This is a genomic window from Sphingorhabdus sp. (assembly GCF_046596595.1).
Lineage (GTDB): Bacteria > Pseudomonadota > Alphaproteobacteria > Sphingomonadales > Sphingomonadaceae > Sphingorhabdus_B.
Window position 1 is genome coordinate 1 of record NZ_JBKJMB010000036.1, and the last position, 57,671, is coordinate 57,671.

Here is a 57,671-nt window from a genome sequence, read left to right on the forward strand (position 1 = left end):
TTGCGCCGCAAAGGGGATTTTCTGTTCCTGCATCGCACGTTGGAAATTTTCGACCAGCGCATTTAAATCGTCGCGTTCCAGCCCCATATTGGCATGGGCGGTGCGCATGTCCCGACCGGTATAATCACAGCCAGCGGCCAATATATAGCAGAATTGTTCAAACAACGTGCGGCGCAAGCGGACCATGTCTTGCCCTTGAAAAATGTCTGAAATGCGTGGGTCGGCTAGGCTGATTTCAACCAACCTGTTGGTCATATTGCGGATGCCCTGTTGACCACCAAATTGATTGGCCATTGCCGACGCGGCAAACGGTTTTGCGCCTGCGTTCTCGTTACTTTGCACATATGGATCGACGGCAAATTCTCCAGTAACGGAATCAGGCTTCTCCTCTGGAATATCTGCCTGTGCTGCGACCTCCGTTTCATCCACCGGGGCTGTTATCTCCAATTCGGGCGACGTCTGCAGCATAGCCAGGACCAAGAGTATTTCGTTCATAAGCATCCTTAAAATGCGGCCTGCAGTGATAGTAAAGCGCCGCGTTGCTTGTCCTGCGTGACAATATTACCCAGGTCAGCATAAGCAGCGGTCAAAGTGAAATTATCATTAATCGCCCATGCCGCAAACAGGTCCATGGCGTCACCTTCGGGGGCGAGCGACAAGTTATCAGGCTTGGTGCGATACTCACCGCCAACCAAAAGGCGGCGCGACAGTTGATAGCCTACCGATGCTTCAAATTCCAAGGTCCGATCAGTCTGCTTGTCGCCGCCATAGCCGAGCAAGCCAAATTGATTGGCGCGCGTCAGACGCGCAGTTCCATTCAATAATACCGAATGGGACAAAATCAATTTCGTCGCGCTCAGGTAGAAATCAACGTCTTGGTTGCGCGATGCACCAAGCGAGTCCACAACATTCGCATCAACGTTCTTGCGAAACTGCGCACCAATGGATATTTGCGGCAATGTAGCAGCACCGTAAACCAGATCTCCTGCCAAACGCAGCTTTGCGCCATAGATATCCTGGTTGAGCTTGAACCCTCGTCCAAGACCAAGCGATGCGCCGACGGCCTTGGTATCAAAATTTTGCCGGGCGTAACTTAGCTCGACCCTATCAAACAGGCCTATCGCAAAGCCGTGATTTTGTAGGCGGTAATCGGGCAGTTCAAGCAGGGTCACATATGCCGACGCGCCAATACCCTCTTCGGTGGCGTTTCCAGCGATGACAGCCCAAGTGGCTAAGCCGCCGCCTGAAGATCCGTCGACCGACGCCGCGCCATTGGTCAATAGCAATTTGCCGCCGGTTTCCAGATCGCGACTGTTCGCCTGCGCAGGAATTGCACCGAGCGAGGCTGCAACGATTGAGGCAATTAGCCAAGTGTGTGGTCTGCGCAATTTCATCGCATCTTTCGTCCGAATTTATATGCCGGACCTAAACGCGGGTCGTAAACGGAACGTTAACCATGCCCTCGTTTTCTGACGCTAAAGTTTAGCAATGCGTTAAGTTTTTGCTGGCAGACGGACGACATGCAAAGATTCGCGCTACAACTCCTTACAGTTTTCGCTTGTTTATCATTGGGTGTAGCCGCCACTGGTGCAACCGAATCCAGCGTCTCCGTCACCGTCAAGGATGCACGCGGCATTCCCGTTCAAGAAGCCGTGGTAATGGTCTACCCCAAAACGGGTACAAACAAGCCGATGCGATTTGGCCCAAGCGTGATGGCGCAGCGCGATCTGGCCTTTGCGCCGGGGACCTTGATTGCTGCCAAAGGATCCTCGGTCAGCTTCCCCAATTTTGATCGGGTCCGGCACAGTGTTTACAGTTTTTCAAAAACAGCCCGGTTTGAAATCAACCTTTATGGCAAAGAACAAAGCCGTTCGCAGAAATTCCCCATCGCGGGCAGTGTCGCATTGGGATGCAACATCCACGACAATATGCGTGGTTATATCAAAGTCGTGGACACCCCCTTTGCAGCCAAGACTGACCGCAACGGTGTGGTAAACTTTAACGGCCTGACCGCGGGTGCGGGCACAGTGAAAATCTGGCATCCGCAGGCACGTGCAGCCGGTAATGAGGTCGCATTTAACACCAGCTTGACAGCAGGCGGCAATGAGCGTCGCTACGAATTAAATGTGCGGCAAGACTGACGTGCGCTTTCCCAAAAACATTAAGTTCGGCAGGCTTCGGGACCGTATAACAGCAGCTTATGCAGCCTTGTTTGTAGTATTGGTCGTTGTTGGCTCCTGTAGTATTTCATCCGCGTCTGTATCGGCTTTTCGTCCATGACATTTCGTTGGTCGTTTAAAACGAGACGCGTTGTTTACCGCATCGTGTCGCGCATTTCGATAAAAATGACAGTATTTTTCGCGGTGATGTTTGCCGTGGCGACGACAGTTTCAATCATCGGCACCAGCATTGTAATCGAAAATTACGCTAAGAAATCTATAAATCGTGAAATGGCTGCAGGCAGTGAGGTATTCGAGCGCATTGCTAAAATGCAGTTTGAACAGTTGCAGCAAGCCGGCAGCGTTCTAGCAGCTGACTTCGGTTTTCGTGAAGCAACCGCAACGGGAGATGCTGCCACTATTGATTCTGCGCTCAATACGTTAGAAACTCGGCTTGTGCTGTCCGACGCTTATGTCGTGGGACTGGACGGCGTTGTAGTTGGGGCCAACCGCGAATTGAAGATGCCCGACAAGAATCGGTTGTTTGCGGCACTGGATATGGGAAGTGAAAGAGGAATTGCCCGCCTAGGTGGGCTTGAAACAATGATTGTAGCCGCGCCGATTGAAACGCCTGATTTAATCGGTTGGGTAGTGTTCACGCGTCAGCTAGGCAAAGATGAATTAAAAGGCCTCGCAAAATTATCAGCCCTCGATTTGCGTCCCAAGATTGTGCCGCTGAGCGCGCTGCCTAAGAGCTCCCGCCCTTCCAGTCGAACAAGTTCGGTCACCGAGACCAATGCTGATGGGCACCAATGGCTGGTAAGGGCGAGCCTTGTTCCGAGCTTCATGGAGCCTGAACCGCAAGTATTACTTTTGACGTATAGCCTAACAGCTGCACTTGCAGGGTACCAACCAATTTTCATGGCTTTGCTGATATTTGGAGTAGCTGGGATTTGTCTCGCGATTGCCGGAAGCTGGATACTCGCTCGGCGCATTGCAGCTCCGATTGCCATGCTAGAGCAAGCGACGCGATCCGTTGGCTCGGGCGAGCATGCTCAGGTATTGGTTCGCACCCACGACGAAATTTCTCAGCTTGCCAAGTCATTCAATCGGATGGTGCATAGCATTGCAGACCGGGAACGCCAAATTGCCCACATGGCATTCCATGACGGCCTCACAGGCCTTGCTAATCGCTCTTTGCTGCGCGAGCATATCATTGATCGACTAAAGTCCAGTACAGGAAAATCGTTCGCCCTTCTTTGTTTGGATCTCGACAATTTTAAGGGGGTAAACGATACGCTTGGCCATCCAACAGGCGACGCGTTATTGTGCGAGGTTGCTGCCCGGTTGCAGCGCTTAGCCGAGAACGGATTTGTTGCCAGGCTCGGCGGTGATGAGTTCGCATTATTCATTGAGGGCGATGCGCGCTCAGCTGCAGCTCTTGCGCACGCCGTTCTCGCAAGCACGTCAGAGCAAATAGTCGTAAATGGACACCGACTTGTTACTGGAACCAGCATTGGCATTGCTGTTGCTCCCCACGATGGCAGTGACCCAACGTCGCTTTTGAAGAATGCTGACTTGGCGCTTTATCGTGCAAAAAATCACGACAAGGGCGGCTTTCGATTTTTTGAACCTGCAATGGACGCCGAAGCACAAGAGCGCCGGTTAATCGAACTGGACCTACATGATGCTATCCGCAACGGCGAACTTGAATTATATTTTCAACCGCTATTTGCACTATCGGAAAACAGGGTAACGGCGTTTGAGGCTTTAATCCGCTGGAATCATCCGAAACATGGATTGGTGCCGCCAATCAAATTCATTCCCTTAGCGGAGGACACAGGCCTCATTATTCCCATTGGCGATTGGGTCATACGTGAGGCCTGTCGCGTTGCGACGACTTGGCCGAAGCACATTCGCGTTGCCGTCAATATTTCACCGGTCCAGTTCCGATCAAATCGATTAAATTCGGTGGTCATACAAGCGCTCACTGGTTCAGGTTTAGAGCCCAATCGGCTTGAACTAGAAATTACCGAAAGCCTGTTCATCAACGATATCCAAAATACGCTGGAATCGCTGAAATCGTTGAGAGGCATGGGAGTACGTGTTGCCCTAGATGATTTCGGCACAGGTTATTCGTCCCTCAGTTATTTGCGCAAATTTCCGTTCGACAAGATCAAAATTGATCGAACGTTTATCGAAGATTTGATGGCGCAAGATGGCGCAACCGCAATTATAAGGTCGATAACGTCTCTTGCTGAAGCATTGGGCATGGAAACCACCGCAGAAGGGGTCGAGACAATCGACCAGCTCGATATACTGCACGAGAATGGCTGCGACCAAATACAAGGCTATTATTTCAGTAAACCTGTACCGGTTGCAGAGGTTAACGCGATGCTCGGGCTTAACAGACAAGATTTGCATGAGCATAGCGCGCCGATTATCGATAAAGTCGCACCTCAAACGCCGAATAAAAAAGTCATTGCCAGCAAGCTTGACGAGGAAGTTAAAAAAGTTAGAGCAGCTTGATTACTGAAGGTAAACCGCGGTACCCGTTCACAGCGGAGATGTTTGAGTGTTTCCTGTTGCCTGATTTTCTTATTTAAAGCGGACGCGACTGGATGACGATGCAAAAGTTACAAGTCGATGTCCATGGACGTAAAGTTTAAACAAAATTTGATCTCAACAATGTCTCTTTTTCCGTTCTTGCTGCTGTCATTAAACAGTCGGGCATCGGGTGAAGCTATGTTTCAAATCATTCAAATGCACGTCATTCAGTTCCGCTGCCTGTCCGCTCTCGGCCCACCTCCCGCCCATTCCGATTACTTGGACAAATATCCACTTTTGGCATATGGCTCAGCCGCCAGGAATATTAGCCATTGGGTCATAAGCGGAACGGCAGCTTATCTAAAATTTTCGTTAAAACCGGACAGTCGGGTTACGGCCCAATTTCAGCCGTCGAGAGCTTCTAAACGTTGAACTAGCAGCTGTTGAGCATGTTCAGTGGCAGCAATGTCGACGTTCACAAACGCGTCATGGAAGAATTAACCATTATCGTTTAACAAGATCGGATGCTTTGGTTCTGTTACCGGTTAATAAAAATCGCGCTACGAATGCTTATAATTTACGTATGTAGCAGCATCATGCTAAGCGGCACCATAGTACAAGCCCAAACGGTTACATGCCAAGGGCGTCTGATTACTGCTTTAGACTTCAGAAACCCGGTGCTGGTTTCAGGAACGGCGCTTAGTGTCGGTGCCATTTACCGATTTTCTAATGTCGCTACCGGTATTGATGCTCGTGTTCGGATTGATGCGTTGACTGCAGCGACCCTTAGCACCATCGACCAGGACAGTGGCTTGATCGATAACTTTCAGCCTGAATTGGTGGGAGCAAATGCCCGCAGCGCGGATTTCACCATTACTTTTGTTCTTGGCGGTACAGCTACGCCGGTCCTAATTGATTTTGCTTCTTCCGGAATCGACATCGATGGAGATAGTGGGTCTATTCGCGAATATGCTGAATTTTCCACTCCATTCGCGTCTTACGTTCTCGACACACCTACAAATATAGATGTTAATGCATCTGGTCCCTCAATCCCAAACAACGTCCGGTTTGAAGCACGAACCAATTTTACAGCTCCTGGTATCGATGAGTTCGCCACACAGAATATTGTGTCAATATTCTATACATCTACGAGCACGTTCCGATATCGAATTGGTACCTTAGGAACTGGCAATACAACGCGCTTAACTTCACTTGATTTTAGTTACCCTGTGCTGGCGCTACCTTCAATTACTTCGCAGGTTCCCCAAGATTTTGGCGACGCACCCGCTGCATACGGAAATCCTGTGCATGATATCGTGGCAGGAGTTCGAATTGGGGCCTCCAATACCGCTGAACTCGCCCGGTATAACAGCCCGTCCGCAAATGGAGATGCGGGGGATGAGGGCGTCAGCATATCTGTTCTCCGACAATCGAATACAGGCAGTGCGACTGTGAACGTCGAAGGTACTGGTGGACGATTGCAATGCTGGGCTGATTGGAACGGGGACGGTGATTTCGCCGACGTAGGAGAGCAGTTAGCAACCAATATCGCCGATAATGGTGCGGGGGATACTAATGGTGCAGTTGGGTTAATTGGTCTCAGCATCGCTGTGCCCCCGACAGCAACGCTCACTCAAACATTTGTACGTTTTCGCTGGTCGACGACCAGCGGGCTAGGCGCTTCGTCAATAGCGTCAAATGGTGAAGTCGAGGATTATGCGATAAATATCTTGGGTGTAGCCGTGCTTAGTGTCGAAAAAAGCTCAGCATCGTTTGAAACTAACGGTATCAATAAATTCTCGGTTCCCGGTAGCGATGTCATTTACACTATTACCACCACAAATACAGGGAACGGAACAACAGACGCAAATTCGATTTTTCTGCTCGACAGCATCCCGTCGACTGTAGAGTTTTATAACGGAGATATCGACGGGGCAGGCCCGGAAACAAATTCTGTAGCGTTCACCCAAAACTCTGCGGGTTTGACTTTTACAGCATCAACTGACGTTCGGTATTCCAATTTGGTCACTGTCCCACCCAATTTTGCTGCGTGCGTATACACTCCTGTTTCAGGCTATGATTCCGCGGTCAGGCATCTTTGCATTAACCCCAAAGGCTCAATGGCGTACGGTGGTAGCCCGCTGTCAAACTTTGCAATCAGATTTCGAGCACGCATAAAATAGGTTTTACCGACTGTATGTCGCGAGCGCCGAATATTCACGAGCACTTTTTAGAAGCCTGGCGCTTACCGATGCTGTTTTTCTCGGTAAGTAAATGTACGATTGTTAAAAGAAAATAGATTGAACCACCGGAAGGACCGCGAGATCAGTGATGTCGTGTCTGTTCCGTCCGCTTTTAGCGTCGTCAACTGGGTAGTCGGACGAAAGAAATGTCGTGGGGAGCCGATCGGCCGCTTTCGGTCACGTAATAGCGAAGGCTGCCATTGTCGCGCAGTTTGAGCTGGACAGCTAAAATGGTCTGCTCACTCCTCAGAGCGCGATGCTCCAACTATCGTCCTATCGCAATCGGACGGATAGTTCCGTCGCATCGAACTTCAGGAATGTCGCCATTGTCGTTGCTAAACCGCTTCAGCGATGAAGTTGTGAAGCTGGCGAAGCAGGACCGGTTCTCGTCGGCTTGGAAGCGCAATTCCTTATCATCATGCCAGCCGTTGATCTCTACCATACCGTCAAAGCCCACGACATATTCGCTCTTTGACGGCAGCGCTTGGACTACGGTTCCAGGCGCTACCTGCCTCCCATTGGAATGAACTAACCGGAATAGTGCTGGCTGATAACTCTCTACGTCTAAGTCTACCAAACTACCAGACCGCGAAGGAACTACAATCATCGCACTTAGCTTACGAGCAATCGTCATGTCAGGCAGTGTTTTAGGATCAATACTGATGCGCGTTGGCACGTAGGCTGGAAAGTCGGTGAGTAATTTTAGTCCCTCTGGCCCGGTCTTACCCACCGGGCGGCTTTCCTGCTCAACACTTACGTTAGCAATTTTGCCTGTCCGGACCAGCGCGAAACCGTTATCCAGACGGTGCGCCGCAAAAATATGGCCTTCTGCCAGCAGCACTGATCCGCTTGCTCCGAGCCGTGCAGCGGCTTGCCTGCCCACAATTTCGGCTTGGGCTTCGACGCGCCCCCATCCGCCGCGGTAAGCGACGAGCGCACTCGTCTGGTCAATAGATCCCACCCCAGCAGTGACAGCATAACCAACATCGCCGGGCTGTGAATCGAGATTATATAGCCCGGAAGTTATCTGGGATTGTCGACCTTGTTGGCTCACATTGAATTGACCATTGGCCCGACCTCGGAACTGCACTGACATCCCAACTAGAATTGAGCTCGACCTGCGCTCAGACCGTTGGTGAGTAGCGTCGACAAAGATGTTTATGCCGTTCTTGAGACTTGTGCGGTAGCTTGACGTGATAATGTCCGTTCGATTTACATCAGCAAAGTCTCGTGCACGTCTTGGCTTATATTGGCGAACTGCGGTTAGACGAAAATTGCCTAATGCTCGGGTGTTGAAGTTGAGCGACCCGGAAAGAAATGATGCTGGCGGCTGATCGCCCGCCACACTAGGAAGATCGTCAAAATTCTTTGTGACCTTTCGCGCCTCCAACCTGAACGAGACCAACTCTCCTACACTTTCGAAGCTGGCCCCAAATAACTTACCTCGTCTCCGGATCGAATTGATAGGATCGTATCTATCGCGATCAAATCGGCTGGCGCGTGCATCTATGTTTAATAGGCCTACGGCACCAACCGTAAAAGTGGAGGACAGACCCACACTTGCGTAGCCTTCGGCTAACTCGACGGCTGGTTCAATCGTAAGACTGTTTGATACACCCTGACGCAAATTAGCCATCGCCGCCCACGGGCCATAATCATCGCTCGATCGACCAAAATTCTGCCTGATGGCACCGACGTTTATTGAAAATTGCGAGCGCCCTTTTGCTAACAAATTTCGCGCAGTATAAAATTGAACTGTGTCAATTCGCTCTTGGCCGAAGAAATCACGAACGACCACACCAACACTGTTTCGACCCACGGGTACAGGGATGTTGCGTACTGTGAACTCACCGGCGGCGACGTCGCCAGCCTTAAAACGCCGGTCAGCTACAATCAAATCCAACCCTGTCGGTACAGCCACGGATCCGGTAAAGTCAGGAAGTGGATAAGTGATTAGATCTGGCCGCAGGCCAAAATCAGTTCCAACTTTAAGACCACCTAGGCGGACTGCTCGCGAACTTGATGGTCCAGCACTGATGAAATCGCCTAACGTTGTGCTGATAGAGCGTTCAGGTATGTTTAGCGTCAAGCCACTGTCTAATCGCACTACTTGGGTTTGTTTAGGCAGCGTGTTGTTTGAAAAACGCCAAGTGCTCCCCAACGACAAGTTGCCCCGGACTAACCTTCCTTCTACAAATCCCCCCACGGAAAACCCGTTTCTTCCGACAGCCGCGTTGAGGTCGTAGTTACCAATAAGAGCTGTGACAGGTTGGCTATCATTGTAGGATGAAGGACGCGCAGCAAAATCTATATTGTTCGGACCATCGGATTTGCGCGCTATATCTACCGACAGTATGCCGCTGTTGCGGTCCAAATGCCACTTAAGCAATTTAAGGGTATTGAGATCAATATAGGAACCCGGTGTCGCCGTTTTAACTAGCCCGGCAGTTTCGGCATCTTGCGCCTTAATCGAAACTTGCCCGGCAATGTCTCGCAACTCTACGAGACGTCTGCGTGCTGTGCCGTTTACCCTTATTTCGACAAACAGACTGTATTGCGGTGGGGGCAGAGCAATTGCGTCCCCCTTACTTAATTTATTAAAGCTATCTTCATTGGCGGTGGAAGAAACGTCAAACGAGAGCGCAAATGGATCATCGGCAGCTTCTGCTTGTTCTGCATAAAATAGGCATAATGCCGTAATTAGCCCGGAGGCGGAGTCACGAACAAGTTGTTGACGGGATCGCATTGATTTTCTGCTGATCGACCACCGCGATAAGTGTTGGGGCCGCTGCGATACAACCCGTATCTAGCTCCGACTCCCAAACGACGCGGGAGTTACCCAGCACATATCTGGTGCCGCTGCCTTTAAACTCTATACGTCTCTGGTCAGGCATTAGCACCGTTACACCGCTAATTTTTACGGTTTTACCGCCATTATTGATGATACTTAGTCGCCGTCCGCGGAGCTGCCATTCAAGTTTGGGAGCGGTCGCCGTGTCGCGATTAACGAATAAGGGCACGCTGAAGCGAAGCCGAGTTTTGGTTTGGCTTTCGGATGAACCGGACGTGCTCGGTAATTGATCAATAATGATCCGATAGCGAACTTCACCGAACGATTTTTGTTCGCTTGCGCGCATGAGCCGGAAATTTTGTGTCTGGTTTGCTCCAATGCGGGTAATCGACGGTGACAATATGATTTCGTTCGACAATGAGTATTGGTCGTTCCCCGAAACTTGGGTCCATTTGAACACGCGCAGCTGAACATTAATGGGTTCCGCAGAGTCGTTTCGGATTTGCATTTGATCAGCAAACTCGGTCTTGTCCATTTCGACGCGAAGTGGCGTCACGTTAATCGCGGATCCAAAGCTCTGGCTTGGTCCACTTATTTCGAGATTAACGCCCTGTTGACCATAAGCTGCAGCGGCGCAAAGTGCGCAAACAACAGCTACTATCCATTTTGATTTCAATTTACTTGCGCTAGAAGGTGACGGTGACTGTCACAGTGTCGGCGTAGGTGCCAGCACTGACCGCGGGACGATCTGCGGCGATCCTTCCAAAAGCTGTGAATGTGGCCCCTCCGGTCGGAGCCGTACCTTGCCTAGTGTTTGTTCCAGCATTACTGCCCCAGATCTGAGTGTGAGCAGAATCTTGGTAGATTTCGTAAGGCAATAATTCAGTGCCCGCAGCGATTTTCATGTGCCGTGCGCCACCGATGGCGTTTGCGCCGGCATTCAATGCAACATCAAAATCAGCATTTGGTGTGCACGCAAGCGTGATAGTTGAAGTAGAATCGACCGCTGCTGTTCCTCCTTGAGGAGGGGTAAAAACCAGAGGCGTCGCGACTACCGTACAGTTTTCAAGGATGGTTGCCGATACTGGCATTGAAGACGTGGATACACCTGCCTGAGCGGTACCAGAAATTAAAAGGATCAGCGAGCAAATCCCGTAGCAACTATTTTTCAACATCGACAATTTCCTGAATCGCTTTTTACCTACGCGTCGGCAACTACGGGCCAACCGTTAATAAATTACAAACCTTGCTCATGTTCAGGAGGCCGCGTCACTTTCGGAGACAGTCAAAATCTCGGTTATGACCGTATCCTCAAATAGTCTTTGTGCGCTGGAAGTAGGCCATTCGGATTGGTTGGCAGTTCTTTAGTCTATGGCAATCAGCGCTTCATTTCAGCGGTGACAAGCCACTACGGTATTTACCCTATGACGGGCAAAATGACCCTGTTGCCCATCGACAAGCTCCGAGTTGTATGGTGATATTGTCAATGAGTTCCCGGCAGCTTTTAAAGGGGAGAGATAGGATGGGCCACGCAGGCAGTGCGTTAGCATCAACGACTATCGACCGGCAGACGCTTCGTAACTTTGAGAAACATTTTGTCTCACCGGAAATTCTTCAGCGTCATGATGTAGGCATACGCCAGTATGACCTTGCGCGATTTGTTTCCGATGAGATCGTACCGCGATTGGTTCGGCTACACACCGAAGTTGTTCCCGGTGCACCGCTAGTTGAAGAAGTTATTGAGGCTCTGCGACCAAATAGTACGGAAATTGACGCGTTAGCCCACATCGTCCTCGGCGATGATCTCGAAGCCGCGGCGACCTATGTTGCGATTATGAAGGATCGCGGCTTATCGATGAATACGCTCTACATAGAATTGCTGGAACCGACGGCACGCCATCTTGGCGAGATGTGGGACCGGGATGAATGTGATTTTATTGATGTAACTCTCGGGGTTGGGCGACTTCAAAAGCTACTGGCCATTTTTAATGACACCTACGCACTGCCACAGTTAGGCGATCGGCGTGTCTTCCTGATGGCAACAGCTCCAGGCAACCAGCATTCATTCGGCGCGTCGATGATTGAGAAACTTCTGTCCGCAGCAGGTTGGCAAGTTGAAGTTGAATACTCTGGAGATGTAAACCAATTGGTAGAGGCCGTCAGCAGCAGCTGGTTTGCGGTGGTGGGATTGACAGCAGGTTCAGATGCACAGCTTGAGGCCCTGAAATCCGCGATAGATCAAGTCCGGCAGCATTCTAGAAACCCACTAGTCGGCGTTTTGGTTGGAGGCCCGATGTTCACTCAAAATCCAGAACTGGCAGCTGTAATGGGCGCAGATGCCACAGCGCCTAATGCTCCGACCGCAGTTCTTGCAGCGCAAAAGCTGTTTGACATGGCAGCGCCAGCCAAGCGTTCCATCATGCGTTTAATATGATTTTCGAGGCTCGGAACTAACGACGTTCGCAAGCAGGCAGCAAATCTCTGTGCGCAGTCCTAATTAGCATCTATTCATTCACAAATGAATCGGATCGGGCGTTCCCCACCCGTGACAATTTCGGACAGATGCTATTACGCAGACAAATGTCTGCTTTCGAGAGCCTACTGGGATGCTCTAAATTTCAGCAACTGGGTCGTGTCCTGACAGGCAGCTTCTATGTCAAAATCAAAGAAAGCTGACGTTCATAGTGGGTAGACTGCGGAACGGAGGTTTCCCATAACACTCCGGCCGTTTCGAAATGAGCCTCTAAACGCCAGCCTTGGGCGGCAAAGTGGCATATTAACCTACCATCTTATGCCCAACGTTCAGGGCAAATTTATCCCGGAAGAACACCTAAGGCTGTTAGAACTATTTTGATATATTTCGTCTAAATGTAAGGCTTGCGCCGAGCTGGGGATACGCGCGTGCCGAAAATTCAAAAATTCGACCGATCCAAACGAGTGATCTATCGCAGTGACTCAAAATTACTGCAGATACATCGCAAATTGCCATGGAACCGACGGCCTATTCGATGGCTACCAATGCTAATTGTGTTTTCCATAACTTGGATATTGGTGTTTGTTGTCAGTGGGTTCTGGCAGTAAATACGATAAGTGTCTTGCTCTGGGATCAACTTTAAATTTACGCGCGCTTGTCATCTGAGGATCAAAAAGACGTTTCTCTGGGCCCTAAAGACCCCGATAGTGAACTGTCATGATCGTCCAAATTTGCAAACTTTCCGACAATTTTCTGTGTCTCATCGAGCAGCAGCGGAGTCTCGATGTACACGTTGCCCCATTGCAACGCTGCACATCGAGAACGGCATCCTTCTGATCGGCTAAGCTTTTCCAGCCGCAATATGCCGCATGCGCCCTGTAATGCGCATCATTCGCTCGACGATGTTCCAATGAAGCTGAGGTTTGGTCGCAGCCCTGAAATGTCGATCCAAGCCAGTTCGGCTTTGCGAATAGCTTCCTTGCTCGCAAACCAGCGTGGATGCTTCCGGCCAGGATTTCTGTCGGCACGCCAGCTGCGGGCTGTAACGAGCAAGTGAGCGTGCGGTGCGATTTGCTTTGGCTTATAGTGGATTGCCCAGTCGGCGATCATACCATGATCGGCGATATGCTCGGTACCGAACGTCTCGATAAGATCCACCCAATCACCTGCTTCCATGATCGGGGGCAGAGTGAGGACAATGTGGGAGGCAGCAGCTTCGGTAAGGCGATGTGGGTAAACCGAAGCGTCAGCATCCTTCCAGATTTTGGGACCTGAGCGTGCCCAGGCTGGCGTCTGGGCCGGATGGATGCGGCCTGTTGCTACAAGGTCGCCGCGTGTCGCCCATTCCTCCGGCATGGGGCCGTAAGCATCGGCGTCAGGCTCCCGCCTTATGTAGCAGTAAGAAGCGTAGGCTGTGCGATGCGTTGCACGCAGTGTGCTATCGGCAACGACAGGGCGGCAATTGAATGGGCGAAAATATGTGTTGTTGGTCATGAGTATTGTCCTTTTTGGATAAAAGAAGACCCGCAAATTGCGGGCCTTCGTGGGTGTGACTGTAAAATTGTTAATGTTGGCTGATCTGAGGTCCAAAGCAGCCGCTGGAGTAGCGTTTGGTCGCCATGTAGCTGCTGCAGCAACCAGTAAAGCGACCACACGTCGGCTGCTGCCCGGTGTGCGGTATTGAACCAGCCTGATTGCATCATGAGATATCCCTGTACACGGCTGTCGAAGCCCAACTGTGGCCATTCGATCTCGGAACAACTGCATGCCCAGTCCTTGCCCGCGGCCTCCGGAAGCCGCCGTTCGATGAAACTCACATCGAACTTGGCATTGTGCGCGATGACCAGCGAAGCACGTGCGAGCATCGCCAGCGCCTGCCGGTCATCGATCTTTTGCCCGGCAATGTCAGCATCTGTGATACCAGTTACTGCGATGATGCGCGGATCGAGCCGAACGCCCGGGTCCTCAAGCCAACTGCGCGGCGGCATGACGCCAACTACTCTGCCGTCTGCATCAACGGTGACCAGCATGATTGCAAGTTCGATGATCGGGTCCTGATTTGTGTCGAGGCCAGTTGTTTCGACATCACATATCGCAATGATCCGGCCACCATCCGGGATCGCGTCCGGCACGATCTCAAATGGCTCGGGAACCTGATGGAGCACTTTGCAGGCTGCATTGGTCTCCTGATGTTCATCTGTGCGGGTACGTCTTTTGGACCGCTTGCGCGCGGCATTGTCTTGTATAATGTTCATGGATTTACTTCCTTTGGCATGATTGATGAGGCCGAAGGCCGAGTGCTTTTTTCCACTCTTCCTTCCAACCTCACTTCACCTGACCCCAGTCAGCTTAATGGGCTTGAGGCGCGCTCGCCTTCCTCAATCGGCCTCAGGACTGAGGCCGCGATCCATCTGCTGGCCTATGTCATGGCCCCGGCTATCCGTCGGGTGAGGGCTGTTGCCTCTGGCGAGATCGTTGTACCGCGAGTCATCCTTGATAGATTTGCGATCAGCAGCAGTAAGGCTTTTCACGACAAGCGCTGCTGCTTCGTCTTTGACGATTTCCTCAGCGATCCGTCGCCGTGCCGCGTCGTCCTTGCTTGCATCCGCAGCAAGATACGCGTCGAGCTTGGGATGTATGCCAACCTCAAGCTTGCGTCCCTTGTCTTCTGTTTTCGGAGGCATAAAGCCTGCAAAGCGCGGAGCTGCCTTATTGTCATCTGTGCTTTCTCTGATCGGAAGGGGACCGCTTTCATACTCGGTTCGGTTGTCGGTAGCTTCTGCTACAGCCTTGCCCTCTGGTGATGCTATGAAATCGTCCCAGAATCTTTGATCGTAAATAGCGCCATTTTTCGCGATCCGAGGCATAGCAGCATAGAGTTTGCGGCGCTCGGGGTCTTTTGAGTGCTTGTCGGCAATATCCAGCAACTTCTTGTCCGCATATTCGGGAAGCAAGATGCGCAGCTTCGAAACTTGAACGGTATCAGGGCGCCGTTCGATATACCTGCGAAGAAGGGTCTCCTCCTGGTCAGCTTGCGCGATTGTCTGATCGATGATCTGCACAACGCCGGCTGCAATCTCGATGCGTGCTGGCACGTTGAGCCGTGCTGCACTGGTATTGGTGAGGATGAGTAGCCTTTTGTTGCCGGCGTCTTCCCAGTAAACACCAGACAATAAGCGCTCGGCCAACGCGTGCAGCACAATGTCCTGATACAGGAGGGCGGGGTCAGGTGTTTTGCTTGCTGGTACAGGCTCAGAGATCGCAGAGGCAGCTTTCGCCGTCGGCGTAAGCGGCGTTGATGGGCTCTCCAATATGGAGTCGGTGATAGTCTGGGCAGGCGTCTGGATTGCAATGATATCGTGCTTGGTCCCGCTATCAGGGCCACCGCGAGCTGCGAGATCTTCGGTTGAATGGCGCTTCAACTGCCGAAATAGCATCAGTTCGAGCAGCGGCGTCTCGGCGCGAATGCGGATCATGAAAGCCTCATTGGCCAGCAGTTGCTTGGTTAGTTCAGCAGTTTCTACATCCTTGTCTGTTCCTGCTGGCTGCTTGAGCAACGTCAGCCATCCATGCATCGCACTATTCGCCGGTATCTGGTCAAACAGCGACTCTACGTAGCGTTGAACAAATTGCGCGTCCTGATCTTTCCATGTGTCGAACAGTTTGGAAGCCGCCTTGAGGGTTTCGTACGATGGTGGGTTGCTTGCTCTAAGCAAATCGAGAACTGCGTGCCCAGTAAGTCCAATAGCTGCAGCTTGGAAATTTGGTTTGGGCGGATCAGGTTCCTGTTTGCGCGCAGGTGGAGATGCCTGCACTTGCAGGTCAGGCACGACTTCGGGCGTTGACATGGGTTTTTGATCTTGGCTGGCATTATCCAGCTTGACGGGCGCTGACATCGGATCAGCAACGGTCGGCGCAGGATCAGGCTTTGCCTTATGGATATGCTGTTTGGGTGCCTCGATCGGCCGAAATGGCTTGATGTCGGATGCCGGTATAGTAGGTGCGGCAATCACCGTTGCTTGCTGCGGAACCGGACCGTCCGCCTTCTGAAGCACGGCCTGAGCTTTAACGGCCTGCTGGTCTACCACGGCAACATTAGCGCGCGCCTTGACAGCGGCAGCGACGCGCTTCGCCTCCAGCACGTCCCGCAATTTCTGGATCGCTGCGTCATAGCGCTCGTCTTCGCGTGCACGATCCTGCATTGAGGAAGTCTCTACATCCGCCGCAGCAATCTGCTTGATCAATGGAACCACAGGGGACAGATCGCGACTTAGACTAAAAGCGCGTCGATCAGCATCGCTTAAAGCCGTGCCTTCAAGATTTGCTTCTGAGCCGAGCGACGCAATGGCCATGGCACTGTCTCTTAACGCCTTGGCCTGCGCTCTGGCATCCGAAAGGATCGTTGAATCCGACTTTGCCTGATCGCCGGAAGTTGTTGTCTGCAAAGGAGCAGTCGCCGCCACAGATGCGTTTTCTATAGCTAGGTTATGCAGTGATTGCGAACTTTCCATCGCCTGTTGCAAAGCTTCTCTATCGCGCTGATCGGTTTCAAGATGACGTACTTCCTGCTCAGCTGCGTCCACCTTGAGCTGCTCACAGTAAACCGCATATGCCGCTTCATTAGCGTTCGCGCGCGCAGCGTTTCGCTCTGCCATTGCTACAGCTTCTCCCATGCGGACAGCCGCTGCACGCTGTTGGCCCAGATGCTCCTGGCGGTGTGCAGCAATGCCACGCTCGGCATAGCTTTGATGGGTGTATCGCCGCTCGCTGCCAGCCTTGTGTAGCGCAACGTTGAGCGCGCTGGCGATGCGCGCGCGCATCGCCTTCAAGCCTTGCTTGCTATCAAGCCCATTGATTTTTTCGGCAGCAAAGGTCCAATCATACGGGCCGTTGCGCACAAAAGGACGGTTGCTGTGGTCTATGTGCGCATGTCCGTTGCATCCACGCGGGTCTATGTGGACGGAAGCGGAATAGCCCAGACCGAGCCGGCCAAATTCTCGCTCGCAATACTCGCGAACAAACTGACGCTGCTCGTCTTCCGACAGCTCTTCGGGCAAGTAGATGACGATGCGCTGCTGCACCTTGGCGTTCTTGCGCGCGCCGATCTCAAGCTTCTCGATGCAGTTCCATGCTTCGACCACTTCCTCCAGGGTATCGCCCATGTTGGTGATGATCTCCCTACCCAATTTGGCGTCTTCGCCGCAAAGATACCGGGCATGCTCGCCAGCGCGCCCGGGCCGCCAGCCCGGCGTCTTGAGCCCAAGATAGCGAACCCGAACAAAAACGCTCTCGCGACCGCGTGCATCAATAATTGGTTTTTTCGGCCGTATCGCTTTTGGTTGAGGAACTGCCTTACGGTTGTCTTTCGTAATCCGGACCTCAAGGTCGCGTTTCTTGCCTTTGCGCCGCTGCGCGTTGCGCATACGGATTCTGGGTCCAAAGTCCCTCGAGGGCGCAAGCAGACCTAGGTCAATTTGCAGTCGCTTGACCGCAGCCACATGCGCCCGCTCGGCCCGTGCAGATCGGCTATTGGCAAGCGCAGCCGCGCGGGCCTCGACAACCGATCGGCTGCGTTCTTTTGCCCGAAGGCGCGTGCTCGCGCCATCCTCTCGAAGCGCGCGCTTGATCTCAGTCTCGCTTGCGCGCTGCCACCGGTCATTGACGTAGATTTCGGCCATAATTGCAAATCCCTCAAGCGAGCCTAAAAGCGATGAAGAAAAAAGAGGGGGGTGGTTGCCGGCGAAGCCTCGTTTGCAGCAGCAAACATTTCTTACGCCAACCACCCCCTCTTCACTTACTTCATTCGTCTTTTGGGCTTGCGAATAATCACGCACCTTTTGGTCGTCTGGCGCAAGGATGCCTCGGAGGGGTAAGGAAAAAGGCCAGCCTGAAAGCAGCAGATTGTCTGTCAGCGACGCTGCGGGCGCGAACGCACTTAGCTGGTACTCAGGTTGTATCTACCAACGTACTCCATGTTGCAGACCCACGGCGCGTTAGCGACAGCCTTTGGAAAAGCGCTTCAAATAGAATTAGGGGTCGATGGGCAGCTAACAGCCACCGTTGGACATGTTGGCCAATCCGGAAGAAAATCAGGTCTCGGAACGGCAAACCGGAAAAACAATTTTTGAACTTTGTTCTTACCCCTCCAAGCAATGTGCTTGGCGCTTTGCAATGTGGTGCTCACCAATCAAGCAAAGGAACGGTAGGTATGAACAACGATGAACTGAGAACATGGCGTGATCTCAAGACAGCCGAGCGGCAAGCCCAGCAGCAAAGGCTCCGACTAGCCGAAGCCAAGAAGCAGCTGACGCTCGCCCAGCAACAGGCCAAGACCAAAGCGCGTCATCCGGACGCCGCAAAGTACCGCCTTGGCGCTGATGATGTGCACCATGGATTTGTATATGAGGATGCTGAGGCGCGCGCCTGGCTGCGAGACATCCCTTTGGTCCATTACATGACTCTGCTTGAGTCGATGGGTGCCCGCGAAGATGAACCAGTCGCAAAGGTCGAACTTGCGGCTGTACGCACGCATTACGACACATTCACGCGTCTTGGTCAGCAGCTAATGCTCGCACGCGAAATCGAGCGATACGAGGAACGCCATCGAAGCTTTCTGGCTTGGGTTGCCGAAAACCCCTCTCGGCAAACATGGCGCGCCCACACACCAAAACTGCGCCAGCTATACCTGATTGAGCGGACGGCCGCCGCGTTGGAGATTGACCATCCGGTTGGTCTCAATTGCGGCGAGGCTTATGACTGGCTGGCAAAGCACGGCGCGAACGTGCGCCTGCGCCTCGCTCAATCACAAAAGGGTACGACAACCCAGCAGCACGATGCCGATACGGCAGTCGATCTGTTCGGCGATGAGGAGGATGACGGATGACGCCGCCTCAACCTGTTGCTGGCAATTCGAAGCTGTTTGCTTCGGTTGTAGAGATCAAGCTCGCCCTTGATCAAAACCGTGAAAAGCTTCTGCGCCTCGCCGATTACATCTCGCAAGACAAAGTCACAGACGAAAGCGCGGCGGAAGAACTTGCCAATTTGACCAACCAACGCATTGCGCTGCTCGAGAATTGGGATGCGCTCATCGTCGCAGCCAAGGCTGAACGTAAAGCGCGACGTGACGCGGTCGTTAGGACCATCAGACGAATTGAAAGGCTCTCAAAATGAATATCGAAGACGTACTCTGGCGGCTATTTGCCCATCATGACATTCTGGCTGCCAGCAAGGGGGCATCGCGTCGTGAGCCTTCCGTGACTGACGTGCTTTGGTCCGGCTGGGACTTTTATCCCGCCTCTCCTGAGCAGCGCTGGCGACCTGCCTATGGCGGTCCTGCTGACCATGTTCGTTGGGGAATGGCGAGGTTGCCTCATCTCGCAGCGGCTGGCCTGGCACCAGCGCCGACAGATCATGATCTCACTTTTGCGCCCGGTACGATGACTGCATTCGATTTGTTCGAGGCATTCTGGTTCGTGCTTGGGATTGACCCACTTGAGCCGAATTCACGGAACTTTCTTTACTGGCTGCTGGCGTCAAAGGCGCCGGATAGGGAAGCGATTTCAAGAGCAAAAGACGCAATCGTCGAAGCTTATCGGGTATGCCTAGGCGACGATCATGTCCAAACTATAATCGGTGTTCGTATCGCCGACATTGTGGATAGAATTTTTGCCTTGCAAACAAGTGCCCCTCACCTGGCTGAGATGCTGCGTTCGAAGCAATTTGCGAATGCATCAAAGTTAGCGGCCAAAATGCTAGCGTGGCCCGGTGTCAAAGGAGACAAGAAAAGGTACCTACCGCTCCTGATAGCACATGCTGCGCTCGCGGAGCTCTCGCGGTTGGGACAGAATCTCGGTGCTTTCTTGCGTTTGTTGTTTGACAGCAATGGTAATCCCTATCAGCTGACAAGTCTGCTTAAACAGACTGGCGGCAACAATGACTTAGCCCGCCAACTGCTCATATCGGCCAGTTTGCAGTCGGTAGGGGCGGTCGATCCGGATGGAGATAACCCTAGCGCAGACTCGATGCTGGCACAATTGATGCGCCGCGATATCAACATCAATCCAAATACAGGTGAAATCGAAATTGATCCCCGTCCTCTCGAGGACGTAGCACAACAGCCACGGCATGCAGAGCAGGGCAGGCTAAGAAAAAATGTTCTGCCCGCAATTCCTGCAGTGTCGATCGGGGGACTGGAGTGGCGGGATTTCGTAAACGTAGCTTTGTATGAGATCTACAGCGATACGCGCAAAATGGCAAAGGCAGTTAAATGGAGTCCCGGATTTCCGGTTCGGGACAGAGAAATCAGCCAGCTAACTTATGGTCAAGCAGCAACATGGTTAATGCTATCATGGGTACAATTTCATCATCCACTAGCTTATCCGGTCGTTATTTTGCCGAACATAACTGCGGCTGGCTTAACCGGCCGGCCCTCGCCCGATCAACTCAGCAATTCACTGACTACTGGTTCGCACTTGCAACGCAAAGCTGCGGCTAAGATACCTTCACTGCCGTTGCCAGGTAAGCTCGGCTATACCGCGCGATACAAGCTACACCTCTGGCTTGACAACAAGGGCGACGATTGCGAGGCCTATCGCAAAAATTGGCAAGGTGCGCCAGAAATACAGTCGGAAACCCAGAAAAAGGTCGAGGCCTACGAACGGCGCCAACACTCCCACATCCTTAGTATTCCGAGTAACGTGGGCTCTGGGGCGAAGGGCGTGAAAACGATCAAACAGCATGGTCAACAGCCAGCCTCGCTTGGAACAACCGACCTTGGTCTTGAGCTACTAGCTGCTCGCGATGCCGCTATGATGACTATCGGACCAGCTACAGATCCCCTCAGGACGAAGAAGCGATAAAAATGCTTACCCCTCCAAGCTTGTCCATGGTGGCGCGCGTAGCGCATCGGTATGGACAAGCCGCCAAAACTCTCGGGCCGAAAATTTACCGCAGACCGAGCGGATGACTCATTTTGCGACAGTGCGCTGCGCAATTTGGATGGGACGGGCGCGATCGAAAACGCTAACATGGACCTCGACCAGGAAATCGCGCTCATCGATCTTTTTCTGGGAGATGCATTACGGCAAATAATGAAGGATAAATAATGACTGGTTTTGCTGGCAAGCGCGCTGTGATCTATGCGCGAGTTTCAACATCGCGGCAGGAAGACAATGCAATCAGCCTCCCGAACCAAGAAGCCACTTGCCAGAAATGGATCACTGCCCAGGGCGCCGGTCATGTGCAGACCTTCGTTGAAAAGGGTGCGTCGGCGACTAATGACAACCGGCCTGAGTTCCAGGCCATGATTGCGGCAGCGACAAGCACCGATAAGCCATTTGATCTTATAGTTGTTCACAGTCTGTCGCGTGCGTTCCGCAATGCGTTCGACTACATGAAATATCGCCAACGCCTAAAGCGTGCAGGTGTGCGTCTTGTCTCGATCACCCAAGATTTCGGGGAAGACCCGGCGAGCGAAATGGCGCTTGGCATACTTGCGCTGTTCGATGAATTTCAATCCGCAGAAAATGGCAAGCACGTGCGTAGCAATATGTTGGCAAACGCGGTGCAAGGACACTGGAACGGGCAGACCCCGCCATTCGGTTATGAGTCAACTGCCGTACCGCAGCCAAAGGGCAAGGATCGCAAAAAGCTTGAGATCGAAGTGCACTCGGCAGCGATCGTGCGAGATATCTTTGCGCTTTACATTCACGGCGACGCGGAAGGTCCTATGGGCGTCTCGCGGCTTGCGGCTTGTTTAAACAAACGGGGCGAGCGGTTGCGCGGAAAGCCGTTCCACACGAGCAACGTGCATCATATCCTCAAAAACACGGCCTACATAGGCTATGTCATCTACAATCGCCGAGACAGCAAATCTGGCGAGGATCGCCCAGAGGACGAGTGGGTACCTATTCCTGTGCCCCCGATCATTGACGAAGATCTTTTTTATGCCGTTCAGGCGCAGCTCAAAGCGCGTGATCCCAAAATGGGCGAAAATGCCGATAAGCACAACTCAAACTTGCTGACATCTCTTGTGACCTGCGGCTGCGGTGACGACGGTTGCGGGGGCGGGCTTACGACTTCCACTGGAAAATCGGGGCAGTACCGTTATTATGCCTGTTCGCGTCGTCAAACGCAGGGCGTTACGCAGTGCCTTGGGCGACGGGTGCCGATGGAGAAGCTCGACGATGTCGTAGTCGATGCCTTGGTAAAGAAAGTTATCGAACCAAAGCGCCTCGCTGCCTTGCTGTCAGGCTGGATCGAGCAGAACGACAAATCGCGACAGGCACGCGCCGCAGACCTGGCTCGGCTACGTGCCCGCCGAACGCATCTCGAAGCAGAGCGCACAAATGTGATTAAGCTCGTCCGCAATGGGGTCTGCTCGCCTGACGATCCGCAGATCGCTTCCGAACTCGGTCAGTTGGCCGCTCAGCGGGCAAACATTGACCAGGACATCGAGCTAACCGAACGCCAGCTTGATCAGAAAAACACCCAGGTGACCCCTGCGCGAATCGAATCGTTTGGACGTCTGCTGACCCAGAAACTGCGTTCACCGGACGAAAAGTCTTTCCGGCACCAGTATCTACGTCTGCTCGTTGATCGTGTCGAAGTTGGTGACACCCAGATTCGCATCACAGGGCGAAAGAATAACCTGCTGGCCGCAGTGTCGGCCGAGGCCGCAGGACTAGTGCCCAACACTGTACGGAAATGGTGCACCCGGAGCGATTCGAACGCCCGGCCCTCAGATTCGTAGTCTGATGCTCTATCCAGCTGAGCTACGGGTGCACTGGAGCGCCGCTATTACGGACGCAGGCGCGCTTGTGCAATAGCTAATTTGACATTTAGCGCAGCGTGCAACGCCGCGCAAAATCTTTGGCGGTGCCTCGTTTAGCGGCTGGCAAGCGCCGCCTGTGCTGCGGCCAGCCGCGCGATGGGGACGCGGTAGGGCGAGGCACTTACATAATCGAGGCCGACCTTTTCACAGAACGCGATCGATGCCGGATCGCCGCCATGTTCACCGCATATGCCAAGTTTGATGTCGGGGCGGGTTGCGCGGCCTTTGTTGACCGCAATCTCGATCAACTGGCCAACGCCTTCGACATCAAGGCTGACAAACGGGTCGCGCGCGTAAATGCCCTTGTCGACATAATGCGTCAGGAAACGTGCGGCGTCGTCGCGGCTGACGCCCAATGTCGTTTGCGTAAGGTCATTGGTGCCAAAGCTGAAGAAGCTGCCGACTTCGGCAATTTCGTCCGCCATCAATGCGGCGCGCGGCAGCTCGATCATCGTGCCGACAAGATATTCGATTCTCTTGCCTTGTTCGGCAAACACCGCCTCGGCAGCCTTGTCTACCACGTCCTTCATCAACTCAAGTTCGCGCCGTGTACCAACGAGCGGGATCATGATTTCCGGAACTGGCGCAACCGCAAGGCTGCACGCTGCCTCAAAAATTGCACGTGCCTGCATCTCGTAGATTTCGGGATAGGTCACCCCCAAACGGCAGCCGCGATGTCCAAGCATCGGGTTGAATTCATGCAGCTCGGCCGCGCGTTGTTTCAACACCTCGATACCCACGCCAGCAGCAGCCGCAACTTCGGCAAATTCGCTTTCCTGATGCGGCAGGAATTCATGCAATGGCGGGTCAAGCAACCGAATGGTTACTGGAAGGCCTGCCATTACCTCGAATATCGCGGTAAAATCCTTGCGCTGTTCGGGCAGCAATTTGTCGAGCGCAATGCGGCGGCCCTTCTCGTCGTCGGCGAGGATCATCTGGCGCACGGCAGTGATCCGCGCTGCGTCGAAGAACATATGCTCAGTGCGGCACAGGCCAATGCCTTCCGCGCCAAAGTCACGCGCGGTTTGCGCGTCCAGTGGCGTTTCGGCATTGGCGCGGACCTTCATCCGGCGGCCAGCATCTGCCCAGACCATCAAGGTCCCGAAATCACCCACCAGCTCGGGCTGGATGGTGGGCACTTCGCCCGCCATCACTTCGCCGGTCGAGCCATCAAGCGTGATGATCTCGCCCTCTTTCAAGGTCCGGCCTGCAATCCGCAAAATCTTTGCCGCAGCATCAATCTGAATACTACCCGCGCCCGATACGCAGGGACGTCCCATGCCACGCGCGACGACCGCCGCATGGCTGGTCATTCCGCCACGCGCGGTCAATATGCCCTTGGCGGCGTGCATGCCGTGAATGTCTTCTGGGCTGGTTTCGATCCGGACCAGAATGACCGCCTTGCCCATGTCATTGAAGCGTTCGGCAGTGTCGGCGTCAAACACGATCTCGCCCGACGCAGCGCCGGGTGAGGCGGGCAGGCCGGACGTCAACACATCACGGACGGCTTTGGGATCAAGCGTCGGGTGAAGCAACTGGTCGAGCGCCATCGGATCAACGCGCAACACTGCCTCATCCGTTGTGATCATGCCTGCTTCGGCCATATCGACCGCGATTTTCAACGCAGCTTTGGCTGTGCGCTTGCCCGAACGGGTTTGCAGCATCCACAATTTCTCGCGCTCGACGGTGAATTCGATATCCTGCATGTCGCGATAATGCGTCTCGAGAATTTCGAACACGCGTGCCAGCTCGGTATAAACCTGCGGCATGGATTCTTCCATCGACAAGGGCTTTGCGCCTGCGCGCTCGCGCGCGGTCTTGGTGAGATATTGCGGCGTGCGGATACCCGCGACCACATCCTCGCCCTGCGCGTTGATCAGATATTCGCCATAATATGCGTTCTCGCCGGTCGCCGGATCGCGCGTGAAGGCGACACCGGTAGCCGATGTTTCCCCCATATTGCCGAACACCATCGCCTGCACATTAACCGCAGTGCCCCAGTCGCCCGGGATATTGTTCAGGCGGCGATAGACCTTTGCCCGGTCCGATTCCCACGATCCGAACACCGCGCCCACCGCGCCCCATAATTGGTCGTGCACGTCCTGCGGAAATGGCTTGCCCCATTGGGCCGCGACAAGGCGCTTATACTCGGCCACCAATGCCTTGAGGTCACTGGCTGACAATTCGGTATCGAGATAATAGCCCTGGTCTTCCTTGGCGATTTCAAGCGCCTCTTCAAACGCGCCATGGTCAAGCTCAAGCACGACATCGGCGTACATCTGAATGAAGCGGCGGTAACTGTCCCATGCAAAGCGCGCATCACCCGATGAGGTTGCAAGCCCCTCTACGGTATCGTCGTTTAGGCCGAGATTCAGAACGGTATCCATCATACCCGGCATCGAAACCCGCGCGCCCGACCGCACCGAGACCAATAAGGGATTGGCCGGATCGCCAAAGGATTTGCCCGTTACCTGTTCAATATGTTTCAGGCCGTTCGCGACCTCGGCACGCACGCTGTCGGGAAAGCTTTGGCCATTGGCGTAATATGCCGTGCACATTTCGGTCGTGATCGTGAAGCCGGGAGGCACAGGCAAGCCAATCGAAGCCATGCCATCGAGGTTCGCGCCTTTGCCGCCGAGGATATTCTTGTTGCCACGGATGTTCTCATCGCCATCCGACACACCGCCACCGAACCGAAACACATATTGCGTCATTCATCACTCCCTTGGGTGGCGGATAACATGCCACCCGAAAATCTTTTTGGCCGTCACCCTGAACTTGTTTCAGGGTCTTACTCGTTTCTGCACGAAATACTGGAAAGTAAGATGCTGAAACACGTTCAGCATGACGATGAAGCTGGTCCGCCCTTTACCCCTCAATCTTCGAAAAATCGGCCACTTGAGTAACCGCATCGCGGAACCGCGCGAGCAAACCCAAACGAAACGCCCGCTTCGCCGGATCTTCGTCGTTCACCATCACTTCATCAAAGAAACGGTCAATCGGTTCGCGCAAGGTTGCAAGCGCCGCCATGGCGTCTTCAAATTGTTCGGCCTCAAGCGCCTTCTGCGCCTGTGGCTCTGCAATATCGAGCGCGCCGAGCAAAGCAATATCCGCTGCGGCCGCGCCTTCGGGAATGATTCCCGCGGTGCGGCCATGGTTGCCGGCGATGGCCGCGCGCATCCCTTGGTCGACGTCGACAAACGGGTCTTCCTCGCCCGTCTGCGGCATTTGCTGTTCGGCAGCGTCGGACATAGGCGCATCTGTTGCCCTATCCAAGACGGGCGACACGGGTGTCGAACCCTTGAGAATGTTCGCCGCGCGCTTGTAAGCCGCCAACAAATTCGCGCCCTCGGCCGTCGTGATATATGCCTGCAATGCCTTGACCCTCGCCAGCAGCCGGACAAGATCATCCTCACCGCCAAGGCTAAACACCGCATCAATCAAATCGTGCCGCACGCCCGCTTCGCGTTGTTGGACTTTTAGGCGGTCGACCAAAAATTCTTCCAACGTATCGAAGCTTGCTCCGGCACCGGTTGCATCAAGCGTTTCCCGAAGCGAGCAGCGCAGGTTATTTTGAAGCAGCAGTGACAGAAATCCGATAGCTGCACGCCGCAACGCGAACGGATCTTTCGACCCCGTAGGTGGCATACCGGCAGCGAAGAACTGCGCAAGCGTGTCCAGCTTGTCCGCCAGGCTAACCGCAACCGTCACCGGCGCAGTGGGCACATCATCGCCCTGCCCGACGGGCTTGTAATGGTCGCGGATAGCGTCGGCGACGGCGTCGCTTTCGCCCTGCACGCGGGCGTAATATCCGCCCATGATGCCTTGTAGTTCAGGGAACTCGCCAACCATTCCGGTGACAAGGTCCGCCTTGCACAGACGCGCCGCGCGTGCGGCCTGGGCGGCTAGCTCCTCCCCGCCTGCGGGGAGGGGGACCGTGCTTGCACGGTGGAGGGGGCCGTCAGCTTGCGGCGACGCGGAAGGCAGAGAGCCCCCTCCGTCACTCGCTGCGCGAGCGCCACCTCCCCGTTCCGGGGAGGATTTGACAATGCCCTCTTCAACCAACCAGCGGGCCAGTTTCGCCACGCGGTCAACCTTGTCGGCCACACTGCCCAATTTCTCGTGAAACGTAATCTGCGCCAGCTTCTGCGCTTGGTCATCAAGCGAAACCTTGAGATCCTGCTCCCAAAAGAACTTCGCGTCCGACAGGCGCGCGGCAAGAACCTTTTCATTGCCGGCAACAATCGCTGCGCCGCCGTCGTGCGCATCGATATTCGCAGTGCAGACGAACGCATTGGCAAGTTTGCCATTGCTGTCATGGCAAACAAAATATTTCTGGTTCACGCGCGCGGTCAATTGAATGACCTCCTGCGGAACATCCAGGAACGCGGGGTCAAAACGGCCAAGCATCGGCACTGGCCATTCGGTCAGGCCGGCATTCTCAATGACCAAACCTTCGTCCTCAACCAAATTTAGCCCCGCCGCCTGAGCAACAGCCTTTGCACCATCACGGATAATGCGGCAGCGTTCGGAGCAATGGACGATGACATGGCAGGCGCGCAATTTCTCGATATAATCGCCTGCATTGCCAATCGTTATGGGGCCGCTGTGGTGGAAACGATGCCCCATCGTGGCCGCGCCGCTGACGATGCCGTCAATCTCGCAAGGCACGACATCATCGCCAAGAAGCGCGACGATGCCCTGCAACGGGCGGACCCAGCGCAGGCTTTCGGTCGAAATCGACGCTGCGCCCCAGCGTTGCGATTTCGGCCAAGGGAAGGCGCGAATGATTGCTGGGATCGCTTCGGCCAGCACATCGGCGGTCTGCCGCCCAGCCTTTTCCACGACCGCGAAATACACACCGTCGCGCTCGGTCAGTTGATCCTGCGTGAGCCCCGTTTTACGCAGAAAGCCCTCCATCGCCTGTGGCGGCGCGCCGACCTTTGGACCTTTGGTTTCTTCGGATACAGCATCGGTCGCAAGCGGCAGCCCCGTCGCTATCAGCGCCAGACGCCGCGGCGTCGCGAAGGTTTCAACCGATGCCGCCGCAAGCCCGGCCTTGGCCAGCGCATCGCTGAACAAGCGCGCAAGGTCTTCCTTGCCCTTCAATTGCATCCGCGCAGGGATTTCCTCCGAACGCAGTTCTAAAAGGAAGTCGGTCATACCAATTCCTCCCCGCCTGCGGGGAGGGGGACCGTGCTCGCACGGTGGAGGGGGGCGTCAACCGCAGCACAGATGCTCTGCAACACTGCGTCCATATTTTTAAGCACATCCACGGCTGCAATACGAAGAACATTCAGCCCTGCCCCCTGCATGGCAGCATCTCTAACATCATCTCGCTGAGGTCGACCTCCTCGATCGTGGGCCTCACCGTCAATCTCGATTACCAGCTTCGCTGACGTAGAATAAAAATCAGCGATATAAGGTCCGATTGGATATTGTCGACGGAATTTGGTTCCCATCTTGCCTGCACGCAATTGTTCCCAAAGCAGAACCTCGGGTAGGCTCATTTCGCGGCGGAGTTTCCGGGCGCTGTACACGATAGGACGTTGCATGGGCCGAGAACCCCCTCCACCGCTCCGCGGTCCCCCTCCCCGCGTGCGGGGAGGATTCACGTCACCCACCATCACGCCGCCCACCCGTTCTTTTCCATCCAGGCCTGGCAACTGCCTTTGGCGAGGTCGCGGACGCGGCCCATGTAGCTGGCGCGTTCCTGTACGGAGATGACGCCGCGTGCTTGCAGTAGGTTGAACAAGTGGCTTGCCTCGATGGCCTGATCATATGCCGCGAGCGGAATGTTGGCAGCAATACAACGCTGGGCCTCCGCCTCGGCATGTTCAAAGCCTTTGAACAGTTGAGTGGTGTCCGCAATCTCGAAATTATACTTTGAATGTTCCTGCTCGTTTTTGAGGAACACATCGCCATAGCTTACGCCGTGATTGTTGAACGCAAGGTCGTAAACGCTGTCGACACCCTGAATATACATGGCAAGCCGCTCAAGCCCGTAGGTCAATTCGCCCGCCACCGGCTTGCAATCGAACCCGCCGACCTGTTGGAAATAGGTGAACTGGGTGACTTCCATCCCGTCGCACCAGACTTCCCAACCAAGGCCCCATGCACCTAAAGTCGGGCTTTCCCAGTCGTCCTCGACAAAGCGGATGTCATGAAGCAGCGGGTCAATACCGATGGCATCGAGCGACCCGAGATACATCGCCTGCAAATCCGGCGGGCTCGGCTTCATGATTACCTGATATTGATAATAATGCTGAAGCCGGTTCGGGTTTTCGCCGTAACGCCCGTCGGTGGGGCGCCGCGACGGTTGCACATAGGCCGCGTTCCAACTTTCCGGGCCAAGCGCACGAAGCGCGGTCGCCGGATGGAACGTCCCTGCCCCCATGCGCATGTCATAAGGCTGCAATATCGCACAGCCTTGTTGGCCCCAATAATCGTGAAGCGTAAGGATCAGGTCCTGAAAACTTAAGGGTCGGACGTCGGACATGCCAAGCCATTGGCGGAGATAGGTCGCTAAATCAAGTTTCAGAATGTGCGCACATTCATTTGTCAGCCGTGCATATCATTTTGTAAGGTGTTGTTGACATTTTCTGCGAATCGAGTTAGTAAGGTCTACATGACACAAAGACATCATAACCTGACATGAAAAACCAGCTGAAAGTGCTGCGGGCCATGCGCAATTGGAGCCAGGCCGATCTGGGCGAGCATCTCGATGTGTCGCGCCAGGCGGTCAACGCGATTGAGACCGGGAAATACGACCCGTCGCTGCCGCTGGCTTTCAAAATTTCGCGGCTATTTGAATTACCAATCGAGGAGATTTTCGATGACGAATTTAACGGAGAGCATCATGGTTGACCCGGTAGAGGACGAAAATGCAGGCGGACGGCAAATCCTTTGGATGATGCTATCCACCCTTGGTATTATGGCGACCATTGGTGCCGTCATTGGCTATCTTGCGGCGCATCAGGCGGAAGGCGGCGGGCCGCTGGATACTGCGACGATCGTTACTGTGACGGTTTTGACCGCAATTATTGCCGCACTTTGCCTTGTTATTTGGCGCGGCCGACACAGGATAAAGAACAGCGGCTTTAGGGAAACAAGCCGCGATAAAATGAACGTCCGGATGACATGGGGCAGTGGTATTTTTGGAGGCTTGATTGCACTCGCGCTTATCGCCGGTGATATCATGGGCGCCAATGACGGCAATATCTTCGGAAGCGGAGCACTCCCCCCCACTCTGGCTATCATCCTGAGTGTAGCCATTGGCATCGTCCTGCCCGCAGTGACATATTATTGGCACAAGCGCGTGATTGATGAGCAAGAAGAAGCCGCATACCGCACGGGCGCGCTGATCGCCATCTACGCCTTCTGGTTTATCGCGCCTGTCTGGTGGCTTTTGTGGCGCGGCGGGATGCTGCCAGCGCCCGATGGCGTCGCACTTTACCTGATGACAACCTTTGTTGCGCTGATTGTCTGGTTCTGGAAGAAATACAGTTAGTTACCGGTCCAACTTCGCCGAAATACATTCCACTTTTCATTGAAGGAAAATATCCATGCGAATTTATTTTAAGACCCTGCTTACGGCCACCGCAACCTGCGCATTGGCATGGGCGGCCCCTGCCACAGCACAAAGCACACCCACCGAAGCCCCCGCCGAAGTTGAGGCGCTTGATCCGGTCAAGGTTCCTGCCGTCGTCGTTAAGGATGTCGACCCCGCCATGTGGGTGGTAAAAGACGCGGACACGACGATATACCTGTTTGGCAGCGTCCATATCCTCAAGCCCGGTCTTGGCTGGTTTGACGATGAAGTAAAAACGGCTTTTGACGGGTCGGATCAATTGGTGCTTGAACTGGTCGAGCCGCCCGCAGCTGAAGTACAGGCCTTGTTTGGCAAGCTCGCGATGGACCAGCAGGGCAAGGCGCTACGGTCCAAGATGAACGACGCCGACCGCGCCGTATACGACACCGCTATGGGCAAGCTTGGCCTGCCTACGGCCGCTTTCGATCCGTTTGATCCGTGGGCTGCAGCAATTACCCTTTCTTTGCTGGCCATACAGAAAAGTGGATTTGACCCCAATAGCGGCGTTGAAAAGCAACTGACGGCTGCAGCAAAGGCGGCCAAAAAACCCATTGATGGACTTGAAACTACCGAGTTTCAGCTTGGCGTTTTTGACACCTTGCCAGAGGCCGAGCAAATCGCGTTTCTCGTCGAGACGGCAAAGCAGATTGATGATGCCGGCACGAACATGGACAAAATGGTCGATATGTGGGCCGCCGCCGACACCGATACGCTTGGGCAGCTCATGAATGAAGGGCTGACCAGCCGGACCTTGTATGACGCCTTGCTGACCAAACGGAATGCCAATTGGGCAAAATGGATTTCAGCCCGGATGGAAAAACCCGGCGTCACGTTCATGGCGGTGGGCGCAGGACATCTTGCTGGCCCTACCAGCGTTCAATCATTGCTTCCGGCTTACGGTCTTAACGCAATGCGGGTGGCGTATTAAGTTTTGATGTGCAAAACAAACGAAGGTCGGGCCAAGCTGCGCCCGGCCTTCATCTATTTGGCAAGATCGACATGGAAAATATGCAAGCGCGCGAAACTGAGACGACGTTAACGCCAACCCAACCGCCGTACCCGGGGTTGTTGCCCACCATCGGTTTCATCATTTTGTATTTCGCGCTTCAGGGTCTGTGTACCGGAATAATCATGGCAGCCACACAGGATGTCACGATAGCGAACCCGACCCCCATGCCGATTGCGATCATTTACGGCCTTGTTGCGTCGGCCATCGTTCAATTATTCCTGATGTGGTTATATTTGCGCAGGAAAGACCGGATGGCACTTTTGGGCCTCAATGACTTCGGGCGAATTCCGCTGCACAAGGCGACTGGCCTTGCCATCCTGTTGGTGGTCGCGGCGATGGCCTTTAACCTGGCTTATGCGACTTATGCGATCCCGGGGATCGGCATGCAGGAAGAAATGGCAAAAATCCTCGCTGGCATTGCGCGCACACCCTTCAACATGGCGGCAATGTTCTTTGCGATCGCGATTGCTGCACCCGTCGTCGAAGAGCTACTTTTTCGAGGCTTTTTGCAAAATGCTTTGACCAAATATCTGCCGATTTGGGGCGCGATATTGCTGTCGTCATTTCTATTTGCGCTGGTGCATTTGCAACCTTACGCAATCCCCGGGCTGATGTCCCTCAGCATTGCCTTTGGGTATCTGTACCACCGTACCGGGTCATTGCGCACCAACATCATCCTGCACATGGCGAACAATATCATTGCCCTGCTGGCAACGCAGGGGTTGAATTAAACCACCACCGGTTCAAGCAAGCGGAGCGTGCCTGCATCGGCATCGATTTCCGCCATGCCGCCGACGGGCAGCGTGAATTGGTCTGTGATATGCCCGAAATAGGCGCCTTGGTAAGCGGGGACGCCTAAGCCACCCAGATGCTGGGTAAGGACGTCGTTTAGTGTGAATGCGCCATAGCTGTTACCTTTGTTGACGCAGTCGGTGCATTGCCCGAACACCACGCCTTTCAGGTTTTTCAACACTCCCGCCTGCCCCAATTGCGTGAGCATGCGGTCGATGCGATACTCTGCCTCGTCGACATCCTCCAAAAACAGGATAGCGCCGTCAAAGCTCGGCAAATAGGGCGTGCCTGCAAGCGCGGTTAGCACGGTCAGGTTTCCGCCCAGCAGCTTGCCGCGCGCCTTGCCATTGCCCGTCCCCAACACCCGCGTTCGCCAGCGGCGTTGCACCAGGCGGTCCTCTTCACCAACCGGGTTTGTGAAAGTAGGCGTGCCAGCTTCAAAGGCGATTTCGCGGTAGATATCCCATGACGCCTTTCCCCATGCACTGCCTGCGTTGGGGCCATGCAACGTCACAAAGCCACCCTTTGCAGCAATGGCCATATGCAAGGCGGTGATGTCGCTGAAGCCCGTTAGCAATTTGGGGTTGGCGCGGATGATATTCCAGTCAAGATACGGCAAAAGCCGCGCACTGCCCCACCCGCCGCGCACTGCGAAAATGGCTTTCACTTCCTTGTCGGCGAACATCGCGTTGATATCCGCCGCGCGGTCCTTGTCTTTGCCTGCCAGATAGCCGTAACGGTCGAGCACATGCGTCGCCCGTTTGGGCTTTAGGCCCATCGCGACAATCGCTTCTTCCACCAGTTGAATCTGGAACGGCTCGTCACTTGCAGAGGCTGGCTCGATCAGGCCAACCGTATCGCCTACACGCAATCGTGATGGCTTGGTGGCGGCTTTCGCGTCACCAGCACGAGCCATAAGCTGTGGAGCCGACAGCAATGCTGTCAGCCCCATCATGATTTGACGCCGAGTTGCATTTATATCCATACCCGGCAATCCTTTAGACTAGAATTTCGCTTCCACAGACATGGTAAACGAACGCCCGCGTGGGTCGGCAACCCGTGGCTCCCAGCTTGATCCAGCGCCGGTGTTGCTGTCATAGGTAATCGCAAATGGTGGATCGCGATCAAAGATGTTTTTGACACCTGCTGTGAGCGTGAAGCCGGGAATTGCGATGAAGCTGACCGTCGCGTTGTAGATGATATAGTCTTTGACCCTCGGGTTGAAGTCCGGGCGTGCAGCACTTCCCGGCAAAGCTTGGTTGGTATAGCCATTGCGGAAAATTTGCGAGAAGGTCATGCTTACGTCATCATTTTGGTAGCTGATAAACGCATTATGCTTCCACTTAAGGCCCAAATCGCCGGTAAAGGTGAACCTGCCAATCAGATCGGTGTAAGCAAGGTTCGGAAGCAGTTTTTCGCGCTTGTCGAGCAAATAGGTGCCATCGAGCCCAGCGCCAAGAATGCCGCCAAATGCGTCGAACCCACCACGCGCCGTGATTTCAAGCCCTTCAGTCCTCCGCGACCCGAAGTTGCCGGTGCGCAGATCTACCCCGGTGATGATACCATTGGTACGTTGGATCCGGTCAGAGAACGAGCTGATATTTGCCAACAACTGGGGAATGGTAATGGTCCCGATCGTGTTATCGACCGCAATATTCCAGTAGTCGACCGACAGGCTGAATCGGCTGGATGGCTGGATCACGATGCCAACGCTATATTGTTCGGACGTTTCGGGTCCAAGATCGAGATTACCCCCGCTGGCCGATTCTGGTGTGATCGCCGCGCAAGCGGGTTGCGGCCCCGCAGTGGTTCCTTGCGGACATAAGGTCGGATCAACCAAAGCGTTTCCAGGATTTGGCGAAATTGTCACGCCGTTAAAAATCTGGTTGAACGCAGGTACACGGAACCCTGTATTGTATGAACCGCGGAACATGATGGGGTCCCAAGGCCGGTATTTGAACGATACTTTGGGGTTCACTGTCGTGCCAAAGCCCGAATAATCATCGGCGCGAACCGCACCAGTGATTTCCAGTCCATCAAATAGTGGCACCAAAATTTCGGCATAAGCCGCTTTCACTTCGCGGCTCTTCGGGGTTAGTGCGTTGACGTTATCAAACGCGGCGAGGAATACGACCGGCGCTGTAGCCGCAGCTGCAGCAGACCCGTTAAAGGAGTAGGTTTCCTTGCGATAGTCAATGCCGACCGCGGCCTGAACTGACCCACCCCAAACGTCAAACAGTGGACCGGACACCGAATAATCGAGTTGCTTCACTTCGTATTTTCCGCCGTAAAGCGTTGTCCCGTCCGCAGAAACTGACTGAAGTGCCGCTAGGCCGGCATCAGTCTGGGTCAGGCTGAACGGATTAAGCAAACCGCTGTTGATGGCGCCGAGGATGCCGCGAAAACCGGCAGGGGCCCCGACGACTTGAGGCGCCAGCGGATCATAAGAACCGTTCGCCAAGCTTCCGCGGAAATAATAACCTGAACCAAGCAGTGAGGAAGATTCGCTCTCCGCATAAGACGCGCCAGCGCGATAATCCCAACCTGCTCCTATTGGACCTTCCAGCCCGATGGCTGCACGCAACGTTTGGGTTGTCGTTTCATATTCGCGTGGTCCGCAGGCAATGCAACGCCAACGTCCCGCAATCGGCAAATTCTGCGCTGCTCTCACATTGAACGCCGCAAGTTGGGCGGGGACTGTAATCGTGCTGCGTATCGCACTGACAACAGAATCATACGCCGCGGCATTGGCTGCGGTCCGTGCAAAGGCCCAAGGCAGGTTCGTCGCATTTGCGGAGAGCTGCGCGTTGGAGAAGCTCTTGGCCGAATCAGCTTTCGACCCAGTGATTTCGAACGAAAGTTCATGGTCTTCGGCAATCCGTCCGACGGCGCGCCCATAATATGTGAGTGTCTGGATCGGCTGCTGGATGACTGCCGCGCGTCCGGTATCCCAAGCACAGGCATAAAATGCCGTTGGCACCGCCCACAACACTTCGTCATAGGCCATGCCGCCGTCCATGGTTTGGCATCCTGCGCCGCCGGGGACATCCAGCGGGTTAATACCGCCCGCTGCCGCATTGGCACCATTGGGCGCGGTAATGGTCAAACCGGACAACAAAGTGCCAAGTGGCGTCTGGAAAGCATTGGTACCGATATTAAAGGCAGTCGCGATCGGTGTGCCACGCGTATCGACGGACAGGCCGCGATTGGGCTGGTTCGCGTTTACAAAATCGCGCTGAGAACCGCGCAATATTTGATTCCAGCTGTACGATACCGCACCCATGACATTGAAGCCATTGGTGTCGAGATCGCCATATCCCGCGGTGCCCGATAATCGGTAGATGTTCCCACCACCGGCGTCGGTCACATCCGCGAAACCTTGCATGCTCAAACCTTGGAAATCCTTCTTGGTGATGAAGTTGATGACACCGCCAATCGCATCGGTTCCATATATTGCAGAGGCACCGTCCTTCAAAACTTCAACGCGTTCGATGGCCGCAAAAGGTATCTGGTTCACATCGACGGCGGACCCTGAAAGGCCGTGCGCCGCCACACGGCGGCCATTGAGCAACACCAATGTCGACGCACTACCCTGACCGCGCAAGTTGGCGGCTGACAAGCCATTGGTGCCCCGTTGCGCACCGCTGACAACATCGGCGTTGGATGCCAGATTGTCTGCGCCCGAACCATTGGTGCTGAGGAACATCAACAGCTGCTCGGGGCTACTAATACCCTCGCGCGACAATTCTTCGTTCGTAATAACCTGCAAGGGGAGCGAGCTGTCGTTTGGGTCGCGTTTGATGCGCGATCCGGTAACAATAATGGCTGCACTTTCTTCTGCGGCGGTTTGGGTTGACGATAACGTCGCAGCGTCCTGTGCAAAGGCAGGCGCGGTCAGACACGTGGCCAATAAAAATACGGCTGTTCTTGAATATTTCATAATATCCCCCTTTTTTCGGCTCGCCTCCGGAGCCATATTGTCGCGCAGGCTATGCGCTCAAATTGCGCAATGCAACTGCCATTGACCGCAGTTCACCGAGAATACGGGGGATAATTTCACCCAACTTCTGCTTTGTCTACTTGGTGGGTTGAAAAATACGTTTGCAAGGCGCAAAAGCACAATATGCTGTCGCAAAAAACCCGCTACGCCATTCGTGCAATGCAGCATCTGGCTGATTGTTACGGCAAAGGCCCGGTACAGCTTGCAGACATTGCCGAGGCGCAAAAAATCCCGCCAAAGTTTCTCACGGTCATATTGTCGGAACTGTCACGTTCGGGCCTTGTGGCCTCGCAACGCGGCAAGGATGGGGGATACTGGCTAGGCGTGTCACCGATTGACATCAGCTATGGTGATCTGATCCGGATCATGCGCGGGTCGCTGGCGCTGGTTCCCTGCGCCAGCCGTTATGCACATGAAACGTGCAAAAACTGTGTCGAGGAGGAAAATTGCCGCACCCGTGCATTGATGCTTCAGGTCCGCGACAAGACGGCGAATCTGCTCGATGGCATCAACCTGTCGGATGTGGTGGATGCCGACACATATCTACAGGCGGCCGAATAATAGCGCCAAAATCGGGATAGCGCACAAACGGAACCTTTCGGCGCTGAAACGAAAATCTTTCACGACGACATATTGTCAATTAATTTAGTTGAGTTTAATTCGTGTCCGGGATGAAGGCGCGATAAAGCGTCCATCTTACATGGGGTGCTTATGACAGAATCTGATAATGCATGCGCTGATGAGTCTGTGACCGCCCCCCTGTCGGAGCCCGTGCAGGCTGTGCTCGATGCATTAAACACACTGCGCTTTGGTGCCATTCAGTTGACTGTCCACGAGGGGAAGCTCGTGCAGGTCGACATCACGGAGCGCAAGCGCTTCAGCAATTGAATTTCCTCCTAGTCCTAGAGGCAGACCGGACATCTGGATGCATCTGTTTTTTCGAAAGTTAAACATATGCGTTTTCGTGCCCATGGGCCTTCATTGGCCCTGATAACTTTACTTGCCTTTCCCACACCTGCTTTTGCCTCCATTGCGCCGGACGCGCCCGAACAAGAAAGCCGTTCATCGGCAGGAACAGGCGATACTGACGCACCCGAAGAAATCATTGTAACTGCGCGCCGCCGGAACGAAACTGCGCAGGATGTTCCGGTCGCTGTCTCAGTCGTGGGCGGCGACCAGATTGACAATACAGGCAGTTTCAATGTAGGCCGGTTGCAGCAGCTTACCCCAACGCTGCAATTTTACTCGTCCAACCCACGCAACACATCGGTCAACATTCGCGGCATCGGTGTTCCGTTTGGCCTTACCAATGACGGCATCGAACAAGGCGTCGGGGTATATGTGGACGATGTGTATTATTCGCGCGTCGCATCTGCCACCTTCGATTTTCTCGACGTTGCGCAAATTGAAGTGCTGCGCGGACCGCAGGGCACATTATATGGCAAAAACACCACGACAGGTGCGATTAACATTACCACGCGTCAGCCGACTTTTGACCTGGAAGGCCGCGCCGAAGTCAGCTTGGGCAATTTGGGGTTCAAACAAGCCAAGGCTGCAATTGGTGGGCCGCTGTCGGATACTATCGCAGCGCGCGTAGCGGTATCAGGCACCAGCCGTCGCGGCACCATTTTCAATGTCGCCAGCAATAAATGGATTAACGCGCAAGACAATCTTGGCCGGCGTGGCCAGTTGCTGTGGCGACCAAATGATAACCTAAATGTTACTTTGTCCGGCGATTTTAGCGTGCAAGATCCCGAATGCTGCGCGCAAATATTTGTCCGTACCGGCGCAACACAGCGCGCGGTGGCCCGCCAATATGCCGCCTTGGCGGCTGCGCAAAATTATCAGGTGGTTAGCACCGATCCCTTCGACCGTTTGACGGATGTCGATGCAGAACTGAACGCCCGGAATGAACTTGGCGGCGCGGCACTGAAAATCAAATGGGACACCGGTCCTGGAACTCTCTCATCGGTCACTGCGTGGCGATACTGGGACTGGGTGCCGGCGAACGATCGCGATTTTACCGGGCTTCCGATTACTACAAAATCAAACAATCCGTCGCAGCAGGAACAATATACGCAAGAGTTACGCTATGCGGCAAACGGGGACCAGTTTGACTTTGTTGTTGGCGCCTTTGCCTATCATCAGAAAATCCGCACGCAAGGTATTCAGGTGCAAGGTCCGGCGGCTAGCCGTTGGCTGCTGACAGGGGCGCTCGCAAACGACCCGTCGGTTTTGAACGACCTGACGGCGCGCAACGATATCCGGTTGGACAACACAAGCGCAGCCATGTTCGGACAATTCAGCTGGAAGCCGCTCGCTGGCCTGACGCTGCAGCCAGGTTTTCGGGTCAATTATGACCAAAAAGATGGTCTATATGATTCGGTCGTAACAAATGGCGCAGGCCAGCGGGTAGACTTTGCCAGCACTGATCCGCGTATCGTGGCGCAACGCGGCATCCTTGCGCCGCAAAGGTTTGAAGCCAATTTCAGCGACTGGAATTTCAGCTACGAATTGACCATCAGCTACCAAGTTGCACCGGACATTCTGGCTTATGCCACGTACGCCAAAAGCTTCAAATCGGGTGGCATTAATTTGAATGGCGTACCCAATGATGCTGTCGGCAACCCCATATTGGCGGCAGCCATCGTCAGCCCTGAATCAGTCAACCATTATGAACTCGGCGTAAAAGCGCAATTTCTCGATCGTCAAGCTACGCTGAACTTTGCCGCGTTTCGGACGGACATTGGCGATTATCAAGCGCTGGTCACCAACGGACAATTGGGCGTGCTGCGCGGCTATCTCGCCAATGCGGAAAAGGTGCGCACTCAAGGCGTGGAGGTTGATTTCTCGTTCCGCCCGAGCGCGCGGTTCAACGTCTATGTGAACGGCACCTATGTCGATGCAAAATATGACCGCTTTACCGACGCGCCTTGCCCTCCGGAGCTGTCGGGCGGAACAACAGGCACGCCAATCGCTGCACCGGGTGTTCCCGGCAATAGCCCGGCCAACTGCGACATATCCGGGCAGCGCATCCCGGGCGTGTCAAAATGGTCCTTTTCTTATGGCGGGGAAGTCAACGCGCCGACAGCGATCTTTGGCCGCGAAGGCAATATCTATGTCGGTATTGACGGCAATTATCGAACCGGTTTCTCATCGAACCCGACGCCATCGGTTTACACCAATATCAACGGCTATGCCCTCACCAATTATCGAGTCGGGTTTCGCACTGATGGCGGGTTCAACATTTTTGGCTATGTGCGCAATCTGTTCGACGTAAACTATTTCGAGCAATGGGCGGTGCCATCGGGCAACACGGGCCTTATCGTCGGGCAACCCGGTGATCCGCGTACCTTTGGCCTTACGCTGGCCATGACGTTCTAATGCCGCCGCTAAACCGCATCTTTTACATGGCCAATAAAATACACCGCCGCAAGTGTATGGCTAATCCTGTAACTTGGGATTATGCGTTCGGTTGTGGCAGCTTGTTAACAGCGAGATTTGGATGATTGAATATATTGCCAATATCGACTGGGCGGCTGTTGCTCCCTATATCGCGGTGGGTTTTGCCGCGCAATTGGTCGATGGCGCACTTGGCATGGCTTTCGGTGTCATTTGCAGCACGCTGCTTGTCAGCGTCATGGGCGTTGCCCCTGCGCGTGCCTCTGCTGCGGTCCATTTTGTGGAGATGTTCACCACGGGCGCATCGGGCATCAGCCATGTGCTCCACAAGAATGTCGACTGGAAACTGTTTAGCCGTATCGCCATTCCCGGCGTCATTGGCGGATGCACCGGTGCCTATTTGTTGGCGAACATCCACACAGAGGCGGCCCGCCCTTTTGTGATGGGCTACCTCACACTCATCGGCTTTTACTTGCTCTATAAGGCGTGGGACTTCACCCATGAACACAAACCGCGCGATCCAAAGGTGACGATGCCTTTGGGCTTGATCGGCGGCTTTCTCGATGCGTCCGGCGGCGGTGGCTGGGGGCCGGTTGTTACGTCGAACTTGCTTATTCAAGGCACAGACCCGCGCAAAACCATTGGTACCGTCAACACAGCAGAATTTTTCCTGACCGTTGCGGTGTCGTTGACGTTCATTCTGACGATCGGGCTTGAAGCATTTACTGTCGTCACCGGCGGTCTGTTGATTGGCGGGTTGCTGGCCGCGCCATTAGGTGCTTTCATCGCCAAGCGCGTCCAAACACGTCGGCTGCTTTTCGCCGTCAGCTTCGTACTTATCGCGACGAGCCTGTTCAGCCTCTACAAAGCGTTGGCGTAAATTCGCACTTAGCTTGCTTTTTAGGCCAGACCCCCATATAGGCGCGCGCTCGTCGTGCATGGTCATCCCTGGAGGCGTGGCGGCAAGGTAACTTAATTGGAGAATGAACATGAGCGATCAGCTGACTTTGTCGGCAGAGACGCGCGATCGGGCAGGCAAGGGAGCCTCCCGCGAATTGCGTCGTCAAAACCGAGTGCCCGCCGTAATTTACGGCAACAAACAAGAACCCGAACTCATTCACGTTGAGGAAAAAGCGCTCATCAAGCTTTTGATGACTGGCCATTTTTCCAACAGTGTGGTCGAACTCGACCTTGGTGGCAAAAAACAGATCACTATTCCAAAGGATGTTGCATTTCATCCCGTCAGCGATCGCCCAACCCATGTTGACTTCCTGCGCATCGTTAAGGGCGCGAAGGCCGACGTTCAGGTACCTGTCGTCTTCGTCAACGAAGAAGCGTCGCCCGGCCTGAAGCGTGGCGGTGTTTTGAACATCGTGCGCCACGAACTGGAACTCGTTTGCGACAATGACAAGATTCCTGACGACATCCAGATTGATGTTGCAGGCTTTGACATTGGCGATTCGATCCACATCAGCAACGTGAAGTTGCCAGCCGGATCGGAAAGCAAGATTACCGACCGCGATTACACCATCGCGACTATCGTTGCTCCATCGGCGCTCAAGTCGACTGAAGGCGACACGACCGTCGAAGGCGAAGCGGAAGCTTAAATTTTAAGCTAACCCAGTCCCCCTCCCGCATGCGGGAGGGGTTAGGGGAGGGTAAAACGGGAGGATAGCTTGTGACATCAGTGTTGCAGGCCCTCCCCCACCCCTCCCGCCTGTGGGAGGGGAGTGTTCTGATGCAATTATGGGTAGGTCTCGGTAATCCAGGCGCGACCTATGCGATGCACCGGCATAATATCGGCTTCATGGCGATTGATGCGCTGGCCGAGATCAACGACCTGCCATTACCTGCGAAGAAATTCCTCGGCTGGGTGCAGGAACTTCGCATCGGCTCCGACAAAATCATCCTGCTAAAGCCCGCCACGTTCATGAACGAAAGTGGCCGAAGCGTGCGCGCGGCGATGGATTTCTATAAGCTTGAATCCAAGGACGTTACCGTCTTTTACGACGAACTCGATCTTGCGCCCTTCAAGGTGAAGGTAAAAACGGGTGGCGGCGCGGCTGGCCATAATGGCATTCGTTCAATCACCGACCATATTGGCGCAGAATTCCGCCGCGTCCGCCTCGGCATTGGTCACCCCGGCAATAAAGACCGCGTCACTGGCTATGTGCTTGGCAATTTCCACAAGAGCGAGATCGATGATCTGGCTGACTTGCTGGGTGCATTGTCCGCTGAGGCCGATTGGCTCGCCAAGGGCGATGACGTCCGTTTCATGAACGACGTCGCGATGCGGTTGCAACAGGACTGATGCCGTGGAGCGCATGTTGGTCATTGGCCCATGCGGTGCAGGAAAATCTACCTTAGCGGTCGAACTTGGCGAACGACTGCACTTGCCGGTCTTCCACATGGATCAACTCAACTGGCAACCCGGCTGGAACGAAAGCAGCAAGGACGAAATCATCGCAAAGCTGCACGACATTGTCGCCACCGAACGCTGGCTTATTGACGGCACCTATGGCGGTACGCTTGCGACGCGCCTCGACCGCGCGGACTCGGTTGTCTATCTCGATTTCGCGATTAGCCTGTGTGTCCGACGCTTGCTTGGGCGCATCTGGACGTATCGCGGGCGCAGCCGCCCCGATATGACGCAGGATTGCCCGGAGCGTTTCGACCTCGGCTTTTTGATCTATCTGATCCGTTGGAACAGCGGCCCACGCCCTCGCATGGAACAATGCCTCATCGGGCATGAGCACAAAGTCATTCGGTTACAAAACCCGGATGCGTTGCAGCGTTGGATGGACTCGGTGCCCGCCGTCGCCTAGGGCGCCATTATTCTATTCGTGACGAGGACATTATGGGTTTCAAATGCGGTATCGTGGGGCTTCCCAATGTAGGCAAGTCCACTTTGTTCAATGCGCTAACGCAAACAGCAGCAGCACAGGCGGCCAATTATCCGTTTTGCACGATTGAACCGAACATCGGCAATGTCGCTGTGCCCGATGCGCGCCTGCAAACCATCGCCAAAATCGGTGGCAGTGCCAAGATTATCGAAACGCAATTGGGCTTTGTCGATATTGCTGGCCTTGTCCGTGGCGCATCCCAGGGCGAAGGCCTTGGCAACCAGTTCCTGGGCAATATCCGCGAAGTCGACGCTATCGTCCACGTTTTGCGCTGCTTTGAAGATGATGACATCCAGCATGTCGACAACAAGATCGACCCCATTTCGGATGCCGAGACGGTAGAAACCGAACTCATGCTCTCCGATCTCGAAAGCCTCGAAAAACGCGTTCCGAACCTTGTCAAAAAAGGCACGCAGGGCGACAAGGAAGCGAAGATCAGCGCCACTGTCTTGAGCCGCGCGCTTGACCTGCTGCGCGATGGCAAGCCGGCTCGCCTGACCAAACGCGACGATGCAGAGGAAGAACGGCATTTCCAGATGGCACAGCTTCTGACTGCGAAACCCGTGCTTTATGTCTGCAATGTCGAGGAAGCGAGCGCCGCCAATGGCAATGCATTGTCGGCCAAGGTTTTTGAAAAGGCAAAGGCAGAAGGCGCAGAAGCGGTGGTCGTTTCCGCCGCGATTGAGGCTGAAATCTCAACCATGCCAGCGGAAGACCGCGATGTGTTTCTTGAGGATTTGGGCCTGACCGAAACCGGTCTCGCCCGCGTCATTCGTGCCGGTTACGAATTGCTTCATCTCATCACCTTTTTCACCGTCGGGCCGAAGGAAGCACGGGCATGGACCGTGACCAAAGGCGCAACGGGCCCGAATGCCGCAGGCGCGATCCACAGCGATTTCGAAAAAGGCTTCATCCGCGCCGAGACCATGGCATACGAAGACTATGTCCAGTTCAATGGCGAGGCTGGCGCGAAAGAAGCCGGCAAATGGCGTTCGGAAGGCAAGGAATATCTCGTCAAGGACGGGGATATCATGCTGTTTAGGTTTAATGTCTAATTTGGGCGAGATCCCGCATCACGACCGCGTTTGTGCGTGGCACGCTTATAGTTCTGGTATTTCGCTCCACCGTCTCAAGTTATCCTGAAACAAGTTCAGAATGGCGGTGGGGGGACGTCAATTACCCCACCTATAATAACCCCACCTATCCAAATTCTGTCACCCTGAACTCGTTTTGGCTCTACCAGCCTTCGGCTTCAGGGTCTTCCTTCTGCCCACATCGAAACGTTCAAGCACCGTGGCAGCATCCAAAAAGTCGGATCGACACTTGGTCCATAGTGAATGTACTTGCTCTTTAAATGGAAATTTTTTCGTGATTTTATAAGACATTGGCGCTCGTATCCTCGAAGCGCCAACGAGGAGGTGCGTCATGCCTATAAAATTACGTGTGGTTGGGATTCTATATAATAATATCGTCAACCTGCCGGGTGGAGGCACCGTCCAGCAGGTATTGGACGCGGCGGTTAAGAGCCCGGGTCCGCTGGCCTCAGGTTTTGGTTATATCCCCATATCCCCATCGGTGCGCCAGGAACGATTTCCGTTAATGCATTCAAAGCAGCTTACCCAAATCCTATCAAGAGCGTAACGTCGGGCAAAATCTATGACGCTGGAACATATTTTTTAAGGGAGTCTTCAAGCGGGCAGTTTCCAAGCATATGGCAATATTATATCTTTGACGCAGAGGGCAGAGTGGTTGGACCAAATAACAATGTTCATGTCGACCCAACTAACCCTGGCGGCGGGGTAATTAATTACTTTGGTTCCTCTAACGCCTTTGTACCCGATGGAGGCTCTTTGGTGTGGCGTCTAGTTGCGATCCCAACGGGCCCTGGCGTTCCGCTGCCAATTGATATGAGCCGTATGATCCATACCCAGATGTCCGACGAAACGACCTAAACCGCATGCCCATCATGTCGCGGTAGGGAAATTTACCGCGACATTTTACGCAGCTTCTCACTTCCGCCCGAAAAGCTTCTCGACATCCCCCAACGCCAGCTTCACCCACGTCGGCCGACCATGGTTGCACTGGCCGCTGTGTGGGGTGATTTCCATTTCGCGGAGTAGCGCATTCATCTCTACGACCGAAAGCACGCGGCCGGCGCGGACCGATCCATGGCAGGCCATGGTTGCAGCGACGTGGTCGATGCGTTCCCTCAGCGACAGCGCGTCGTCATATGCTGCCAGATCGTCGGCGAGGTCCTCCAGCAACCCCTTGGCATCGCCATCACCCAAGACCGCTGGTGTGGCGCGCACGAGCATCGCGCCGGGGCCGAAGCGTTCGACGTCCAACCCGAATGCGGAAAGCTCGTCTGCCCGTGCCTCCAGCCGGTCACAGGCGGGCTCTTCCAGTTCCACCACTACCGGCAGCAGCAAAGCCTGTGAAGGCACTGCGCCGCCCGCTTCGGCCATGGCCTTGCGCATCCGTTCAAGCACAAGCCGTTCGTGCGCGGCATGCTGGTCGACGATGACCAGCCCGTCTTCAGCTTCCGCCACGATATAGGTCTTGGCCACTTGCCCGCGCGCAACGCCGAGCGGATGGCGCGCGCGTTCGGGCACAGGTTCATGCGCTTCGGCGGCCCTGCCCCATAAGGGTGCGAGGTCGTCGCCGGGGATCGCGCCCATATCGGCAAAGCTGCTTCGGTTTTCATATGTCGACGAATATGCCGAGTGCTGACCATATTGTCCTTGGTACGCCGTCGGCCCAGTCCGCGCCGAGCGCGCAAAAATGTCGCCTTGCGCGGTCTGGATAGGTTCCTGCTGCCATGCGGCGAGCGCGTCGGCTGAGGGTCGTTGCACGGCGCGAAAGCCGGATTGAACAAGCGCGTGGCGCAGGCCTGACACGATCATACCGCGAACCAGCGCAGGATCGCGAAAGCGTACTTCCGTTTTTGCAGGATGGACATTTACGTCGACTTGCGTCGGTGGCAGGTCAAGGAAAAGCGCCACCACGGCATGCCGGTCGCGCGCGAGCATTTCGGCATAAGCGCCGCGCACCGCGCCGATGAGCAACCTGTCCTTCACCGGACGGCCATTGACGAAGAGGAACTGATGGTCGGCAACGCCGCGATTATAGGTTGGCAGGCTGGCGACACCGCCAAGCCGCACGCCCTCGCGCTCAAAATCAAGTGCAACGCTGTTTTCAATAAGCTCGCTGCTGGTCAGTGCCGCCACGCGTTCGGGGCGCGCGGAGGTTGGCTGAACCGCAAGTACGCGCCGCCCGTCATGTTCCACAACAAAGCCAATATCGGGCCGCGCCATCGCTAGCCGCTTCATCGTGTCCAAAACTGCTGCATATTCGGCGCGCGGGCTGCGCAGGAACTTGCGGCGCGCAGGCACCTTGCCGAACAGGTTCTCCACCCGCACCCGCGTGCCATGCGGCAAGGCGGCGGGCCCTTCGCCTGTTAGCACGCCATGATCCACCGTGCGCGTCCAGCCCTCAGCCCCTACCGGCCTGCTCTCAAGCGTCATCTTCGACACACTGGCGATCGACGGCAATGCCTCCCCGCGAAAGCCTAGCGTCGACACCATTTCGATATCTTCATCGGGCAGCTTGGACGTCGCATGGCGCTCAAGCGCCAGGGCCATGTCCGATGGTGACATGCCGCATCCATCGTCAGTGACTTCAACCAGATCGATGCCGCCAGCACTCAGGCGCACGGCAATATTCCGCGCGCCAGAATCGATGGCATTTTCAACCAGTTCCTTCAACGCGCTGGCTGGTCTTTCCACCACTTCACCGGCAGCAATCCGGTTGACCAGATTTTCAGGGAGCCTTCTTATTGACATCCGCAGGTTCCTAGCCCAAGCGCACTGCTCAGGCGACTCCTTAATCGTCCGCAATCCAGCCAAATATCTGTTTTGATAAGCAGCAAATTCCGCTAGGACCGCGCGACTATTTGGGCGTGTTCCAAAGGGCTCTCACCAAACCGGATTGGGTGGATTTTACATGGTATTTGGCAAGTTTTTCCGTTTCGCATCGCAAGACATGGCTATCGACCTCGGCACCGCCAACACGGTCGTTTATGTGCGCGGCCAAGGGATTGTTTTGAACGAACCATCGGTGGTGGCGATTGAAACCCTGAATGGTATCAAGCGCGTAAAGGCGGTTGGAGACGATGCAAAGCTGATGATGGGTAAGACGCCCGACAGCATCGAAGCCATCCGTCCGCTCCGTGACGGGGTGATTGCCGACATCGATGTCGCCGAACAGATGATCAAGCATTTCATTCACAAGGTGCACGGCAAGCGCCGTATGTTCAGCTACCCTGAAATCGTGATTTGCGTGCCTTCCGGTTCGACGTCCGTTGAACGCCGCGCGATTCGCGATGCCGCCTCGAACGCTGGTGCGTCCGAGGTGTTCCTGATCGAAGAGCCGATGGCTGCGGCGATTGGCGCTGACATGCCTGTGACTGAACCGATTGGTTCAATGGTGGTCGACATTGGCGGCGGCACAACCGAAGTCGCAGTCCTGTCATTGCGCGGGCTTGCCTACACTACATCCGTCCGCACCGGAGGCGACAAGATGGACGAGTCCATTGTCTCTTATGTCCGACGACACCATAACCTGCTCATCGGCGAAGCAACAGCCGAGCGTATCAAGAAGGATTTCGGCACCGCCCGTCCGCCCGCCGATGGCATTGGCCAAACCTTGCACATCAAGGGCCGCGACCTCGTCAATGGCGTACCCAAAGAGATTTCGATCAACCAAGGCCAGATCGCCGAGGCTTTATCCGAGCCCATTGGTACCATCCTTGAAGGCGTGCGCATTGCACTGGAAAATACTGCCCCTGAACTTGCTGCCGATATTGTCGACCAAGGTATTGTTCTAACGGGCGGCGGTGCACTGATGGCTGGGCTTGACGAATATCTGCGCGATGAAACGGGCTTGCCCGTTACCGTAGCCGAAGACCCGCTCACATGCGTGGCCATTGGCACCGGCAGGGCGATGGAAGACCCGATCTTCCGCGGCGTCCTGCTTACCGCATAAGGCGAGGCTAGGATGGCGCCGCCACAGCATCGGCGCCCCGGATTTTCCCGGAAGGCGCAGTATAGCCTGTTCGCAACCTATGTGGTCGCGATTGCAGGGACGGTTGTGGCTGCTTTGCTGTTGGCTATTTCGGTGGTGGATCCGACCGGATTTTCCGCGCTCCGTTCCTTTGGCGCTGAATTGACTGCGCCGGTTGCGCGCGCCTTCAGCCAAGTGCGATTGTCCACCCAAGGCATGACTCGCAATGCATCTGCCTATATCGATGCGGCCTCCAAAAATGCTGCCTTGCAAAAAGAGCTCAAGGCCAATCGCATAAAGTTGATTGAAGCGCGCGCGCTCCGTGTTGAAAATGCCCGGCTGCGCGGTTTGTTAAACCTCGTGGACGAAGACGAGCAAAGAGTCGCTGTTGGCCGATTGATCAGTTCGACTGCATCGAGCACGCGCCGTGTTGCCACCTTGTCCATCGGCAGCAATTTCGGCGTTGAGCGCGCGCAACCCGTTCGCGGACCCGCCGGGCTTATCGGCCGCGTGATTGAAACTGGGCCGTCGACTGCGCGCGTGCTTTTGGTAACCGATACCGAAAATCTGGTTCCGGTGATGCGGGTGAGCGATGGCCTCCCGGCATTTTCTGCTGGGCTGGGTAACGGAACGGTGCTCATTAAGCCGCTTAATCTGGGCGAAAGCCCTTTCAAAATCGGTGATGTCATCGTCACCTCGGGCAATGGCGGCTTGTACCGGGCGAACATCCCCTTTGCGCGCGTCATCCGCAAAACGAGCGATGGTGCGCTTGCTATCCCCTTTGCTGACCCGGCCAACACGCCCTACGCAATCGTCATGAAGCCTTATCTGGAGGTGGCGCGCGCTGCCCAGCAAGCAGCGGCACCCGACGGCAAGATGAAAGTGATTGCGGAGTGAAAATTCCGGTGAGCGCCATCCGCCTGCCGACACGGCCCGGACGTGAATATGAAAGCCGGTTTGACCGCGAACAATCGCTGCTCAAAATGCTGGCTATTCCCATAGCGTCAATCATGCTGGCGTCGATGGTTACGACCTTGCCATTTTTTACCGCCGAACCGATTTTGCCGCCGTTTGGGCTGCTGATGTTCCTTGGCTGGCGTTTGATGCGGCCAGGATTATTGCCAGTATGGTCCGGCGTTCCCTTTGGGCTGATGGATGATCTTTTTAGTGGTCAGCCATTTGGAAGCGCTGGCCTGCTTTGGTCACTCGCCATGCTGGCCATTGAAATAATCGATGCGCGGGCAATCTGGCGCGATTATTTTCAGGACTGGGTGATTGCTGCTCTGCTCATCACTGCTGTACTGCTTGGTGGCCTGTGGATTGTGAGCTTGGCGCATGCAGCGAGTGAGCCTGCATTGCTCGTTCCACAAATTATATTGTCGATATTGCTATATCCACTCGCCGTGCGAATATGCGCGCGTCTCGACAGCTGGCGATTGGCAACATGAAAGTCGAAAAGCAGGTAACATCAGGACAGCTTGACTTCACCTTCACACGGCGTGCCGTCTTTGTGGCTGGCGTACAGGCGGCAATTGGTCTTACGGTTGCTGCGCGCATGTCGTACATTGCAGTAGCCGATAATGAAAAATACAAGCTGCTGGCCGAAAGCAACCGGGTCAATCTTACCATCATCCCGCCGCGCAGAGGCTGGTTCATTGACCGTCTAGGCAAGCCAATTGCCACCAACCGTGCGGACTTTCGAGTCGACATCATACCCGACCGATTGGTGGAGAAAGAAGCGACAATCCAGACGCTGGCGGAGTTACTCGCGCTCTCCAGTGACGATGTCGACCGGATCCACAGGGAGTTGAAACAGGCACAAGGATTTCAGCCCGTTCAGGTCGCAGACGGCCTTGATTACGATCGGTTTGCCGCGGTCAGCGTTCGTCTTCCTGATCTTCCAGGGGTGAGCCCGCGCCAAGGCTATTCCCGCTTTTACCCAAGTGGCGCTGCGGTCGGGCATCTCATCGGCTATGTTGGCACAGTGTCTGCCGAGGAATATCAAAAGAACAAAAACCCCTTGCTCATTACGCCCGGGTTCAAGGTCGGTAAGGATGGCCTGGAAAAGACACTTGAAGAACGGCTGCAGGGTGAACCGGGGGCCAAGCGCACAGAAGTCACCGCGCGCGGCAAGATTGTGCGCGAGCTTACGACCCGGCCCGATACGCCCGGCAAGCCAGTTCAGCTGACCATCGATATCGATCTGCATAATTATGCAGCACGGCGGCTTGGCCTTGAATCCGGGTCCGTGGTCATCTTCGATTGCCTCACCGGTGACATTCTCACGATGGCATCAATGCCGTGTTACGACCCAAACAGCTTTTCCGACGGCATTGGCCGTGTTGAATGGAAGATGCTGAACAGCGACGACCATATCCCGATGCTCAACAAGGCACTTCAGGGGCTTTATCCACCCGGCTCTACGCTGAAACCTGTCGCAGGTCTCGCGATGCTGCGCCATGGGGTGGATCCTGACGAAATTGTTGTTTGCAACGGCGGGTACCGGCTTGGTAACCGCGTGTTCAAATGCCTTGGTCGCCACGGGCCGATGAATATGCGCTCTGCCATCATGAAAAGCTGCAACACCTATTTCTATTCAATGGGTCGGCGCATTGGCTATGACAATATTGCACCGGTTGCCCGCGAGCTGGGGTTGGGCCAGGAATTTCCGTTGCCGTTTCCGTCGCAACGATATGGCACTGTGCCCGACAGCGCGTGGAAAATGCGCAAATATGATCAGAAATGGACCGAATCCGACACGCTCAATGCTGTCATCGGGCAAGGATATATTATCGTCAGCCCGTTCCAGCTTGGTCTGATGGCTGCGCGCATTGCGGCCGGGCTAAATATCCAACCTGAAATATTGTTACACAAAAGGGCAGCGCCCAAAATCCTGTCCTTCCCCAAGGAACATCTGGATGTAGTCCGTGACGGCATGAACATGGTCGTCAATGGCGCCGGGACCGCCGTGCGCAGCAAGCTCCAGCTCGAAAATATCGCAATGGCGGGTAAAACCGGCACGGCCCAGGTCCGCCGCATCGCCGGCGCACAGCGCGGGCAGTCTGGCGCGTGGAAATATCGTGACCATGGACTGTTCGTGTGTTTCGCGCCCGTCGACAATCCCCGTTACGGGGCAGCGGTCGTCATTGAACATGGTATGGGTGGCGCACGTGCCGCGGCGCCGATTGCCAAAGATGTTTTGACCTTCCTGTATGACCGCGATCAGGCGATGGCCTCGCTAGAGGCGCTTGAAGCGGGCTGGGGCGGCAATATCGAACAGCGCTTGGCATCCAAATATGCCGCGTTTCAGGGGCAACCTGCACCGCCACCGCCGTTGGACCCGACGACATGAACGGCATCGTCCCCGCGCCGATTGCGGCTTTGCCATGGCGCGTCATATTCATCCTGATGGCATTGGTTGGCTTTGGCGCGATGGTATTATATTCGGCCGCAGGGGGCCATTTCGAACCTTGGGCAGGCAAGCACGTCCTGCGCTTTTTGGCGCTGCTTGCCATGGCCATTGCGATGTCGCGTATGCCGCTGGAATTCTGGAAAAATACCACCTTTCCGCTATACCTGATCCTGTTGGTGTTGCTGGTAGTGGTCGAGTTGATGGGGTTTGTCGGCGGCGGCAGCAGGCGTTGGATCAACCTGGGTTTCATCACCATTCAGCCTTCCGAATTGATGAAACCGGTGATGGTGCTGGCCGCTGCGTGGTTTTTTGACCGGCTGCCGCCCAACCGCATTTACGGGATTGATGCGATTTGGCCGCTCGTCGCGTTATTGGTGTTGCCCAGTGCCTTGGTCATTATCCAGCCGGATTTCGATGCCGCGATCGCATATGCCTTTGGACTTGCTGTGGTGGGCTTCATGGCAGGGTTGCCGCTTATTTATTTTATTGGCGCCGGCGCTGGCGTCGCCGTCCTCGCCCCGTTGGTCTATTTTTTCGGTATGAAGGCTTATCAGCAGGACCGCGTCCTCATCTTTCTTAACCCCGAAAATGATCCCCTCGGCGCTGGCTATCACATCACCCAATCCAAAATTGCCATCGGCTCAGGCGGCATTTTTGGCAAAGGCTTTGGAAACGGCACGCAAAGCCACCTCGATTACCTTCCCGAAGGCCACACCGATTTTGTCTTTGCAACTATGGCGGAAGAATGGGGAATTGTCGGCGGCTTCTTCATCTTATTTCTCTATTTTCTGCTTATGCGCTGGGGATTAAGCGTCGCAATGCAAAGCAAGACCCGTTATGGCCAGCTTGTCGCTGTGGGACTGACCTGCACGATATTTTTCTACATCATGATCAACTTGCTCATGGTCGTGGGGCTGGCACCTGTTGCCGGCATTCCCCTGCCCTTTGTCAGCCATGGCGGGTCGTCGATGCTGACAATGATGTTATGTGTCGGGATCATCATGTCCATCGAGCGCCACCCCGGTGCAAAGCGCGGCCAATTCCAATAATTCCCGCAGCTTCGCTTGACAAAGCCCAAGAATCCCATCAAAGGCGGCGCTCCAAACGGGCATGCGCATCTGGCCAGCCCGAAATGGGGACGCTTAGCTCAGTTGGTAGAGCAGCTGACTCTTAATCAGCGGGTCGTGGGTTCGAACCCCTCAGCGTCTACCATTTTTTCAATGACTTAGAATAGGTTAGACGAGGCCAGTGTTTGCTGTGTCCGTGTTAATTCATTGATATACTCCAGAAAACTCGCGCAGCGCACTTCTTGCACGTGAGGATTTTTATGCAGAGAGTGCAAAGCATCGCGCAGTATTGCAGGCAAGCGACGCTACCTATATCGAAGTCAACAATCCGATCTACCAGCATTAGTTGGAACCGCACGCCGCATTGGAACTAGGTCTCGAACTTGACCAATATTTTACCCGCGAGCAACTTGGTCGACGTGCCTATCGGAGCACACTTTGAAAAGACGGCATCTTGATGAAACGGCGCAACGGTTGACTGCACGATATCGCAAATAGAGCATATACTCGGCACACCCAGCACTCCGGCCGCTCGCGCTGCCCGCAAGAGAGCTGTGGTCGCACGCCGCTCTGACATCGAGAGGCCGTTTTAACAGCCTGTGTAAGGATCATCCGCCACATTCAGGACGGCAACTCCGAAGAGGCCTTGCTGGTCTTTGGGACATTGCTCATGAAGAGGTCAAGCCAGAGCAAATGAAGCAAGTAGGCAAAGCTGAGTGTCTGATGACAGGGTCGGCGCTTGAGCTTCCAAGGCGATGCCCTGCGGGTCTTCTATTGCGCTTGTTAAATCAGCAATCATCTTTGGCACATCTGTCATGACGCAGCCCTTTGCGGGAAGAAGAATCGTCCCTCAACTTGCAAGAGCTGACTTAGTCCCGTTTAGAGAGCCGAACATGGGCGTCCATTCCAAAATGGTAAGTTCGTCGATTAACCCTTCTACCGCAAACGGGTCTTGCGCGATGAGATCACGAGCCTCGGTGACACTTCCTACCGTCATAATTATGAACCCCGCCCTCTTACCAAGGCCACTAACCGGCCCAGAAACCAGAACCTGTCCTGCATCGATCAACCGTTTGAGGAAGGCAACATGCGCGAGAACATGCAGACCCCAACCTTCGCCATCCGGGTGAGTCATTGTAACAATATAATACGGCAAATCACTTCTCCTTAGGCGGCGATACGGCGGCATACTAAAGTCCGCAATGTTGTCGTAAGCGCAAAGGCAGCTATTTGGAGCCGTTCTGCATTACTCTCAAAATCAGTGAATCGCATGTACCCGGGACTCTCTGGAAAGCGGACATTTGCTCATGAGCCTTCCGCACAGTTTGCTTTTGAGAAATTCGACCGATAACGTTAAGCGATACATTGAAGATGGGAGAGTGTGATGATCAGGCAAAGGTTCGCTGTTTCAGCGATTGTTTTAGTGTTGATCTGCGGGTCAGCGGCATCAGCCTTAGCTGCACCGCCAGTGAGCACTCTCAAGTCTCAATCTGTGGTCGAAGTTGAGGCACGCACGAAAATGGCCCAGGAGATCAACGATTCCTTGTTCAGCTTCAGCGAACTTGCGTTCCAGGAATATGAGACCGCCAGATATCTGACCAACATCCTCGAAAAAGAAGGCTTTGAGATCCAGCGCAGCGTTGCAGGACTTCCAACCGGCTGGGTTGCCCGCTGGACCAACGGATCCGGAGGGCCGGTGATCGCATTAGGCAGCGACATCGACGGCATTCCGAAGGCCAACCAGAAACCAGGCATCCCATGGCGTGAGCCGCTCGTCGAAGGCGCCCCCGGGCATGGCGAAGGGCATAATTCCGGACAGGCGGTGAATATCGTCGCGGCGCTAGCGGTCAAGTATCTGATGAAGCGTCACAACATTGCTGGCACGTTGGTGCTTTGGCCGGGGGTCGCCGAAGAACTGGTGGCGGGCAAGGCGTTCATGGTGCGCGCTGGCGTATTCAAAGACGTTGACGCAGTGCTGTTCACGCATGTTGGTAGTAACCTCGAAACAGCATGGGGCCAGCCATCGGGCACCGGTCTTGTATCGGTTGAGTATACCTTCAACGGCGAAAGCGCACATTCGGCCGCGGCCCCGTGGCGTGGCCGCTCAGCACTCGATGCCGTCGAGCTAATGAACATGGGCTGGAATATGCGGCGTGAGCATCTCCGCCCCGAGCAGCGCTCGCATTACGTCATCAGCGACGGTGGCGATCAGCCGAACGTTGTGCCGTCCGTGGCGTCAGTTTGGTACTTCTTCCGCGAACAGGATTTCAAGGGCATTCAGAAAAGCTTCGACATCGGCAATGTGATATCGGAAGCTGCCGCGAAGATGACAGATACAACGGTCACGCGCCGCATCATTGGCTCTGCGGCCCCGAGGCACTTCAATCGGCCGATTGCGGAAGCTGCCTATGAAAACATTAAAGCGGTCGGGCTCCCGAAATGGACTTCTGGAGAACAGTCCTTTGCCAAGCTCGTCCAGAAGAATACCCAAGCAGAGAAGCAGGAGGGTCTTGCTGTCGAGCTTAAAAAGCTTAAGTCACCGTTGGCGGAACCCAAAAGCGGCGGGTCCGACGACATCGGCGATGTGTCATGGACCGTCCCGACGATTACCATCAACTATCCGTCCAACATTCCGGAACTGCCTGGCCATCATTGGTCGAATGCAATCGCGATGGCGACGCCCATTGCACACAAAGGCGTGGTAGCGGGCGCAAAGGTAATCGCTATGACCACACTTGATCTTCTCACTGATGCCAAGCTGCGCCAGGCGGCAAAAGACTATTTCACAAACGTCCAAACCAAGACGCAGAAATATCTGCCGATGATCGGACCGGACGACAAACCCGCGATCGTGATAAACGCCGAGATCATGGCCCGCTACAAGCCTGAGCTCAGCAAATATTATTATGACCCAGTGCGATATCCGACCTATCTAGACCAGCTTGGCATTCAATTTCCGGTGCTGGAGAAACCGACGGGGACTGACGACGGTAAATAGCGTTGAATCATGCCTAGGCGAATGTCTGCAAGAGGCTTGCTTTCAGCTAACGGTGTTCGCATGGCTATTGTTGAAAACCAAAAACAAGGATGTCGCATATGCAGTTAACCTCAGGCTTGATAATGATTGCGTCCTTAGCATCGACGGTGACGCCAGCGAAAAGCGACGAAGCGGTGCAACGGGTCGCAAAAAGTGCAAACTATATCGCCATGGTCAAACAACTTGATAGCGAACATGAGCGCATCGTTGAAGATGTCATAAAGCTTGTTGAAATCCCGGCGCCGCCGTTCAAGGAGGCAGAACGTGCAAAGGCGTATCGGGATATGCTTCTGGCCGCGGGCCTTCAGGATGTCGAGATTGATGCTGAGGGGAATGCAACCGGCCTTTATCCCGGATCAGGGCCCGCAGGTGGTCCAGTAATTGTCCTTGCCGCCCATCTGGATACAGTATTTCCCGAAGGAACGCCGTTGAAAGTGCGTCGTGAAGGCAGCAAACTTTATGCTCCAGGGATTGGGGACGATACCCGAAGCCTGGCCGTCATTCTCGCATATGCGCGTGCCATGAAGGACAAGAATGTCCGTCCACGCACTGACATATTATTCGTTGGCAATGTTGGTGAAGAAGGCCCCGGCGACCTGCGCGGCGTGCGGTACCTTCTGACAAAGGGGAAATACAAAGACCGCGTGAAGGCGTTTCTGTCGATGGACGGCACTGACCCGGAACGTGTCGTCAACGGTGGCGTCGGTTCGCGGCGATATCGGATCACCTATAAAGGGCCGGGCGGCCATAGCTACAGTGCGTTCGGTCTGGTAAATCCCATGGTGGTCATGGGCCGGACCGTTACCGAGTTATACAAAACAGCTGTTCCCGTTTCACCCAAAACGACTTATGCTGCATCGGTCACGGGCGGAGGAACGTCAGTTAACTCCATTCCAAATGAAGTGTTCATGGAATTTGATTTCCGCTCTGAAAGTCCTGCCGAGCTAAACAAAGTCGAACAACGGTTTCTATCTATCGTGCAGGAAAGCACGAATGCCGAGAACGCTGCCCGTTCAACACGTGAAGGTGAAATCGTTGCCGAAACCAAGCTGATCGGCGATCGTCCAGCCGGGATGACGGACGAACGCGCGGCCATCACGCAAATTGTTACTAGTGCTATCCGTGCAAATGGATTGAAACCAAAACTGGTGTCTTCGTCTACCGATTCCAATCTCCCCATGAGTATAGGTATCCCAGCCTTGACGATAGGTTCGGGCGGTAGTGGCGGCCGAGCACATTCACTCGACGAATGGATTGACGTGGAAAAAAATCAAAGCGTCAAAGGCATGTCGACTGGATTGCTGATGCTGTTGGCAATGGCTGACAGTCGATTAGCTGAGTAAGCTTCTCATTACACATCTGGACCATTACCATTGCTATCCATCTGCGGAGATAAAATGAAAATCATTCTGAACGCCTGCGTTGTCACTGCAATCGCGGCATCACTCTTGTCAGTTAGCCCTGCGCGTGCGCAAGAGCTTACGCTGGCGGCGGTTCCTGAAACGGAGGACGCCCGTCTAACTGCATTTCTCGACGGTGAATTCAGCGAGTATCTGAAGCAGCAGCCTCAGATTGCCACACGTCTGGGCATGAAAGAAGGAGGAGATCGTTGGAATGACATAAGCGACGAGGCTGCAGCGGATCAAGTCGCTTGGCGTAACGCAAGCGTCGCCCGAATGAAGGCGAGTTTTAATCGCGACGCTCTTTCACCCGAAGCGCAGGTAAATTACGACATCTGGGCACTTGAAGCTGATCGTGCAGTCATTGCCGATGCAAACCGGGTCTATCGGCCACCTTTTTATTCTCGGCTATATTCAGCGCATAGCCAATTGGCCGATTTCTTAGTCAATACGCACAGCGTTGCAGATGTCGTGGACTTGAGGAATTATATCGCTCGGCTGCGCGGAATACCGGCTGTGCTCGATGTCGCAATCGACCGAAGCAAGGCCAGCGAGCGTGCTGGCGTTCGAGCGCCAAAATTTCAGATCGAAACTGTTATCGGAGGCAGTGAAAAGCTGACTAGCGGCGCCCCATTTGATAAAGGCCCCGATACGGCATTGTGGGCGGACGTTCAGACGAAGGCTGAAGCTCTCGTCTCGTCAGACAAACTTCAGCGCAAAGAAGCCGACACGCTGCTTGCGGAAGCGCGCGCTGCCATATTGGCGTTAAAACCTGCTTATGGTCGAGTGATTGAATGGGCGAAGGCCAGTTTGCCGGATGCGCCGAGTGGTCGCGTCGGCGCTATTTCGCTACCCGGCGGTGCCGCTTATTATGCAAACGAGCTAAAACTGAATACAACGACTGATTATAGCGCCGACCAGATCCACAAGATTGGTATTCAAGAGGTGGCGCG

45 protein-coding genes and 2 tRNA genes (1 of these 47 running past the window's edge) are annotated in these 57,671 nt (G+C 54.7%); 29 read left to right on the forward strand and 18 right to left on the reverse strand.

The annotated features are described in order from the left end of the window. Together ACLL9E_RS02975 and ACLL9E_RS02980 are read right to left on the reverse strand one after the other, a co-directional pair. Window positions 1–495: group I truncated hemoglobin (locus ACLL9E_RS02975; RefSeq protein ID WP_411290255.1), on the reverse strand; the 495-nt coding region annotated here is incomplete at its 3' end. A gap of 8 nt (window positions 496–503) precedes the next feature. Further along, window positions 504–1,394 (reverse strand): DUF3034 family protein, encoded by an 891-nt coding sequence (locus ACLL9E_RS02980; RefSeq protein WP_411290256.1) that lies wholly within the window; start codon window positions 1,392–1,394, stop codon window positions 504–506. Window positions 1,395–1,520: 126 nt separating this feature from the next. Here ACLL9E_RS02980 and ACLL9E_RS02985 point away from each other — a divergent pair, with 126 nt between their 5' ends. The 3 genes from ACLL9E_RS02985 to ACLL9E_RS02995 all read left to right on the forward strand — a co-directional run bounded on the left by ACLL9E_RS02985 (window position 1,521) and on the right by ACLL9E_RS02995 (window position 6,889). Beyond that, window positions 1,521–2,141: a methylamine utilization protein gene (locus ACLL9E_RS02985; RefSeq protein ID WP_411290257.1), complete on the forward strand. Its 621-nt coding sequence runs from the start codon at window positions 1,521–1,523 to the stop codon at window positions 2,139–2,141. Between the two features lie 135 nt (window positions 2,142–2,276). After that, window positions 2,277–4,688, forward strand: a complete 2,412-nt coding sequence (locus tag ACLL9E_RS02990; protein WP_411290258.1) for a putative bifunctional diguanylate cyclase/phosphodiesterase — start codon at window positions 2,277–2,279, stop codon at window positions 4,686–4,688. A 614-nt stretch (window positions 4,689–5,302) separates the two neighbouring features. Then, window positions 5,303–6,889, forward strand: a complete 1,587-nt coding sequence (locus ACLL9E_RS02995; protein ID WP_411290259.1) for a GEVED domain-containing protein — start codon at window positions 5,303–5,305, stop codon at window positions 6,887–6,889. Between the two features lie 325 nt (window positions 6,890–7,214). On the opposite strand, the gene ACLL9E_RS03000 is transcribed toward ACLL9E_RS02995, so the two are convergent. Genes ACLL9E_RS03000 through ACLL9E_RS03010 form a run of 3 tightly spaced genes read right to left on the reverse strand, consistent with a single transcriptional unit; the run spans window position 7,215 to window position 10,915 of the window. After that, window positions 7,215–9,695: a fimbria/pilus outer membrane usher protein gene (locus ACLL9E_RS03000; protein WP_411290260.1), complete on the reverse strand. Its 2,481-nt coding sequence runs from the start codon at window positions 9,693–9,695 to the stop codon at window positions 7,215–7,217. Further along, window positions 9,667–10,416 (reverse strand): molecular chaperone, encoded by a 750-nt coding sequence (locus ACLL9E_RS03005; RefSeq protein WP_411290261.1) that lies wholly within the window; start codon window positions 10,414–10,416, stop codon window positions 9,667–9,669. The genes ACLL9E_RS03000 and ACLL9E_RS03005 overlap by 29 nt, the downstream gene beginning before the upstream one ends. Before the next feature lie 10 nt (window positions 10,417–10,426). After that, window positions 10,427–10,915, reverse strand: coding sequence for a spore coat U domain-containing protein (locus ACLL9E_RS03010; RefSeq protein ID WP_411290262.1), 489 nt, complete (start codon window positions 10,913–10,915; stop codon window positions 10,427–10,429). 347 nt (window positions 10,916–11,262) lie between these two features. On the opposite strand from ACLL9E_RS03010, the gene ACLL9E_RS03015 reads away from it, so the two are divergent. After that, entirely contained in the window at window positions 11,263–12,174 is a 912-nt protein-coding gene (locus ACLL9E_RS03015) for a B12-binding domain-containing protein (protein ID WP_411290263.1), read from the forward strand. A 927-nt stretch (window positions 12,175–13,101) separates the two neighbouring features. Here ACLL9E_RS03015 and ACLL9E_RS03020 read toward each other — a convergent pair. From ACLL9E_RS03020 to ACLL9E_RS03030, 3 genes are all read right to left on the reverse strand, one after another. Next, window positions 13,102–13,707, reverse strand: coding sequence for a MobA/MobL family protein (locus tag ACLL9E_RS03020; RefSeq protein WP_411290264.1), 606 nt, complete (start codon window positions 13,705–13,707; stop codon window positions 13,102–13,104). Then, entirely contained in the window at window positions 13,704–14,468 is a 765-nt protein-coding gene (locus ACLL9E_RS03025) for an exonuclease domain-containing protein (RefSeq protein WP_411290265.1), read from the reverse strand. Before ACLL9E_RS03025 ends, ACLL9E_RS03020 begins: the two co-directional genes overlap by 4 nt. Before the next feature lie 123 nt (window positions 14,469–14,591). Beyond that, window positions 14,592–17,891, reverse strand: a complete 3,300-nt coding sequence (locus ACLL9E_RS03030; RefSeq protein ID WP_411290266.1) for a MobA/MobL family protein — start codon at window positions 17,889–17,891, stop codon at window positions 14,592–14,594. 530 nt (window positions 17,892–18,421) lie between these two features. Here ACLL9E_RS03030 and ACLL9E_RS03035 point away from each other — a divergent pair. From ACLL9E_RS03035 to ACLL9E_RS03050, 4 genes are all read left to right on the forward strand, one after another. Continuing rightward, on the forward strand, window positions 18,422–19,096 hold the full coding sequence (locus ACLL9E_RS03035) for a hypothetical protein (protein WP_411290267.1): 675 nt from the start codon (window positions 18,422–18,424) through the stop codon (window positions 19,094–19,096). Further along, entirely contained in the window at window positions 19,093–19,383 is a 291-nt protein-coding gene (locus ACLL9E_RS03040; RefSeq protein WP_411290268.1) for a hypothetical protein, read from the forward strand. Before ACLL9E_RS03035 ends, ACLL9E_RS03040 begins: the two co-directional genes overlap by 4 nt. Beyond that, the gene (locus tag ACLL9E_RS03045; RefSeq protein WP_411290269.1) at window positions 19,380–21,071 is read left to right on the forward strand and encodes a hypothetical protein; all 1,692 of its coding nucleotides are present in this window, start codon (window positions 19,380–19,382) and stop codon (window positions 21,069–21,071) included. The genes ACLL9E_RS03040 and ACLL9E_RS03045 overlap by 4 nt, the downstream gene beginning before the upstream one ends. A 245-nt stretch (window positions 21,072–21,316) precedes the next feature. Beyond that, complete coding sequence (locus ACLL9E_RS03050) at window positions 21,317–22,963, forward strand: recombinase family protein (protein ID WP_411290392.1); 1,647 nt, start codon at window positions 21,317–21,319, stop codon at window positions 22,961–22,963. Here ACLL9E_RS03050 and ACLL9E_RS03055 read toward each other — a convergent pair. The 5 genes from ACLL9E_RS03055 to ACLL9E_RS03075 all read right to left on the reverse strand — a co-directional run bounded on the left by ACLL9E_RS03055 (window position 22,919) and on the right by ACLL9E_RS03075 (window position 29,543). After that, window positions 22,919–22,995: transfer RNA gene (locus ACLL9E_RS03055), tRNA-Arg, on the reverse strand. The genes ACLL9E_RS03050 and ACLL9E_RS03055 overlap by 45 nt on opposite strands. Before the next feature lie 102 nt (window positions 22,996–23,097). Next, complete coding sequence (ppdK, locus tag ACLL9E_RS03060) at window positions 23,098–25,758, reverse strand: pyruvate, phosphate dikinase (protein ID WP_411290270.1); 2,661 nt, start codon at window positions 25,756–25,758, stop codon at window positions 23,098–23,100. A 154-nt stretch (window positions 25,759–25,912) separates the two neighbouring features. Then, complete coding sequence (gene glyS / locus ACLL9E_RS03065; RefSeq protein ID WP_411290271.1) at window positions 25,913–28,207, reverse strand: glycine--tRNA ligase subunit beta; 2,295 nt, start codon at window positions 28,205–28,207, stop codon at window positions 25,913–25,915. After that, window positions 28,204–28,599 (reverse strand): endonuclease domain-containing protein, encoded by a 396-nt coding sequence (locus ACLL9E_RS03070; RefSeq protein ID WP_411290272.1) that lies wholly within the window; start codon window positions 28,597–28,599, stop codon window positions 28,204–28,206. Before ACLL9E_RS03070 ends, glyS begins: the two co-directional genes overlap by 4 nt. A gap of 71 nt (window positions 28,600–28,670) precedes the next feature. Continuing rightward, window positions 28,671–29,543: a glycine--tRNA ligase subunit alpha gene (locus ACLL9E_RS03075; RefSeq protein ID WP_411290273.1), complete on the reverse strand. Its 873-nt coding sequence runs from the start codon at window positions 29,541–29,543 to the stop codon at window positions 28,671–28,673. Between the two features lie 155 nt (window positions 29,544–29,698). Between ACLL9E_RS03075 and ACLL9E_RS03080 the strand changes: the two genes are divergently transcribed. The 4 genes from ACLL9E_RS03080 to ACLL9E_RS03095 all read left to right on the forward strand — a co-directional run bounded on the left by ACLL9E_RS03080 (window position 29,699) and on the right by ACLL9E_RS03095 (window position 32,375). Then, a complete protein-coding gene (locus ACLL9E_RS03080; protein ID WP_411290274.1) occupies window positions 29,699–29,911 on the forward strand; it encodes a helix-turn-helix transcriptional regulator in 213 nt (70 codons plus the stop codon). Then, a complete protein-coding gene (locus ACLL9E_RS03085; protein ID WP_411290275.1) occupies window positions 29,880–30,554 on the forward strand; it encodes a hypothetical protein in 675 nt (224 codons plus the stop codon). The genes ACLL9E_RS03080 and ACLL9E_RS03085 overlap by 32 nt, the downstream gene beginning before the upstream one ends. 55 nt (window positions 30,555–30,609) lie before the next feature. Continuing rightward, the gene (locus ACLL9E_RS03090; protein ID WP_411290276.1) at window positions 30,610–31,563 is read left to right on the forward strand and encodes a TraB/GumN family protein; all 954 of its coding nucleotides are present in this window, start codon (window positions 30,610–30,612) and stop codon (window positions 31,561–31,563) included. A 71-nt stretch (window positions 31,564–31,634) separates the two neighbouring features. Continuing rightward, window positions 31,635–32,375: a CPBP family intramembrane glutamic endopeptidase gene (locus tag ACLL9E_RS03095; protein WP_411290277.1), complete on the forward strand. Its 741-nt coding sequence runs from the start codon at window positions 31,635–31,637 to the stop codon at window positions 32,373–32,375. Here the strand turns inward: ACLL9E_RS03095 and ACLL9E_RS03100 are convergent. Beyond that, on the reverse strand, window positions 32,372–33,421 hold the full coding sequence (locus tag ACLL9E_RS03100; RefSeq protein WP_411290278.1) for an LD-carboxypeptidase: 1,050 nt from the start codon (window positions 33,419–33,421) through the stop codon (window positions 32,372–32,374). The genes ACLL9E_RS03095 and ACLL9E_RS03100 overlap by 4 nt on opposite strands. A gap of 18 nt (window positions 33,422–33,439) precedes the next feature. Continuing rightward, entirely contained in the window at window positions 33,440–36,376 is a 2,937-nt protein-coding gene (locus ACLL9E_RS03105) for a TonB-dependent receptor domain-containing protein (protein WP_411290279.1), read from the reverse strand. 183 nt (window positions 36,377–36,559) lie between these two features. Here ACLL9E_RS03105 and ACLL9E_RS03110 point away from each other — a divergent pair, with 183 nt between their 5' ends. The 8 genes from ACLL9E_RS03110 to ychF all read left to right on the forward strand — a co-directional run bounded on the left by ACLL9E_RS03110 (window position 36,560) and on the right by ychF (window position 43,796). Further along, on the forward strand, window positions 36,560–36,997 hold the full coding sequence (locus ACLL9E_RS03110) for an RrF2 family transcriptional regulator (protein WP_411290280.1): 438 nt from the start codon (window positions 36,560–36,562) through the stop codon (window positions 36,995–36,997). A 150-nt stretch (window positions 36,998–37,147) separates the two neighbouring features. Further along, on the forward strand, window positions 37,148–37,324 hold the full coding sequence (locus ACLL9E_RS03115; RefSeq protein WP_411290281.1) for a YezD family protein: 177 nt from the start codon (window positions 37,148–37,150) through the stop codon (window positions 37,322–37,324). 66 nt (window positions 37,325–37,390) lie between these two features. Beyond that, window positions 37,391–39,820 (forward strand): TonB-dependent receptor, encoded by a 2,430-nt coding sequence (locus ACLL9E_RS03120; RefSeq protein WP_411290282.1) that lies wholly within the window; start codon window positions 37,391–37,393, stop codon window positions 39,818–39,820. 121 nt (window positions 39,821–39,941) lie between these two features. After that, window positions 39,942–40,718, forward strand: coding sequence for a sulfite exporter TauE/SafE family protein (locus ACLL9E_RS03125; RefSeq protein WP_411290283.1), 777 nt, complete (start codon window positions 39,942–39,944; stop codon window positions 40,716–40,718). Between the two features lie 109 nt (window positions 40,719–40,827). Then, a complete protein-coding gene (locus ACLL9E_RS03130; RefSeq protein ID WP_411290284.1) occupies window positions 40,828–41,445 on the forward strand; it encodes a 50S ribosomal protein L25/general stress protein Ctc in 618 nt (205 codons plus the stop codon). Between the two features lie 131 nt (window positions 41,446–41,576). Then, the gene (gene pth / locus ACLL9E_RS03135) at window positions 41,577–42,149 is read left to right on the forward strand and encodes an aminoacyl-tRNA hydrolase (RefSeq protein ID WP_411290285.1); all 573 of its coding nucleotides are present in this window, start codon (window positions 41,577–41,579) and stop codon (window positions 42,147–42,149) included. 13 nt (window positions 42,150–42,162) lie between these two features. Continuing rightward, entirely contained in the window at window positions 42,163–42,663 is a 501-nt protein-coding gene (locus ACLL9E_RS03140) for a topology modulation protein (RefSeq protein ID WP_411290393.1), read from the forward strand. A gap of 32 nt (window positions 42,664–42,695) precedes the next feature. Further along, entirely contained in the window at window positions 42,696–43,796 is a 1,101-nt protein-coding gene (gene ychF / locus ACLL9E_RS03145; protein ID WP_411290286.1) for a redox-regulated ATPase YchF, read from the forward strand. Window positions 43,797–44,750: 954 nt separating this feature from the next. On the opposite strand, the gene mutL is transcribed toward ychF, so the two are convergent. Beyond that, window positions 44,751–46,583 (reverse strand): DNA mismatch repair endonuclease MutL, encoded by a 1,833-nt coding sequence (mutL, locus tag ACLL9E_RS03150; RefSeq protein ID WP_411290287.1) that lies wholly within the window; start codon window positions 46,581–46,583, stop codon window positions 44,751–44,753. Between the two features lie 160 nt (window positions 46,584–46,743). Here mutL and ACLL9E_RS03155 point away from each other — a divergent pair, with 160 nt between their 5' ends. The 6 genes from ACLL9E_RS03155 to ACLL9E_RS03180 all read left to right on the forward strand — a co-directional run bounded on the left by ACLL9E_RS03155 (window position 46,744) and on the right by ACLL9E_RS03180 (window position 52,426). Beyond that, the gene (locus ACLL9E_RS03155) at window positions 46,744–47,784 is read left to right on the forward strand and encodes a rod shape-determining protein (protein WP_409645061.1); all 1,041 of its coding nucleotides are present in this window, start codon (window positions 46,744–46,746) and stop codon (window positions 47,782–47,784) included. 12 nt (window positions 47,785–47,796) lie between these two features. After that, on the forward strand, window positions 47,797–48,699 hold the full coding sequence (gene mreC, locus ACLL9E_RS03160; RefSeq protein WP_411290288.1) for a rod shape-determining protein MreC: 903 nt from the start codon (window positions 47,797–47,799) through the stop codon (window positions 48,697–48,699). After that, complete coding sequence (locus ACLL9E_RS03165; protein WP_411290289.1) at window positions 48,696–49,250, forward strand: rod shape-determining protein MreD; 555 nt, start codon at window positions 48,696–48,698, stop codon at window positions 49,248–49,250. The genes mreC and ACLL9E_RS03165 overlap by 4 nt, the downstream gene beginning before the upstream one ends. Further along, window positions 49,247–51,154, forward strand: coding sequence for a penicillin-binding protein 2 (gene mrdA, locus ACLL9E_RS03170; RefSeq protein WP_411290290.1), 1,908 nt, complete (start codon window positions 49,247–49,249; stop codon window positions 51,152–51,154). The genes ACLL9E_RS03165 and mrdA overlap by 4 nt, the downstream gene beginning before the upstream one ends. Further along, window positions 51,151–52,263, forward strand: a complete 1,113-nt coding sequence (rodA, locus tag ACLL9E_RS03175) for a rod shape-determining protein RodA (RefSeq protein WP_411290291.1) — start codon at window positions 51,151–51,153, stop codon at window positions 52,261–52,263. The genes mrdA and rodA overlap by 4 nt, the downstream gene beginning before the upstream one ends. A gap of 87 nt (window positions 52,264–52,350) precedes the next feature. Further along, a tRNA-Lys gene (locus ACLL9E_RS03180) sits at window positions 52,351–52,426 on the forward strand. Between the two features lie 534 nt (window positions 52,427–52,960). On the opposite strand, the gene ACLL9E_RS03185 is transcribed toward ACLL9E_RS03180, so the two are convergent. Together ACLL9E_RS03185 and ACLL9E_RS03190 are read right to left on the reverse strand one after the other, a co-directional pair. After that, window positions 52,961–53,098, reverse strand: coding sequence for a hypothetical protein (locus ACLL9E_RS03185; protein WP_411290292.1), 138 nt, complete (start codon window positions 53,096–53,098; stop codon window positions 52,961–52,963). Between the two features lie 33 nt (window positions 53,099–53,131). Then, window positions 53,132–53,437, reverse strand: a complete 306-nt coding sequence (locus tag ACLL9E_RS03190; protein WP_411290293.1) for a YciI family protein — start codon at window positions 53,435–53,437, stop codon at window positions 53,132–53,134. A 228-nt stretch (window positions 53,438–53,665) separates the two neighbouring features. On the opposite strand from ACLL9E_RS03190, the gene ACLL9E_RS03195 reads away from it, so the two are divergent. From ACLL9E_RS03195 to ACLL9E_RS03205, 3 genes are all read left to right on the forward strand, one after another. Continuing rightward, complete coding sequence (locus ACLL9E_RS03195) at window positions 53,666–55,279, forward strand: amidohydrolase (RefSeq protein WP_411290294.1); 1,614 nt, start codon at window positions 53,666–53,668, stop codon at window positions 55,277–55,279. A 98-nt stretch (window positions 55,280–55,377) separates the two neighbouring features. Further along, window positions 55,378–56,661: a M20/M25/M40 family metallo-hydrolase gene (locus tag ACLL9E_RS03200; protein WP_411290295.1), complete on the forward strand. Its 1,284-nt coding sequence runs from the start codon at window positions 55,378–55,380 to the stop codon at window positions 56,659–56,661. A gap of 54 nt (window positions 56,662–56,715) precedes the next feature. Beyond that, window positions 56,716–57,671: the 5' portion of a DUF885 domain-containing protein gene (locus ACLL9E_RS03205; RefSeq protein ID WP_411290296.1), read on the forward strand. Its footprint extends 877 nt past the window's final position; the window shows 956 of its 1,833 coding nt (coding positions 1–956); the start codon lies at window positions 56,716–56,718; its stop codon lies beyond the right edge, outside the window.

Coding starts and splice junctions, on each gene's coding strand:
- ACLL9E_RS03000 (WP_411290260.1), bottom strand. CDS start 9,695: ATGCGATCCCGTCAACAACTTGTTCGTGACTCCGCCTCCGGGCTAATT.
- ACLL9E_RS03085 (WP_411290275.1), top strand. CDS start 29,880: ATGACGAATTTAACGGAGAGCATCATGGTTGACCCGGTAGAGGACGAA.
- ACLL9E_RS02990 (WP_411290258.1), top strand. CDS start 2,277: ATGACATTTCGTTGGTCGTTTAAAACGAGACGCGTTGTTTACCGCATC.
- ACLL9E_RS03090 (WP_411290276.1), top strand. CDS start 30,610: ATGCGAATTTATTTTAAGACCCTGCTTACGGCCACCGCAACCTGCGCA.
- mreC (WP_411290288.1), top strand. CDS start 47,797: ATGGCGCCGCCACAGCATCGGCGCCCCGGATTTTCCCGGAAGGCGCAG.
- ACLL9E_RS03120 (WP_411290282.1), top strand. CDS start 37,391: ATGCGTTTTCGTGCCCATGGGCCTTCATTGGCCCTGATAACTTTACTT.
- ACLL9E_RS03075 (WP_411290273.1), bottom strand. CDS start 29,543: ATGTCCGACGTCCGACCCTTAAGTTTTCAGGACCTGATCCTTACGCTT.
- ACLL9E_RS03100 (WP_411290278.1), bottom strand. CDS start 33,421: ATGGATATAAATGCAACTCGGCGTCAAATCATGATGGGGCTGACAGCA.
- ACLL9E_RS02985 (WP_411290257.1), top strand. CDS start 1,521: ATGCAAAGATTCGCGCTACAACTCCTTACAGTTTTCGCTTGTTTATCA.
- ACLL9E_RS03020 (WP_411290264.1), bottom strand. CDS start 13,707: ATGACCAACAACACATATTTTCGCCCATTCAATTGCCGCCCTGTCGTT.
- ychF (WP_411290286.1), top strand. CDS start 42,696: ATGGGTTTCAAATGCGGTATCGTGGGGCTTCCCAATGTAGGCAAGTCC.
- ACLL9E_RS03110 (WP_411290280.1), top strand. CDS start 36,560: ATGCTGTCGCAAAAAACCCGCTACGCCATTCGTGCAATGCAGCATCTG.
- ACLL9E_RS03030 (WP_411290266.1), bottom strand. CDS start 17,891: ATGGCCGAAATCTACGTCAATGACCGGTGGCAGCGCGCAAGCGAGACT.
- pth (WP_411290285.1), top strand. CDS start 41,577: ATGCAATTATGGGTAGGTCTCGGTAATCCAGGCGCGACCTATGCGATG.
- ACLL9E_RS03115 (WP_411290281.1), top strand. CDS start 37,148: ATGACAGAATCTGATAATGCATGCGCTGATGAGTCTGTGACCGCCCCC.
- rodA (WP_411290291.1), top strand. CDS start 51,151: ATGAACGGCATCGTCCCCGCGCCGATTGCGGCTTTGCCATGGCGCGTC.
- ACLL9E_RS03025 (WP_411290265.1), bottom strand. CDS start 14,468: ATGAACATTATACAAGACAATGCCGCGCGCAAGCGGTCCAAAAGACGT.
- ACLL9E_RS03185 (WP_411290292.1), bottom strand. CDS start 53,098: ATGACAGATGTGCCAAAGATGATTGCTGATTTAACAAGCGCAATAGAA.
- glyS (WP_411290271.1), bottom strand. CDS start 28,207: ATGACCGACTTCCTTTTAGAACTGCGTTCGGAGGAAATCCCTGCGCGG.
- ACLL9E_RS02995 (WP_411290259.1), top strand. CDS start 5,303: ATGCTAAGCGGCACCATAGTACAAGCCCAAACGGTTACATGCCAAGGG.
- ACLL9E_RS03155 (WP_409645061.1), top strand. CDS start 46,744: ATGGTATTTGGCAAGTTTTTCCGTTTCGCATCGCAAGACATGGCTATC.
- ACLL9E_RS03200 (WP_411290295.1), top strand. CDS start 55,378: ATGCAGTTAACCTCAGGCTTGATAATGATTGCGTCCTTAGCATCGACG.
- ACLL9E_RS03035 (WP_411290267.1), top strand. CDS start 18,422: ATGAACAACGATGAACTGAGAACATGGCGTGATCTCAAGACAGCCGAG.
- ACLL9E_RS03045 (WP_411290269.1), top strand. CDS start 19,380: ATGAATATCGAAGACGTACTCTGGCGGCTATTTGCCCATCATGACATT.
- ACLL9E_RS03015 (WP_411290263.1), top strand. CDS start 11,263: ATGGGCCACGCAGGCAGTGCGTTAGCATCAACGACTATCGACCGGCAG.
- mutL (WP_411290287.1), bottom strand. CDS start 46,583: ATGTCAATAAGAAGGCTCCCTGAAAATCTGGTCAACCGGATTGCTGCC.
- ACLL9E_RS03095 (WP_411290277.1), top strand. CDS start 31,635: ATGGAAAATATGCAAGCGCGCGAAACTGAGACGACGTTAACGCCAACC.
- ACLL9E_RS03080 (WP_411290274.1), top strand. CDS start 29,699: ATGAAAAACCAGCTGAAAGTGCTGCGGGCCATGCGCAATTGGAGCCAG.
- mrdA (WP_411290290.1), top strand. CDS start 49,247: ATGAAAGTCGAAAAGCAGGTAACATCAGGACAGCTTGACTTCACCTTC.
- ACLL9E_RS03050 (WP_411290392.1), top strand. CDS start 21,317: ATGACTGGTTTTGCTGGCAAGCGCGCTGTGATCTATGCGCGAGTTTCA.
- ACLL9E_RS03040 (WP_411290268.1), top strand. CDS start 19,093: ATGACGCCGCCTCAACCTGTTGCTGGCAATTCGAAGCTGTTTGCTTCG.
- ACLL9E_RS02980 (WP_411290256.1), bottom strand. CDS start 1,394: ATGAAATTGCGCAGACCACACACTTGGCTAATTGCCTCAATCGTTGCA.
- ACLL9E_RS03130 (WP_411290284.1), top strand. CDS start 40,828: ATGAGCGATCAGCTGACTTTGTCGGCAGAGACGCGCGATCGGGCAGGC.
- ACLL9E_RS03125 (WP_411290283.1), top strand. CDS start 39,942: ATGATTGAATATATTGCCAATATCGACTGGGCGGCTGTTGCTCCCTAT.
- ACLL9E_RS03195 (WP_411290294.1), top strand. CDS start 53,666: ATGATCAGGCAAAGGTTCGCTGTTTCAGCGATTGTTTTAGTGTTGATC.
- ACLL9E_RS03010 (WP_411290262.1), bottom strand. CDS start 10,915: ATGTTGAAAAATAGTTGCTACGGGATTTGCTCGCTGATCCTTTTAATT.
- ACLL9E_RS03105 (WP_411290279.1), bottom strand. CDS start 36,376: ATGAAATATTCAAGAACAGCCGTATTTTTATTGGCCACGTGTCTGACC.
- ACLL9E_RS03140 (WP_411290393.1), top strand. CDS start 42,163: ATGTTGGTCATTGGCCCATGCGGTGCAGGAAAATCTACCTTAGCGGTC.
- ppdK (WP_411290270.1), bottom strand. CDS start 25,758: ATGACGCAATATGTGTTTCGGTTCGGTGGCGGTGTGTCGGATGGCGAT.
- ACLL9E_RS03070 (WP_411290272.1), bottom strand. CDS start 28,599: ATGCAACGTCCTATCGTGTACAGCGCCCGGAAACTCCGCCGCGAAATG.